Genomic DNA, 56,864 nt, shown 5'->3' with positions numbered 1-56,864 from the left:
TCTTCATCGCCTGGGCCACGTCGTCCGCGCCGACCGGGTGCTCCTTGCCGTCGCCCTTGACCGCCATGATGCCGTCGAAGACGCCGTCCAGGAGCTTGTCGATCGCCTGCTTGTCGTAGACGTCGACCAGCCGGCCGTCCACGGGCTTCATGGAGAGGATCTGCGGCAGCGACCGGGCCGGGCCGAACTGGATCTCCTTGGGGCCGGCCTTGATGGTGATCAGGCCGGACATCGCGGGCTCGGCGAACTCCTTCATCGCCCGGTCCAGTTCGGTCTTGGTGATGGTGGGCTCGCTGGTGGTGACGGGGAGTTCGACCAGCCGAGCCTGCCCGGTCTGCACCTGGGCGCGGTAGGCGTCCCGGACCGAGATCAGGGACTGGCCGGCGTCCAGCGTCTTGCCCGGCTTGCCCGGCACCGCCACGGCCTTGTTCGGCTCGAAGCGGATCGTGCCGTCACTGGCCGAGCCGGAAGCGCCGGCCAGGTCGGTCAGGGCCACACCGAGCTTCTCCTCGTCGACCGGGATCACCGGGTCGGCGGGACGTTCCCCGCCGAACAGCGAACCGATCACCGAGACGGGGTTGTAGTCGCTGCCCGCCGCGCCGCGCACGGTCTCCTGGCTGTCCAGGGTGAGACCGGCCTTCTCGGGGTCGAGCTTCTCCTCCTTGCCGTCCACCGACAGCGTCAGGGGCGTCTTGGCCCGCTCCCCGAGGGCGGCGTCGAGCTTGGTGACCGCCTCCTCCTTCGTGCCGCCGCCGATGTCGACGCCGAGCACCGTGGTGCCCTTGGGGACCTCGGAGTGGTTCAGCAGGAGACCTGCCCCGTACGCGATGCCGAGCAGCACGACCACGGCCACCCCGAGGAGGACCAGCTTGGAGCGGCCCTTCTTCGCGGGGGCGGGGGCGGCGGCCTGGGACGCGAGACGCGGGGCGGCCGGGCCGGGCGTGGGAACACCGGGTCCGCCCGGACCGCCGGAGCCGCCCAGAGGTCCGCCGGCCACCGGGCCGCCGGGGCCGCCCGGGAACGTGGCGCGGGGCTCGCTGGGCACCACGGGGATGCCGCTGGTGAGCGTGTCGCCCGAGACATGGCCGCCGGGACCGGGCTCGGGCGCCGGGGCCTGCGGCGTGAGGATCGCGGTGTCGTCGGACATCCGGGGCGGTACGCCGCCGGGGACGCCCGGGACCATCGGGCCGGGGCCGCCGAGGCCCGGGACGCCGTCGAGGTTCGGGGTCAGCGAGGAGCTGCCGGTGACCGGTCCCGTGGTGGGGCCGGACGGGCCGGACGGGCCGGGCGGACGCACCCCGAGGCCGGGGGTGGAACGCGGGCCCCCGCCGGGGGGCTCCGTGCCGCCGTAGCTGTCGAGCGCGCTGCGGCCGGGGCCGGGCGCGCCCGGTCCGCCGCCGGGCTGCGGGGCGTCCGAGAAGTACGGCAGGTCGGGGCGCGAGCGGCCCGCGTCGCCGTCGGACCCGCCACCGGGGCCCCCGGGGCCGCCCGCGCTCGGGCCGGGGCCCTGGGCGCCGCCGGGGCCGGAAGGAGCGCCGCCGGGGGCGTCGGGCGCACCGGTGCCCTGAGCGGCTGCTCCCGGCCCGGTGGCCGGGGTCCTGCGCGGGGCGAACCAGTCGCTGCCGCTCTTCTCCCGGGCCGGCTTCTCACCGGGCGTCGGGTCGGCGGCGGGGCCGCCGTCCCGGGGCCGGTCCGCGGCCGCCGCGCCGTTCGGGCCCGCGGAATGGTCCGCGGGTCCGGCTCCGGGCGCGGGCGGCGGCGTGCCGGGGCGCGGGGTGGCGCCGGTGCGCTCCGCGTCGGAACGGCCGCCGGCGATGTCGCTCTCCGCCATCGGCGTACGCATCACGACCGGTGGGATGGGACGCGACCCGGGGATGTTGATCCGGATGCGCGTCGTCAGCGTCGTCTCGGTCTTCGGTTCCTCGGGCCGGGGCGGAGCCACGGATTCCGGGTTCTCGTCAGAGCCGTCCTGCGACGGGTGGAGCGACGGATACTGGCGGGATCCGTACGGCGGCGTACCCGAGGGATACGCGGCTCCGCCGCGGCCCTGGGGCCCGGAGGACGAACTGTCAGTTTCACGACTCAAAGCAGGTTCTCCCGATTGGCTCCGCCGCCCGTACTTCCCCCATGCCGCAGGCCAGGGGACGGCTCGGCGCGCGCACCACCATACTGGCCGCCGCCGTCGGACACTCCGCGACCGGGTGAAACCTCCACCTGTGCATCACACCTGTGGGGGTCTTTCCCGACCCGGACTTGGCACTTCACGTGCCGGACCGGCCGTTGTGGATGGCTGATTGCGGCACTTTGGAGGTGGTGGCGCACATCACAGCGGCGGCCGTCCCGCCGAGCATGAACAGCACCAGGCCGAGTTCGTCGCCGAAGACGTAGTCGCCCTCCGGGCGCCCGTTCAGCAGGAGGAACACCGTGATGAACCAGCCTCCCGCCGGGGCGAGCGCGCCGATCTGGGTGCGGGTCAGGATCCGGCCGCCGTAGAAGAGGCCCGCGGCGGCGGCCAGCGCGATGATCAACCCGCCCGGGAACCAAGCGGCTTGGACGAGTGCGCCGGCGATCGCTACCAGGACGCCGAGGACGGCGAGGCCCGAGTAGGCGGCGATCCGGGCCGGGTTCGGCCGGGCCGCGAAACCGGTGGGCTCGGCCTCCCTGGGCGGCGCGTTCCGCCGCGGCGCGGGGGAGGAACCGGCGCGGCCACGGCCCTTGCCCGGGTTCCCGCTCACGCTGTGCCCCCCGTGGCGTCCGAGGCGCCCGAAGCACCCGAGGCACCCGAGGCACCTGTGGTGCCTGTGGCGTCCGTGACGTCCGTGGCTCCCCTGGCGTCCGTGGCGGACGGCAGGCCCGCGAAGAGGTCGCTCTCGCGCTCCTCCTCGGGCGCGCCCGGTACGCCCCGCACCAGTTGGTAGTACTCGGTCGTCAGCAGGGGCTGCCCGAGGTCGTTGGAGAGGGCGAAGAACGGGCCGTCGACCGCGATCTGGGTGGCGTGGGCGCGCATCGCCGCCGACTTGGCCCCGGTGTACGCCGATCCGTCGATCTCCGCGGTGATCCGCTCCCCGTCGGTCACGCCCGGGACGTCGTCCACGGAGGCGATGCCGGGGAAGGCGCCGGGGGCGGTGGTGCGCAGCCGCTCGAAGCCGGCCTCGGCCACGGCGCGCTCCACCCGGTTCCAGTAGATCTTCGCGACGGCGTGCGGCGCGTCGGAGCCGTACGCCGGGTCGGCGGCCAGGTCGGCGGCGCGCATCGCGACGCGGTGGGCCTGGATGTGGTCGGGGTGGCCGTAGCCGCCGTCCGGGTCATAGGTGACCAGGACCTGGGGGCGGACCTCGCGGATCACCTCGACGAGGTGGGCCGCCGCCTCGTCCACCGGGGTGGACCAGAAGGAGCCGGGGCGGCCGTTCTGCTCAGCGCCCATCATTCCGGAGTCCCGGTAGCGGCCGGCCCCGCCGAGGAAGCGGTGGTCGTCGACGCCGAGCTCCTTCATCGCCGCGGCCAGCTCGCCGACGCGGTGGGGGCCCAGCGCGTCGTCCCGGTCGGCGGTGAGGCGGGCGAGCGCGGGCGGGATGACCTCGCCCTCCTCGCCGAGCGTGCACGTCACCAGGGTGACGTGGGCGCCCTCGGCCGCATACCTGGCCATGGTGGCGCCGTTGTTGATCGACTCGTCGTCGGGGTGCGCGTGCACCAGCAGCAGACGGCGGGCGGGGAGGTCCTTCATGGGGACCACCCTACGAGCCCGGAGGCCCCCCGTGCCCCCGCGCCCCTGTGCCCCGCGCCTCCTCGGCTCCCGGGGTCAGAACTTGATGCTGCTGATCATCCCCGCCACGTTGGTCGTCAGATCGGAGATGGTCGGTGCGATGGACGAGCTCGCGATGTAGAACCCGAGCAGCATGCAGACCACCGCGTGTCCCCCCTTCAGCCCGGATTTCCGGATCAGCAGGAAGACGATGATCGCCAGCAGCACTACCGCCGAAATCGAGAGCGCCACGGCGGTTCACCTCCATCAGTACGGTCGGGACAGGAGCACACGCGGAGCCAGCAGGTTCCTACCCACCGAGCGCTACGGATCATAACTATCCGTGCCAACGCATTGATCGGGGCACAGCAGCACGAGGGGCGCACGAACCGCGCCGCGCAGCGGAGTTCGGAGCTAAGTTCGGAGCCATGACCTCGCAGAAGCTGTCCTTTCCCCGCCAGCAAGCACGGACCCAGCGCTTCACTCTCGGCGCACCTCGCTCCTTCACCGTCTCACCGGATGAGACACGCGTGATCTTCCTCCGGTCGATGTCCGGAACGGACCGCACCAGCCGTCTCTGGGTCCTCGACCCGGCGACCGGCGAGGAGCGCGTCGCCGCCGATCCCGAAGTCCTGCTGGGCGGTGCGGCGGAGAAGCTGTCGGCGCAGGAGCGGGCCCGGCGCGAGCGGACCCGGGAGGGTTCGTCGGGCATCGTCTCCTACGCGGTGGACGCGGCCGCGGAGTTGGCCGCGTTCGCCCTGTCCGGAAAGGTGTACGTGGCCGAACTGCGGGCCGGGACCGCGCGGGCGCTGCCGGTGCCGGGCCCGGTGATCGACCCCCGCCCGTCCCCCGACGGCCGGCACATCGCGTACGTGGCCAAGGGCGCGCTGCGGGTCGTGGGCGCGGGGGGCGAGGGTGACCGGGCGCTGGCCGAGCCGGAGAACTCCCATGTCACCTACGGTCTGGCCGAGTTCATCGCGGCCGAGGAGATGCACCGCTACCGGGGTTTCTGGTGGTCGCCGGAGTCGGACCGGCTGCTGGTCGCGCGGGCCGACGACAGCCCCGTACAGCGGTGGTACATCGCCGATCCCGCGCATCCCGAGCGTCGGCCCGCCGAGATCGCCTACCCGGCGGCGGGCACGCCCAACGCCGAGGTGCGGCTCTTCGTCATGGACCTGGAGGGGGCCCGTACCGAAGTGGTCTGGGACCGGGCCGCGTTCCCGTACCTGGCCCAGGTGCACTGGTCATCCGCGGGTGCTCCGCTGCTGCTGGTCCAGGCCCGGGACCAGCGCAGCCAGCGGTATCTGGCGGTGGACCCGGAGACCGGTGCGACCCGGATCGTGCATGTCGACGAGGACCCGGTGTGGCTGGATCTGTTCCCCGGGGTGCCCGCGTGGGCGCCGGACGGGCGGCTGGTGCGGATCGTCGACGAGGGCGGCGCGCGGGTGCTGGCGGTCGGGGACCGGCTGCTCACCGGGTCGCAGCTGCACGTCCAGTCGGTGCTGGACATCGGGGAGTCCGACATTCTGGTCTCGGCGGTGGCCGGTGAGGACGCGGTCGAGCCGGAGATCGGGCAGATCCATGTGTACCGGGTGAACGAGCTGGGAATCGAGCGGATTTCCGAAGGGGTGGGTGTGCACTCCGCGGTCCGCTCGGGTGGTCTCGCGGTCCTGGTCTCGGCCGTTCCCGAGGAGCCCGGGGCCGCAGCGTGGGTGGTGCGGGACGGCAAGCGGCTGGCCCGGATCCCGAGTTCGGCCCAGGAGCCGGTGCTCTCCGCCCGCGTGACGCTCACCGAGGGGGGCGCACGGCGGATTCCGTGCGCCGTCCTGCTCCCCTCGGACTACCAGGAGGCGGATGGTCCCCTTCCGGTCCTGATGGATCCGTACGGTGGTCCGCACGGCCGCCGGGTGGTCGCCGCCCACAACGCTCACCTGACCTCGCAGTGGTTCGCGGACCAGGGCTTCGCGGTGGTCGTGGCGGACGGGCGGGGCGCGCCGGGCCGCTCGCCGGGCTGGGAGAAGGCGGTGCGGGACAACCTCGTGATGACGATGGAGGACCAGGTCGAGGCGTTGCACGGGCTCGCCGGGCGGTTCCCGCTCGACCTGTCCCGGGTGGCGATCCGCGGCTGGTCCTTCGGCGGCTATCTGGCGGGGCTCGCGGTGCTGCGGCGGCCCGACGTGTTCCACGCGGCGGTGGTGGGCGCTCCGGTGACGGACCAGCGGCTGTACGACACCCATTACACCGAGCGCTATCTCGGCGACCCGGCGACGCGGCCCGAGGTGTACGCGTACAACTCGCTGCTCACCGACGACGGTCTCTCCGAGCCCGCCGCCGAGGTCCGGCCCATGATGATCGTGCACGGCCTGGCCGACGACAACGTGGTGGTCGCCCACGCCCTGCGGTTGTCCTCGGCACTGCTGGCCGCCGGGCGTCCGCACGAGGTGCTGCCGCTGAGCGGGGTGACGCACATGACGCCGCAGGAGCAGGTCGCGGAGAACCTGCTCCTGCTCCAGGTGGACTTCCTCAAGCGGTCGCTGGGGCTGACCGGAGCCTGAGCCACCCCGTGCTCCCGCCGCCCCGGCTCACCAGCGCGGCGGCGGGGAGGAGGGCGGGGGCCCGAAGCCGCAGCCCTGCGGGGGTCCGAAGCCGCCGCCCTGCGGGGGTCCGAAGCCGGGGGCGGGGGCGGGCGGCTGACCGGGCGCCCCGGGCGGCGGGTAGCCCGGGGGCTGGACGCCCCAGGGGCCGGCGCCGCCCCACGGTCCCTGGCGGCCGCCGGGGGCCCGCTGGACGCCCTTGCGGGCGAGGAGGACGAGCACCACCGGCCCGACGAGGAGCGAGGAGACGAAGCTCAGCAGATTGAGCTGCGCCTCGAAGTCCAGGTCGGTGAACCGCTCGTACAGCTCGAAGTCGATGATGCGCGCCATGCCGAGCACACCGGAGGAGAACACGAACCCGCCCGCGATCAGGCCGAGCGGTCGCGCGTGGACCGCTCCGACGACCGCACCGATCGCCGCCACCAGCGCCATCAGGATGATCGCCCCGGTGATCCAGCCGGGTGGCCCCTCGGTCACCGGGGTGTTCAGGGGCGGGCCGCCGATGAACCACGCGGGATAGAGCCCGGACGGGTAGAGGAACGTCTGCCGGATCTCCCAGGCGGTGAAGATCACCGCCTGGAGACCGAGGAGCAGGAAGACGGCCACCCCGGTGCCGCGCCCCGGACCGGCGGGGCGTTCCGCGCCCTCCGGCGGGGGGCGGCGGCCCGCCGCCCCCACCACGATCAGCGCGAGCCCGGCCGCGAGTGCGGCGTACGTGGTGAGCAGGGCCCGGTCGCGGAGGTCCTGGGGGGCCGCGGCGTCGGCGATCGTCCAGACGCCGGGCAGCCGCAGGACGAAGGTGACGACGCCGGTGACGATCAGGACCGAAGCGGCGGCGGCGGACCGGAGCGCCGCCACAGCGGCGGCGGCATAGGCCAGCAGCAGGACGAAACTGGTGGCCGTCGTGGTGGGTTGCGCCACGCCCCGGAGGGTCGTGAAGCCCGACCAGTAGTCCCAGACGGGTCCCGGCCCGTCGACGGCCCGGACGTCCCTCACCAGCCAGGCGATGATGAGTAGTGCAGGCACCGCGCACAGAACGGCGCCGGTGATTCTTGCTCCCCGTGTAAGTGTCACCCGCTGATACTCCATTGCCCCGAACGGATGAACAAGGCGTTCAGAGGGCGGGGCGGTCCCGGCGGGCGACCGGCCGGAGCGACAAGACGACGCTCCGGCCGGACCACGGCACCCGCACGGCCGTACGCTGTTCAGCATGGGGCGTTCGTATATCGGTGCGGCGACGGCGAAGTTGCCTGCTTGTTAACGAATCTGACGCGGTTTCACGGCGTTTCGCCCTTGGCGCGCCCCGGCTCCTCGGGGCCGGGCACGTCCTCGACCGGCCCGCCGCGGGTCGTCGTGCCCGGGGCCTCCACATCCGGTCCCGGCCCCAGCCCCGGGGCCTCCAGCTCGCCCTCCGGCGGCACCACGCGCTTCTCCTCAGCGAAGTGGCACGCGGAGTCGTGCCGGGCGGGGGTGTCCACGAGCCGGAACTCCGCGGGGACCGCCAGCAGCGGAACCTCCAGTTCGCACCGCTCCTGCGCCTTCCAGCACCGGGTGCGGAAGCGGCAGCCCGAGGGGATGTTGGCGGGCGAGGGGACGTCGCCGTGCAGGATGATCCGTTCCCGGTGGGCGCGGGCCGTCGGGTCCGGTACGGGGACGGCGGACAGCAGCGCCTGGGTGTACGGGTGGGTGGGGTGGTCGTAGATCTCCGCGTCGGAGCCGATCTCCACGATCCGGCCCAGATACATCACGCCGACCCGGTCGGAGATGTGCCGGACGATAGAGAGGTCGTGGGCGATGAAGACGAAACTGAGGCTGAACTCCGCCTGGAGCCGGTCCAGCAGGTTGACGACCTGCGCCTGGACGGACACGTCGAGCGCGGAGACCGGTTCGTCGGCGACGATGATCTCCGGGTTGAGGGCGAGGCCGCGGGCGATGCCGATGCGCTGGCGCTGACCGCCGGAGAACTGGTGCGGATAGCGGTTGATGTACTCCGGGTTGAGCCCGACGACGTCCAGCAGGTCCTGCACCTTCTGGCGGCGGCTGCCCTTCGGGGCGACCTCGGGGTGGATCTCGTACGGCTCCCCGATGATGTCGCCGACCGTCATCCGCGGGTTCAGCGAGGTGTACGGGTCCTGGAACACCATCTGGATGTTGCGGCGCACGGCCTTCAGCGCCCGGCCGGACAGCTTCGCGATGTCCTCGCCCTTGTAGCGGATCGCGCCGGCGGTGGGGCGCTCCAGATGGACGAGCATCCTGGCGACGGTCGACTTGCCGCAGCCCGACTCCCCCACGATGCCCAGCGTCTCGCCCGCGTACAGGTCGAAGTCGACGCCGTCGACGGCCCGGACCGCGCCGATCTGCCGCTTGAGGAGGATGCCCCGGGTCAGCGGGTAGTGCTTGGCGAGGCCACGTACCTGGAGGATCGGGTCACCCTCCGTGTACGGCGTGACGGCGTCCTCCCGGTCCTTGGACAGCAGGGTGGAGCCGGCCGTGCCGCCGCCGGTCCCCGCACTCTCGTCGCGGTCAGCGTGCATCGAGCGTCTCCTTCCAGAAGTGGCAGGCGCTCCGGCGCTGCTCGTCCACCTCGTAGAGCGGCGGCACGTCCGTACGGCATACGTCCCGGGCCTGCGGGCAGCGGGGGTTGAAGGCGCAGCCGGGCGGAATGCGGGTGAGGTTGGGCGGCAGGCCCTTGATCGCGTAGAGCTCCCGGCCCTTCTGGTCCAGGCGCGGGATCGACCGGAGGAGGCCCTTGGTGTACGGGTGGGCGGGTGCCTTGTAGATGTCGTGCACGGGGGCGGTCTCGACGATGCGGCCCGCGTACATGACGGCGATCTTGTCGGCGACGTCGGCGACGACGCCGAGGTCGTGGGTGATCAGGATGAGGCCCATGTTCAGCTCGCGCTGGAGTTCGGCGAGGAGCTCCATGACCTGGGCCTGGACGGTGACGTCGAGGGCGGTGGTCGGCTCGTCGGCGATGATGAGGGACGGTTCCAGGGCCATCGCCATGGCGATCATGATGCGTTGGCGCATCCCGCCGGAGAACTGGTGCGGGTAGTTGCCGACCCGTTCCTTGGCGGCCGGGATGCGGACCCGGTCCATCAGCTCGATCGACTTGGCCTTCGCGTCCTTGCGGGACATGCCGCGGTGCACGACGAACATCTCGCCGAGCTGCTGGCCGACGGTGAGGACCGGGTTCAGCGAGGACAGGGCGTCCTGGAAGATCATGGCCATCTCCTGGCCGCGGATCCTGCGCCGCTCCTCCGGCTTGAGCTTCAGCAGGTCCCGGTCCTTGAAGAGGATCTCCCCGCCGGTGATCTTCCCGGGCGGCATGTCGAGGATGCCCATGATCGCCTGGGCGGTGACGGACTTGCCGGAGCCGGACTCGCCGAGGACGGCGAGCGTCTCGCCCTCGGCCACCGCGTAGTTGACCCCGTTGACGGCCTTGGCGACGCCTTCGCGGGTGTGGAACTCCACGTGCAGATCGCGCACTTCGAGCAACATGGCAACCGGCTCCTCAGCGCAGCTTGGGGTCGAGGGCGTCGCGCACCGCGTCGCCGAGCATGATGAAAGCGAGCACGGTGACCGCCAGCGCTCCGGCGGGCCAGAGCAGCATGTGCGGGGCGTTGCGGATGTAGTTGGAGGCGGCGGAGATGTCGATGCCCCAGGAGACGGCCGGGTCCTTCAGGCCGACCCCGAGGTAGGAGAGGGTCGCCTCCAGCGAGATGTACGTGCCGAGCGCGATGGTCGCCACGACGATGACCGGGGCGATGGCGTTCGGGGTGATGTGGCGCAGCATCATGCGGGAGTTGGAGGCGCCGAGCGCGCGGGCCGCCTGGACGTAGTCGTTCTGTTTGGCGGTGATGACCGAACCGCGGGCGATGCGGGCGATCTGGGGCCAGCCGAGCAGGACGATGAAGCCGACGACGGGCCAGACGGTGGAGCTGGTGACGACGGAGAGGAAGACCAGGCCGCCGAGGACGACGGGGATGCCGAAGAAGACGTCGGTGAGGCGGGAGAGGATCGAGTCCCACCAGCCGCCGAAGAAGCCGGCGAGGCCGCCGAGCACGCTGCCGAGGATCGCGACGCCGAGGGTGGAGCAGATGCCGACGGTCACCGAGGTGCGGGTGCCGTAAACGACCCGGGTGTAGACGTCGCGCCCCTGCGGGTCGAAGCCGAAGGGGTGGCCGGGCTCGGACCCCTTCTGAGCGTCGTCCAGGTTGGCCTGGAGGGGGTCGCCGCTCGCGATGAGCGAGGGCCAGATCGAGATGGTCACCAGGAAGAGGATGACCAGCGCGGAGATGATGAAGACCGGGTTGCGCCGCAGGTCGCGCCAGGCGTCGGACCAGAGGCTGCGGGGTTTGCCGGCCGGGCCCGTGCCGTCGGGGCCGACCGGGTTCTTCTCCAGGCTGGCGCCCTCCGCCATGGCGAGGTCCATGGGGCCGCCGGCTCCCGCCGGGGAGATCGCTCCGTCCGATGACTGCGGCTCAGGCATAGCGGATCCTCGGGTCGAGTACGGCGTACAGGAGGTCGACGATCAGGTTGGCGGCCAGGAAGACGAGGACGAGGATCGTGACGAACCCGACGACGGTCTGGGAGTTCTGCCGCAGGATCCCCTGGTAGAGCTGGTAGCCGACGCCGTGGATGTTGAAGATCCGTTCGGTGACGATGGCCCCGCCCATCAGGGCTCCCACGTCGGTGCCGATGAAGGTGACGACGGGGATCAGCGAGTTGCGCAGCAGGTGCCGTACGACGACCCGGCGGCGCGGCAGGCCCTTGGCGACGGCGGTGCGTACGTAGTCGGCGCGGGCGTTCTCGGCGATCGAGGTCCGGGTGAGCCGGGTGACGTAGGCGAGCGAGACCGAGGCGAGGACCAGTCCGGGGACGAGGAGTTCGTCGAAGGTGGGGTCGGCGGAGACCGAGGGCTTGATGATGCCCCACTTGACGCCCAGGAGGAGCTGGAGCAGCAGGCCGGTGACGAAGGTCGGGACGGCGATGACGACCAGCGTCAGGATGAGGACGGTGGTGTCGACGGGGCGGCCGCGCCGCAGTCCGGTGACGACGCCGAGGCTGATGCCGATGACGACCTCGAAGACGACCGCGACGACGGTGAGTCGGATCGTGATGGGGAAGGCGGTGGCCATCAGCTCGGTGACCTTCTGCCCGTTGAACGCGGTGCCGAAGTCGCCGGTGAACACGTTGCCCATGTAGGTGAGGTATTGCTGCCAGACCGGCTTGTCGAGGCCGAATTCGGAGCGCAGCTGGGCGGCGGTGGCCGGGTCGCACTGGCGGTCGCCGCAGAGGCCCGCGATGGGGTCGCCCATCACGTTCACCATGAGGAAGATCAACAGCGTGGTGCCGAAGAAGACGGGGATCATCTGCAGCAGCCGCCGGATCACATAACGTCCCATGTGGGGCTCCGGGGGTCGGGTCTAGCGGTTCCGGGCAGGTGGTGCACGGACGGCACAGGGTGCGCGGACGGCCGGGGCGCTGGTATCGGGCGTCCCGGCCGTCCGTCTCGCTCAGCGCGTCACTTGACGGTGATCTCTTCGTAGACCGGGACGCTGAACGGGTTCAGCGCGACGTTGTCGACCCGGTCCGAGTAGCCGGCGCTGCCGTTCTGGTACCAGAGCGGGATGACCGGCATCTCCGTGACGAGGATCTTCTCCGCGTCCTGGAAGGTGGTGACGGCCTTCGCCTTGTCACTCTCGGCGTTGGCCTTGTCGATCAGGTCGTCGAACTGCTGGTTGCTCCACTTGCCGTCGTTGGACGGGGCGTTGGTGTAGTAGAGCGGCTGGAGGAAGTTCTGGATCAGCGGGTAGTCCATCTGCCAGCCGGCGCGCCAGGCGCTCTTCAGCTTCTGGGTGGAGACCTGGGCGCGGAAGTCGGCGAAGGTGCCGACGGGGCCGCCGACGCAGGCCTTGTTGTTGCCCATGACGTTGTTGATGCTGTTGCAGACGGCGTCGACCCATTCCTTGTGGGAGCCGGTGTCCGCGTTGTACGAGATCTTCAGCTGGCCGCCGGGGATGCCGCCGCCCTCGTCGATCAGCTTCTTGGCCGCGGCCTTGTCGTACGTGCACTCCTTGCCGCAGAGGCCCTTCTTGAAGCCGCCGTCGTCGCCGAGCACCGGGGAGGTCCAGTCGGAGGCGGGGGTGCGGGTCTTCTGGAAGATCTGGTCGGTGATCTGCGGCCGGTTGATCGCCATCGAGAGGCCCTGGCGGACCTTGCGGGCGCCGTCGGTGTCCCACTCCTTGTCGTAGAAGGGGAAGGCCAGGGTCTGGATGATGCCGGCGGGGGTGTTGATGTACCGGTCGCCGAGGTCCGCCTCGACGTTGCGGAGCTGGGAGGCGGGCACGTCGTCGACGAGGTCGAGGTTGCCCGACGTCAGGTCGGTGTAGGCGGTGTTGTTGTCGGTGAAGACCTTGAGGTCGACGCCGCCGTTCTTCGCCTTGTCGTCGCCCGGGTAGTCGTCCCACTTGCGCAGGTTCATCGAGGAGCCCTTGGCGTACGACTCGATGGTGTACGGGCCGTTCCCGACGGGCTTGGAGAGCCAGGCGTCGTGGTCGTCGTAGAACGCCTTGGGCAGGGGGACGAAGGCGGAGTAGCCGAGGGTGTCGGGCCACAGGGAGAACTTCTGGGTGAGCTTGGCGGTGAAGGTCAGGTCGTCGACGACCTTCAGTCCGGACAGGGTCTCGGCGGAGGCGGAGCCGGTCTCCGGGTGGACCTTGTCGTAGCCCTCGATGTACTGGAAGAAGTAGGCGTTCTTCTGGTTGTTCTTCAGTGCGGCGCCGTAGTTCCAGGCGTCGACGAAGGACTTGGCGGTGACCTTCTCGCCGTTGGAGAACGTCCAGCCGTCCTTGAGCTTGATCGTGAAGTTCTGGGAGTCCGTCGAGTCGATGGACTCGGCGACCATGTTCTGGGCCTCGCCGGTCTTCGGGTCGTAGCGGATCAGTCCGCGGAAGACCATGTCGAGGACCTTGCCGCCCTGGACCTCGTTGGTGTTGGCGGGTTCCAGCGGGTTCTGCGGGTCACCCCAGGAGGAGCTGACGATGCCGTCGGCGCCGCCGCTGCCGCCGTCGTCACCGCCACCGCCGCCGCAGGCCGTCGCTGTCAGGGCGACGGCCACCGCACATGCGGCCCACCTGACCTGTGTGGCTCCGCGCATGAAGTGCCTCCTAGAGTCATCGAGTAGCTCAATGCCTCATATCACCCCATAACGCTATGTACCGCATGCGGGCTTACCCCGTACGAGCGGGGGCGCGGGCGGACGCGACGATGCCCGGTCCCCCTCGGGGAACCGGGCATCTGCCGTTCAGGAACCGCAAGCAGTTACGCCGCGTGCACGACGTCGCGCTCCTCGGCGAAGTGGCACGCCGACTCGTGCGTGGCAGGAGTGGCTCCCGCGACGAAGCGCTCGGGGATCGCCAGCAGGGGCTCCTCCGTCGCGCAGCGCTCCTCCGCCTTCCAGCACCGGGTGCGGAAGCGGCAGCCCGAGGGCGGGTTCGCCGGTGACGGAACGTCACCGGTCAGGATGATCCGGTCGCGTCCCTCACGGGCCGACGGGTCGGGAACCGGGACCGCCGACAGCAGCGCCTGGGTGTAGGGGTGCGTCGGGTGGTCGTAGATCTGCGTGTCCGTACCGATCTCGGCCATCTTGCCGAGGTACATGACGCCGACCCGGTCGGAGATGTGCCGGACGATGGACAGGTCGTGCGCGATGAAGAGGTAGGACAGGTTGAACTCGTCCTGGAGCTTCTCCATCAGGTTGATGACCTGTGCCTGCACCGACACGTCGAGCGCGGAGACCGGCTCGTCGCAGATGATGATCTCCGGGTTGAGCGCGAGGCCGCGGGCGATGCCGATGCGCTGGCGCTGACCGCCGGAGAACTGGTGCGGGTACCGGTTGATGTACTCCGGGTTCAGCCCGACGACGTCCAGGAGCTCCTGGACGCGGCGGCGCCGGTCGCCCTTCGGGGCCACCTCGGGGTGGATCTCGAAGGTCTCCCCGATGATGTCGCCGACCGTCATCCGCGGGTTCAGCGAGGTGTACGGGTCCTGGAACACCATCTGGATGTTGCGGCGCACGGCCTTCAGCGCGCGGCCGGACAGCTTGGTGATGTCCTGACCCTTGTAGAAGACCTCGCCGGCGGTCGCCCGCTCCAGCGTCATCAGGAGCTTGGCGACCGTGGACTTGCCACAGCCGGACTCCCCCACGATGCCGAGGGTCTCACCGGCGTACAGGTCGAAGGAGATCCCGTCGACGGCCTTGACCGCGCCGATCTGCTTCTTGAAGAGGACGCCCTGGGTGAGCGGGAAGTGCTTGACGAGGTTCCGCACCTGGAGGATCGGCTCGCCCTGGCTGACGGGCGCGTCGATGGCGGCTACGGCCTCCGCCTCGGTCGCGGCGTCCACGGTCTCCACGTCGGAGACGTTCGGGGTGGCGTCCACGGGCTCCTTCTTGAGCTCAGCCATGGATCGTCTCCTTCCAGAAGTGGCACGCGCTGCCGCGGCCGACGAGCTCCAGACCGTCCTGCTCGGTCACCGGGACGAGCGGCGGGACGTCGGTGCGGCAGATGTCCTGTGCCATGGGGCAGCGCGGGCTGAAGGCACAGCCCGCGGGGATACGCGTCAGGTTGGGCGGCAGGCCCTTGATCGCGTAGAGCTCCTGGCCCTTCTGGTCCAGGCGCGGGATCGATTCCAGCAGGCCCTTGGTGTACGGGTGCGCCGGGCGGCTGTACAGCTCGCCGACCGGGGCCGTCTCCACGATCCGGCCCGCGTACATCACGGCGATCTTGTCCGCGACGTCGGCGACGACGCCGAGGTCGTGGGTGATCAGGATGAGCCCCATGTTGTACTCGCGCTGGAGCTCGGCCAGCAGGTCCATGACCTGGGCCTGCACCGTCACGTCGAGCGCGGTGGTCGGCTCGTCCGCGATGATCAGGTCCGGCTCCAGGGCCAGCGCCATGGCGATCATGATGCGCTGGCGCATGCCGCCGGAGAACTGGTGCGGGTAGTCCGCGATACGGGCCGCCGCCGCCGGGATCTTGACCTGGTCCATCAGCTCGATGGACTTGGCCTTGGCGTCCTTCTTGGAGAGGCCCTGATGCACACGGAACATCTCGCCGAGCTGGTAGCCGACGGAGAGGACCGGGTTCAGCGAGGAGAGCGCGTCCTGGAAGATCATCGCGATCTTGCGGCCGCGGATCTTCCGGCGCTCCTCGTTGGACATCTTCAGCATGTCCTGGCCGCGGAAGAGGATCTCGCCCTGCGTGATCTTCCCGGGCGGCATGTCGAGGATGCCCATGATGGTCTGCGCGGTCACGGACTTGCCGGAGCCGGACTCGCCGAGCACCGCGAGCGTCTCGCCGGCGCTGACGGTGTAGTTCACACCGTTGACCGCCTTGGCCACACCGTCGCGGGTGTGGAACTCCACGTGCAGGTCACGGACGTCGAGCAGTGGACCGTCGCCACTCACGGACTCCCGCGGTGCGGGGACGTGAGCCGTCTTGTCGATGGTGGTCACGAACGCCTCCCTCAGCGCATCTTGGGGTCGAGGGCGTTGCGGACCGCATCGCCGAACATCAGGAAGGACAGCACCGTGATCGAGACCATCACCGAGGGGATGACCAGGACGTACGGCGCGTTGCGGAGCTGGTCCTTCGCAGCAGACACATCGATGCCCCACGAGACCGTCGGCTCGGCGAGGCCGATGCCGAGGAACGACAGGGTGGCCTCGGCGGCGATGTAACCACCGAGCGCGATGGTGGCGACCACGATCACCGGAGCGATGGCGTTCGGCAGGATGTGCCGCGTCAGGATCCGGGTGGTGGAGGCGCCGAGCGCCTTGGCGGCGACCACGTAGTCGGCCTGCTTGATCGTGATGACCGAGCCACGGGCGACACGGGCGATGGACGTCCAGCCGAGGAAGGCCAGCGAAAGGATCACGACCCACACCGAGCGCTTCTCGAAGCTGGTCAGGATGACCATGGCGCCTACGATGAAGGGGACACCGAAGAAGACGTCGGTGATGCGGGACAGGATCGTGTCGATCCAGCCGCCGAAGTAACCGGCGAGCATGCCGATGACCAGGCCGGTGATGGTGACCGCGAGGGTCACCACGACGCCGACGGTGATCGAGGCGCGGGCGCCGTAGACGAGACGCGCGTAGATCGAGCGTCCCTGGCCGTCGTAGCCGAGCCAGTCGGGGGCGAAGAAGTGGCCCCAGTTCGGGTGCTGGAGGTAGTGCTCGGCCAGGTTGGCTTCCCTCGGCGAGGCGCTGGTGAACAGCCCCGGGAAGATCGACATCACGGCGAGCAGCAGGATCAGCACCATCGAGATGATGAAGAGCGGGTTGCGCCGCAGGTCGTGCCAGGCGTCCGACCAGAGGCTGCGCGGCTTGCCGGGCGCGGGGCCCGCGTCCGTGGCGGGCGGCGCGTCGACCGGGGTGGCCGAAGCGTCGGTGCTCTTGAGTGCGGTGGTGTCAGGCATACCGGATCCTCGGGTCCAGGACCGCGTAGAGCAGGTCGACGAGCAGGCTGCAGATGAGATAGACGACGACGAGCAGCGTCACGACGCCGACGACGGTGGCACCCTCACGCTTGCCCAGAGCCTCGAAGACGAGCGATCCGACGCCCTTGATGTTGAAGATGCCCTCGGTCACGATCGCGCCGCCCATCAGGGCGCCGATGTCGGTGCCGAGGAAGGTGACGACCGGGATGAGCGAGTTGCGCATCAGGTGGACGCCGATGACGCGGCGGCGCGGCAGGCCCTTGGCGACAGCCGTACGCATGTAGTCGGCGCGCATGTTCTCGGCGACCGAGGTACGGGTGAGGCGGGCGACGTACGCGAGTGACAGCGATGCCAGCACGATGGCCGGCATGATCAACTCGGTGTTGGTCGGTTCGAGACTCACGTTCGGCTTGGCGATGCCGAGCTGGAACGCGAAGAGGTACTGAACGAGGAAGCCCAGCACGAAGGACGGCATGGAGATCAGCACCAGCGTCAGACCGAGCAGACCGCGGTCCCGGAGGGACTCGGCCTTGAGGCCGGCGACGATGCCGAGCGAGATCCCGGCGACGACCGTGAAGACGAAGGCGAAGATCGCCAGTCTGACGGTGATCGGGTAGGCGTCGGAGATGACTTCGGCGACCGGACGCTGCGTTCCGATCTGGGTTCCGAGGTCGCCCTGGAACAAATTGCCCAGGTAGTTCAAATACTGCTGCCAGATCGGCTGGTCCAGGCCCAGATCGGCCTTCATCGACGCGATCTGTGCCGCGTCCACGTGCTGTTCACCGGCAAGTGCTCTGACGGGGTCGCCGGGCAGTGCGTACATCATCAGGAAGACCAGCAGGGTCGACCCGAGGAAGACCGGGATCATCTGGAGCAGTCGTCGTGCGACATAGCGCCCCATGGGTGCCTCCGTGTGGGGATAACTGCGGCGCGGGGGCCGCCTCTTCGCAGAGGCGACCCCCGCGCCTCCGGCCGTGCTGAGGGGCAGCACGGGCGGATGACGGCCAGTTGGGGAATGACCCGCAGGCGTTACTTGGTGGTGACGCCGGTCAGTTCGAGGTCACCGTGGAAGTCGACCTTGACGTTGTCGACGTTCTTTCCGTGGCCGCCGTTGATGCGGTAGTACCAGAGCGGGATCGCAGGCATCTTCTCGACGAGCGCCTTCTCGACCTCCTGGTAGGCGGCGACCGACTCCTCCAGGGAGTCCGCCTTGTCGCCCTTGGCCATCAGCTCGTCGATCTCCTTGTCGGCGAAGCGACCGTTGTTCGACTCCGCCTTGGAGTGGTAGAGCTCCTTGAGGAAGTTCACGTTGACCGGGTAGTCGGCGACCCAGCCACCGCGGTACATGCCCTTGACCTCGTTGTTGTCACGAGCCTCGAGGTCGGTCGGGAAGTCCGGCTTCGCGTCGCCCACGCAGTCGACCCCGGTGGCGTTGCGGATGGACTCGCAGACCGCGGTCACCCACTCCTTGTGCCCGCCGTCGGCGTTGTACTGGATGGAGAACTTGTTGCCCGGAACACCGCCGCCCTCCTTGATGAGAGCCTTCGCCTTGACCGGGTCGTACTTCAGGAAGTCCGACTCAAGCTGCTGGTTGCCCTTGACCTGCGGCGGCGTGAAGCTCGTCGCGGGGGTTCGGGTGTTGTTCAGGACGGTCTTGGTGATCGTGTCACGGTCGATGCCCATGGACAGGCCCTGGAGGACCTTGGGGTCGATCTCCTTGAACGTGTCCGTGTAGAAGGCCGGGACCAGCGTCTGGATCGCGGCGTAGGGCTGCTCGATCGCGCCGTCGCCCAGGTCCGTCTTGTACTTGGGCAGGTCACGCGGGCCGACCTGGCGGATCATGTCCAGGTTGCCGGAGATGACGTCCGAGTAGGCGGCCTCGACGGTCGAGTAGTTCTTGAACTGGATGCCCTTGTTGGCAGCCTTGTTCGGGCCCTGGTACTCGTCCCAGGCCTTGACCTGGATGAGCTTCTTGTGGGTCCACTTCTCGAACGTGTACGGGCCGTTGCCGATCGGCTTCTGGCCGAACGCCTTCGGGTCGTCGTAGAAGACCTTCGGCAGCGGCGCGAACGTCGCGTAACCGAGCTTGTAGTTGAAGTACGGGACCTTCGACGCCAGCTCGATCGTGAACGTGGTGTCGTCCACGGCCTTGAGACCGGACATCTCCTTGGACTTCGGCGCACCCTTCTCGGGGTGGACGTCCGCGTAGCCCTTGATGTCGGAGAACCAGAACGCGTTCTGCTGCTTGTTCTCGACGTTGGCGTACCAGTTCCACGCGTCGATGTACGACTGCGCGGTCACGGCCTCACCGTTGTGGAACTTCCAGCCGGCCTTGAGCTTGACGGTCCACGTCTTGGAGTCCTCGGTCTCGACGGACTCGGCGTTCGTGAGAACGATCTCGCCCTTGTCGTCGAAGTCCAGCAGCTGGGTGAACAGCGACTGGATGACGTACGAGCCGTTGCTCTCGTTCGTGTCGGCCGGCATCAGAGGCTTCTGGGGCTCGCCGACGTCGATCGAGACGTAACCGGCGGGCTGTCCCGACGTGTTCTTCTTGCCTTCGTCGCTGCTGTCGCCGCCGCCACAGGCAGTCGCGGCCAGGGCGATGACGGCCGCTCCCGCGACCCACTTGGCGCTCTTGGCACCGCGCATGGGTTTCCTCCTCATGAGTCCACTTTTGACTACAAGAAGGGCACTGGAGAGATTCACCGACACCCCTGACGGTGATCGTTCAGTGCCCCGAGTGTGCTCGTGAGTCGGCACTCCCCACAGTGCGTGACCCATTGACCCGAGCTCAATGGAGCCAACTATTGAGTACGGCCGGGCTGTAAACCACACTTAAAGGGTCTCGGTTTGACAACATCAGCACCCTCTGCGTGCCCGAAATCCGGACAAAGCGATCCCAGACAGACACGCCCGAAACGGACTGTTAACACATGTTCCGGAGAGCGACCCCCGATATCCGGACACCTTGGTCAGAAAAAGAGATTGACGAAGACCCGGCCCACCACAGTGTCCGTGGTGAGCCGGGCCTTCTGTCAATGCCTGTGCTGACGGGCCGTCGGACGGACCTCGGGACGGCGCTGGGCGTCTCCCCATACGGAGTGTGCGGCTCCGGGAAGTGCGGGGCCCTCCGGGACTCCTGCGGCTCCCCCGGGGCCCCGGGGGAGTCCAGGGGCTTCCGGACGGGGACACAGGACCGCCCGGAAGCCCTCAGGGGGCTTCCGGGCGGTCCTCACACGGCCCAAGGGGCCACGTGTCAGCCGTACTACGGGCCTGACGTCAGCCGTTCGGTCCGGTGGTGTCAGCCGTGCTTGGCGCGCGAGGCCGTGCGGCCACGCTGCTTGGCGTCCAGGACGACCTTGCGGATGCGCACGGTCTCCGGGGTCACCTCGATGCACTCGTCCTCGCGGCAGAACTCCAGGGACTGCTCCAGCGACAGCTTGCGGGCCGGGACCACGTTCTCCGTGGTGTCCGCGGAGGCCGCACGCATGTTGGTGAGCTTCTTCTCCTTGGTGATGTTCACGTCCATGTCGTCGGCGCGGGAGTTCTCGCCGACGATCATGCCCTCGTAGACCTCGGTGCCGGCCTCGGTGAAGATGACACCGCGCTCCTGGAGGTTGACCATCGCGAACGGCGTGACGGAGCCCGAACGGTCGGCCACCAGGGAGCCGTTGTGACGGGTGCGCAGCTCGCCGAACCACGGCTCGTGACCCTCGAAGATCGAGTGCGCGATGCCGGTGCCGCGGGTCTGCGTCAGGAACTCCGTACGGAAGCCGATGAGGCCGCGGGAGGGGACGATCCACTCCATGCGGACCCAGCCCGAACCGTGGTTCGTCATGGTCTCCATACGGCCCTTGCGGGTCGCCATGAGCTGCGTGATGGCGCCGAGGTGCTCCTCGGGGGAGTCGATCGTCATGCGCTCGATCGGCTCGTGGGTCTTGCCGTCGATCTGCTTGGTGACGACCTCGGGCTTGCCGACGGTCAGCTCGAAGCCCTCGCGGCGCATCTGCTCGACCAGGATGGCGAGCGCGAGCTCACCGCGGCCCTGGACCTCCCAGGCGTCGGGGCGCTCGGTGTCCAGGACGCGGAGCGAGACGTTACCGATCAGCTCGCGGTCGAGGCGGTCCTTCACCTGGCGGGCGGTGACCTTGTGGCCCTTGCCGCCCTTGCCGACGAGCGGCGAGGTGTTGGTGCCGATGGTCATCGAGATGGCCGGCTCGTCGACCGTGATCAGCGGGAGCGCGATCGGGTTCTCGGGGTCGGCCAGGGTCTCGCCGATCATGATGTCCGGGAATCCGGCGACGGCGCAGATGTCGCCCGGGCCCGCCACCTCGGCCGGCTTGCGGGTGAGCGCCTCGGTCATCATCAGCTCGGTGATGCGGACGTTGGACATGGTGCCGTCGCGCTTGATCCAGGTGACCGTCTGGCCCTTGCGCAGCTCGCCCTGCTCGACGCGGCATAGCGCGATACGGCCGAGGAAGTTGTCGGCGTCCAGGTTGGTGACGTGGGCCTGGAGCGGCGCGTCCGCGTCGAACTCCGGGGCCGGGACGTGCGACAGGATGGTGTTGAAGAACGGCTCCAGGTTCTCGCTGTCCGGCGGGACGGTGCCGTCCTCGGGCTTGGTCAGCGAGGCGACGCCGTCACGGGCGCAGGCGTAGACGATCGGGAACTCGATCTGGTCCTCGTCCGCGTCCAGGTCCAGGAACAGGTCGTACGTCTCGTCGACGACCTCGGCGATCCGGGAGTCGGGGCGGTCCGTCTTGTTGATGCACAGGATGACCGGCATCTTCGCGGACAGCGCCTTGCGCAGCACGAAGCGGGTCTGGGGCAGCGGGCCCTCGGAGGCGTCGACGAGCAGCACGACCGCGTCCACCATCGACAGACCGCGCTCGACCTCGCCGCCGAAGTCGGCGTGGCCGGGGGTGTCGATGATGTTGATCGTGATCGGGTCCCCGCCGTCCTTGGGGTGATACTTCACCGCCGTGTTCTTGGCGAGGATCGTGATGCCCTTCTCACGCTCCAGGTCGTTCGAGTCCATCATGCGGTCGTCGAGGTGCTCGGCGGCGTGGGCGGCGAACGCTCCGGCCTGCTTGAGCATGGCGTCGACCAGCGTGGTCTTGCCGTGGTCGACGTGGGCGACGATGGCTACGTTACGGATGTCGTGGCGCGTGGGCATGGGTGGCTTGCGCTTCTCTCGGATCGTGGGATCAGGCGTCTCAGTCGGTCTTCGAGTCCTCGTACGCCCGCCGGGCGGCACGCCACGGCTCGTCCCATCGTACGGGCCCGGGGCCGACCGGGCTTCCCGGACCGATCCGCGGACGCGGTCTTCCCGTGTGATTCAGGCGATATTCAGCCGCTGTCAAGGTGCAACCGAGCCATCGGTGTGGCCGGATTCAGGCGGAGCTGTGGTGGAGCTTTGTGGGGGGGGTGAGGAGCGGTGAAGCGATGAACGGCCCGGGTCAGGGCAGAAACCACACTGCCCGCCGGGCGAACCGGCGGGCAAGGGTTTTGAGGTGCATCTGAGCTTGGCGGCGGGGAGGTGTGGTGGTTCCCCGCTACTTCTTGCGGTCTGCGGGGGAACCTGCCGCTTGCCGGTTCTTGAACCCGATGTCCTGGTAACGGGGGGCCGCGAATCCGAACGCCCCGACGTTCGCGAGCTTCTTGTCGACCGCGACCAGCTGAGGGCGCTGGAAGAGCGGAATCGATCCGGCGGCGGCCCAGATCCGGGCGTCCGCCTGCTTCATCAGCTCCCGCGCCGCCTTCTCGTCGAGTTCGGCGGCTGCCTGGTCGAAGAGCTGGTCGATATGGTCGGTGCCGACCCGGGTGTAGTTCTGCTCCACGAGGAGCGACCCGTCGGTGGCGGGCTCCGGCTTGGCGTAGATCGGGCGTCCGTCGGTGGCCGGGTAGGCGGTGGCGGGCCACGAGTAGAGCGCCAGGTCGTACGCGCCGGAGGCGACGTGGTCCTTGAAGTAGCTCTCGTCGGGGACCTTGATGATCTCCGTGCCGATGCCGATCTTCTCCAGCATCACCGCGATCTTGTCGCCGACGCTGCGCAGCGACTGGGAGCCGGCTCCGGAGGGGAGGACGAAGCGGAGGTTCAGCGCCTTGCCGTCCTTGCCGAGCTGCCCCTTGGCCGCGGCGGGCGCCGGGGCGGCGGTGCCGACGGGGGCGTACGCCCCGGCGGCTCCCCCGGGCTGCTTGTCCTGGGCGGCGACGGCGCCGTCCTCACCGAGGGCGCCGGCCTGGCGGCGCAGGGCGGCGCTCTGGGCGGCGGCCGTCCGGCCGGGAGCCAGGACGTGGATGGCCGAGGCGCCGCCGGTGGAGGCGGCCTGCGCGGGGGCGTGGGCGCCGGGCTTGTTGTCCTCGCCGACGATGTAGAGGCCCTCGTCACGGGAGGCGCTGTCCTCGGAGGCCTGGCCGGCCTTCTCCCCCTCTGCTTCCTTCTTCTCGGCCTTCTCGGCCTTCTCGGCCTTCTCGGCCTTCTCCTCGGTGTCCTGCCCGGCCTTCTCGCTCTTCGCGCCCTCGGCGGACTTCTTCTCCGCGTCCTCCTTCGCGCCCTCGGCGTCGCCCTCTTCGCCCTTGTCGCCCTTCTTCTCCGCCTCGCTGCCCGCCTTGGTGTCCTTGGGCGGCTGCGCCGCGCCGCCCCGCGTCCAGCCGGCGTCCGCCAGCAGGGCCTGGGCCTCCTTGGTGTTCTGGTCGCCGAGCGCCCCGCTGCCGTCCTTGTAGCCGGGCTGCCCCGCGAGGGCGAGGTGGCTGCCGAGCGGCTTCGCCGGAAGGCCCAGCGGCCCCAGCACCGTTCGGGCCAGCTCCTCGCGGTCCAGGGCGCGGGCCACCGCCCGCCGGACCCGGTCGTCGGCGAGGGGGCCGGACTCGCCGTTCAGCGCGAGCTGGGTGTAGGCGGGTTCCAGGGACTTGCGGACCGCGAAGTCGCGCAGGGCCTTCTGTTCAGCGGTGTACGCGACGACGGCCTTGCGGTTCTTCTCCCGGGCGGCCTGCGCGATCTCCGCGGCCTCCTCGTCGGAGCCGTGCGCCAGGGCCCAGGAGCGCAGGGCCGCGGCGGGCGTGGTCTCGGAGCCCGGGCCGTGGGCGAGCGGCTGGCCGTTGCTGCCCCGGTCGCGGCGGGCGAGCGCGATGCGGTCGGCGGTGGCGGCGTCGATGTCGGCGACGTCCACCGTGCCGTCGGCGAGGGCCTCGGTACGGTCCCCCGCGGCGACGGCCCGGAAGACGAGGGTGTCCAGCTTCGCCTTGTCGCCCCACCAGCGCGGGTTGCGGGCCAGCGTGACGGTGCCCTCGGGCTTGCTGACGCCGCGCAGGACGAAGGGTCCGGCGGTGTTCTTCAGGGTGGTGCGCGCGCCGTCGTTGAAGGCGTCGGGCGAGCCGGTGATCTCCTTCGGGTAGAGCGGCGAGAAGAGCGAGCGCCAGTCCCCGTACGGCTTGGCGAACGTGACCCGCACCTGGAGGTCGTCCGCGCCCCGCTCGATCTTCTCGATCCGCTCGTAACCGGAGTTGCGGGCCGTCCAGAACGCGGAGTCCTTGCCCCTGAGCGCCCGCCACTGGGCGACGAAGTCGGGGGCCCCGATCTCCCGCCCGTCGCTCCACACCGCCTGCTGGTTGAGCTTGTAGAGCACGACCTGCTTCGGCTCGCGCTCGATGATCTTCGCGGACTCCAGGTAGTCCGTGTTGAGCTTCGGCTGCCCGGACTTGTCCATCGGGAAGAGCGTCGGGAGCAGGGCTCCGGTGATCCGGGTGGTGGCGCTGTCCGCGTCCGCCTGGAAGGCGTTGAAGGTGGCGGGCAGCGCGTCGACCGCCCAGTTCACCGTCGAACCGTCGGCGACCGCCTGGCGGGCGGCGGGTGCGATGTCCTGGGGCACGCCCCGGGAGGTCTCCTCGCTGCCGGAGCTGCAGCCGGCCAGCACCGGGATCGTGAGCACCCCCGCCGTGAGGAGCGCGAGTGATCGACGCTTTCGAACCGTCCCGCGCGGGACGCCGACGTGGGACATGGCTGGTACCTCCGGGGCCGGCCCGGACCACCCCGTACCGGAATGGCCCGGATAGTGCGTATGTGGTGGCATTTGCAGTTGATCACACTGATTCCTTCCGCCCACTGAAAACGCCCCCTCGCGCGAGGGGGCGCAGACACGGCGGGCGGCGGTCGCAAGCTCACCCGGCCGGAGGAACGTTTCGCTCCCGCGGGCCGCGCGACACCCGGCGCACGCTCGGCGCGACCCCGGGTGGCCTTGCTCCCCCCGCGGCCCACGATCTAGGGTGAATGCGCTTTCACGGGCCTCGTGATCGCATCGGCAGGCGAGCAGGCCGCCGGCCCCGGTATCAGCACACGCGCCAGGCGCGGCGCTACGGAAGAAGAAGCGGACGGTCGGTCGAGTGAGCGCCCCCACGGTGTACGACGTCGCCGAGCGGTCGGGCGTCTCCATTGCCACGGTCTCCCGGGTCTACCGGAACCCCGAATCCGTACGCGCCCAGACCCGCGAGAAGGTCATGGAGGCGGCCCGCGAGCTGGGGTACGTGCCGTCCGGCAGCGCCCGGGGCCTGGCCAGCCGGACGACGGGCGTGCTCGGGCTGTGCTTCCCCGACTTCGCGGACCAGGACGCCGAGATCTCCGCCGCCGCGAGCGACGCGGACGACGACCAGGCCGTCATGCTCTACTCCGACCAGATCATCCGGGGCATGGAGCGGGCGGCCCGGCGGCACGGCTACGCCCTGCTGATCGCCGCCGCGTTGGACGGCGGGCCGGAGAGCCTGGTGGCGAAGGTCGCGGGGCGGGTCGACGGGTTCGCCGTACTGGCGCGGACCGTGCCGACCGAGGACCTGGAGGTGATATCGCGCCGGCTGCCCGTGGTCATGCTCTCCGGGCCGCGCGAGATCGACCACCTGGACCACATCGTGGTGGCCAACGCCGAGGGCGAGCGCGAACTGACCCGCCATCTCATCGAGGACCACGGGCTGCGCAGGCTGGCGTTCATCGGCGGCGAGGAGAATTCTCCGGACGCCCAGGCCCGGTTCCGGGGCTTCCAGCAGGGGTGCCGGGACGCGGGTCTGCCGGTGCCCTCCCGGCCGGAGCTGCGCGCCGGGATGATGACGCAGGCCGAGGGCGCGCGGGCGGCGGGCACCCTGCTGGACCGGTCGGAGGGTACGGGGGTGGAGCGGCCGGAGGCGATGCTGTTCGCCAACGACCAGATGGCGGTCGGCGCACTCCAGGCGCTGGAGCGGCGCGGGGTGCGGGTGCCCGAGGACATCGCCGTGACCGGGTTCGACGGGATCCCGCTGAGCCGGATCGTCCGCCCGCCCCTGACGACCGTCCGCCAGCCGATCCGGCACCTGGGCGAGCAGGCGGTCGAGCTGCTGGTGCAACGCCTGGCGGACCCGGGCCGCGCCCCGGTCTCCCTGGAGCTGCCGGTCTCCGTGACCCGCCGCGCGAGCTGCGGCTGCGGCTGAGGGCCCCGGCCGGCCACGGCGAGTGGCGGGGGCCGTCGAGCACTCGGCTCCCGCCAGGCGGCTGCGGATCGAACACGTGCTTACAGACTCCGCACGGCTTGCCTGAGCGTCAGGGCCAGAACAGCTTTACCTCATCCGACGCCTGCCGCGTCCCGGGCACCAGCGGCTCGACCACTGTGTACCCGAGGCTCCGCAGAACCTGGGCGGCGGAGTCAGGGGCATCCCTGACCGCGGTCTTCAGCTGCCTCAGCCGCCAACTGCGCAGATGCTCATCGATCACGGCCTTCCAGCCGTCGACCGTATCAATCGCGAACTCGCGCTTCAGGAAGAGCAACACGTCCTCCAGCGCCGGACGCATCCTGTGCCCGCCAACCGGCAAGTGCAGCTCCGCCAAGCGCGGCAGCCTGTTGAACTTCTGCTTCGGACGCCCCTTCTCCGCCAGCCGCAGGAGGTACGCGACCTCATCGCGATGCGCATGCACCTGCACATGAGCGCCCGGCGGCTCTTTGCTCCGCCGAACGTATTCAAAGCGGAACAACGGGTCCGGGCTCCCGGCGTAGAAGACGTGCACGTCGGCCTGATCGGTAGCCATGAACGTGCTGGACCCGTCCCAACAGCAGTAGAACCGGACCATGAGGCTAAGACGCTGCTCCCCACCGATGCTGACCGGGATTCGCTGGAGAACTTCGTCCTCCCGTATCGGCGAGACTCTGATCTTGGAACCCATGTTGATCGCGTGAAAACGCGGGGTGTCCTCGCCGAGGACACCCCGCGTCAGGGCAGTCAGTTGGTCAGCGAAATCCGTCGCTGATACGTCGAGGGCCTTAGCCTCTTCAGCAGTCACCTTCGAGAAGGTAGTCGAGACCTTCGATCGTGTGCCACACGTCCAACTCGTTCATGCTGAGGCTGTAGGTGGCAGCGCGTTCCGCGAGCTCGTCGTAGGTCATGTTCACGCTCGCCAGCAGTTGCTCACGCTGGGCTTCAAGCTCGCTGCGCGTCCTATGGATCACAGTCGGCATAACTCGCTCCCTGGGTTCGATGGCCACAGTCAAGCAGGGACCACTGACAACTGTGTTACCTCTCCAGGGCAAAGTCACCCACACGAGGCCGACTTTCGGCAACCCGTAACTCCTGTCGTCCGCAGCTCTCCGGCGCAGGCGGAGAAGTGCGGGGACTGCGGGGGGGGGCTGCGGCCGGTGACCTCGCTGCCATGCCAGGCACGCAAACACGATCCTCACCGTCGCGACCCGCGGCTGACGGCCCACCGCCATCAACCCACCGCCGCCAGCCGCTCCCCGAAGAACCGCGTCCGGTTCGCGTCCAGCTCCGCCGCCTCGGCCACCATGCCCCGGTACGCGAAGTGCCCCGCCGTCAGCACCTGGAGTTCACGCTCGCCGGCCAGCGCGTTGTGCACGGCGAACTGCCCCGGCGGCGGCACGGACGGGTCGAACAGCGCGGCCGCGACCAGCGTGGGCAGCGTCAGCCGGGTCGCCGCCGTCGCCGCGTCGAAGTAGCCGAGGACACACGTGACCTCGGGGTGCTCGCGGTGGTGCGCCCGGACCGCCTCACCGCTGCCCGCGCAAAGCAGGGTCAGGCGCAGCGGGTGGTTGCCGAAGGTGGGGACCGTGAGTTGGGCCGCGCCGAAGCGGTCGTCCCAGGGCAGCGCGAGGGCCCCGAGTCCGCCGCCGAAGCTCTCGCCCAGGTAGCCGAGGCGGGGCCCGCCCGGGAGGCCGGCCCCCGCCAGCTCCGGGACGAGCGCCGTGAGGGCGGAGGCGGCGCACCACAGGTCGGCCGCGCAGTCGCCGATGACGTAGGTGTCGCGGGAGCCGATGCCGTGCAGGACGTGCGCGTCGGCCACGTCCGGGATGGAGTCGACCCGGCCCCGCTCCCCCATGCCCCGTACGCACGGCAGGATCACGGCGGACCCGGGCAGCGGCGCCGGAAGGTCACGGCCGGGCTCCTGGCGGCCGCCGTAGCCGTGCCCGACGACGAATCCGTACCGGACGGGTCCCTCGGCGGGCAGGGCGAGCCAGCCGCCGAGCCGGACGCCACCCACGGAGGTGTAGGTCACGCCGTGGATCCGGAGGCCGTCGCGCTCCTCCTCGACCGGGCCGAGGACCGGCCGCGTGTCGACGGCGCGGGCTCGCGCGTACCGGCCCCGCCAGAAGGCGTCGAAGCCGTCGGGGGCGGGCGGGGCGGGGATGCCCAGCAGGGCGTCCGGCGCGTCGTACCCGTAGGCCGGGTCGAACGGGAAGTCGTGGGAGAAGGCGACGGATGAGGCCATGCCGCGAGGGTAGACGCCGACCACGCCGACGCCGGGCGTGCCCCCGGCGCCGACCCCCGACGACGAATCGGTCACACCGCCTGTTCTTCCACAAACGGTGCGTTTACGGTTCAACCACAAGGCGCCCGGATGTCGAGCACGTTGCACGAGTGTGACCCAGCACCCTCTTGCGGATTCCCGAAGGACTGGCGCAGAGTGATGTATGCGCTTACAGGCAGCGCATACATCGCGCAGCATCCGGATTGCTCAAGGAGGAGCCCTCCCATGTCCCGCATCGCCAGAACCGCCCCCGCCGGCATAGCGTTCGCGCTTGCCGTGACCCTTTCCGCCTGCGGCTCCTCCGGCGGCGACGTCGCGGCGGACGAGAAGCAGACGCTCACAGTGTGGGCCATGGGGGCCGAGGGCGAGAAGCTCGCCGACGTGGCCGAGGTCTACGAGAAGGCCAACCCGAACATCACGGTGAAGGTGACCCCGATCGGCTGGGACGTCGCCCACCAGAAGCTCGTCTCGGCAGCGGCGGCCGGCACCCTGCCCGACGTGGCGCAGATGGGCGGCAGTTACATGGGCGAGTTCTCCGAGCTCGGCGTGCTGGAGCCGGTGGACACCAAGGTCTTCGACAAGAAGGACTTCTTCCCGGCGGGCTGGGAGCAGGGCGAGGTGGACGGCACCGCCTACGGCGTGCCGTGGTACGTCGACACCCGGGTCCTCTACTACCGCACGGACCTGGCCGAGAAGGCCGGCGTCACCGAGGCTCCGACCGACTGGAAGGGCCTGAAGGACCTGGCGACCGCGTACCAGGAGAAGGCCGGTACGAAGTGGGGGCTGTCCATCCAGCCCAGCGGCCTGGACACCGTGCAGAACTTCTACTCCTTCCTGTACTCGGCGGGCGGCGAGATCGTCAACGACAAGGGCGAGGCCGTCGTCGACAGCCCGGAGGCGGTCAAGGCGCTGAAGGAGTACGGCTCGTACTTCGACAAGGGCCTCTCCAACAAGTCCGTGCAGCCCGGCTACGACGTGGTGAAGGACTTCGGCAACGGCCGGGTCCCGATGTTCTTCGGCGGCCCCTGGCACGTGACGCTCCTCAACGAGGGCCAGCCGCAGATCAAGGGCAAGTGGGCCATCGCCAACGTTCCGGCGGACGCCTCCTCCACCTCCATGGCCGGCGGTTCCTCCCTCGTCGTCTCCAAGGACAGCGAGCACAAGGCCGCGGCGACCGAGTTCCTCAAGTACCTGACCGACACGAAGGGCCAGGCCGACTGGTACGAGCGGACGAAGGACCTGCCCGCCAACACCTCCGCGTGGGAGTCCGGCACGCTCGCCGACGACGCCGACCTCCAGATCTTCAAGAAGCAGATGGACACCGCCAAGTCCTCGCCGTCCCTGGCCAACTGGACCGAGATCACCGACAAGGTGGACCAGGCCATCGCCAAGGTGACGCAGGGCAAGGCTTCCGCCGAGGACGCGCTGAAGACCGCGCAGTCCGAGATCGAAGGTCTCGTGAAGCAGTAGCCATGAGCACCACGACCGAGAAGGCCAAAGCGCCCCGGAAGGCCGGGGCCGCACCGTCCCCGGCCACCGGGGGCAGCCGGAGCCGCAAGCCGTCGATGGGCGTGCAGAACGCGGCGGGCTGGCTGTTCTCCACCCCGTTCCTCGTCCTGTTCACCGTCTTCATGGCGTTCCCGATCCTCGCCACGCTGGTGATGAGCTTCACGGACTTCGGGCTGCGCAACGTGACGCGCCCGTGGGAAGCGGAGTTCATCGGGTTCGAGAACTACGTCAATCTCTTCGGCGACGAGAAGTTCCTCAAGTCCCTCTTCAACACGGGGTACTTCGTGGTCGTCGGCGTGCCGCTGACCATCGGCATCGGGCTGGTCGTCGCCGTCCTGCTGAACAACGGCATCGACCGGGCGCGGACCTTCTTCCGGGTCGGCTTCTACGCCCCGGTGGTCACCACCATCGTCGCGGTGGCCGTCGTCTGGCGGTTCGTCCTCGATCCGAGCGACGGGCTGATCGCGGGCCTCTTCTCCGAAGTGGGCTGGACGGCTCCGGACTTCCTCGGCTCCGAGACGTTGGCCATGCCGTCGCTGATCGTCATGGCGGTCTGGCGGAACGTCGGCACGGTGATGGTGCTGTTCATCGCGGGCCTCCAGGCGATCCCCACCGAGGTGCGGGAGGCCGCGAAGCTCGACGGCGCGAGCGTCTGGCAGGAGTTCCGGGGCATCACGGTCCCGCTCCTGCGTCCGACCCTCCTCTACGCCACGGTGATCACGACGATCGGCTACCTCAACGTGTTCGAGGAGCCGTTCGTGATGACCCAGGGCGGCCCGTCCGACTCGACCCTCACGGTCTCGCTGAACATGTACCGCGAAGGGTTCAACTTCTTCCACATGGGCTACGCGAGCGCCATGGCGTACGTCCTCTTCGTGGTGATCATGGGCATCACGGTGCTCCAGCTCCGACTGCTGAAGGACAACACGAAATGAGCGCCAACAGCAGCAACGCGGCGGTCAAGCCCCTGAAGAACACCGCCGGGAAGCGGCCTGCCGGAAAGCGGAACGTCTCCCGCCCCCTGGTCTACGTCCTGCTCTCGCTCGGCCTGCTGGTCATGTCGGCGCCCTTCCTCTGGATGGGTCTCTCCGCCTTCAAGACGCAGAGCGAGCTGTCGGCCAGCCCGCCGGTGTGGATCCCCACCGAGTGGACCCTGGAGAACTTCCGGCAGCTGCTCGACAAGCTGGACCTGCCGCTGTACTTCATGAACTCGGTGATCGTGGCGGTCCTGGTGACCGTCTCGAACCTGGTCTTCTGCTCGATGCTCGGCTACGCCCTGGCCAAGCTGAACTTCGTCGGCCGCAACAAGGTCTTCGGCCTGGTGCTCGGCGCGCTGATGGTGCCCGGCAACCTGATGCTGCTGCCGCTGTTCGTGCTGATGAGCAAGCTCCAGCTGATCGACAGCTACGCGGGTCTGGTGCTGCCGTTCGCCGCCGGGGCCTTCGGGGTCTTCCTGATGCGCCAGTTCATGCAGTCGATCCCGGACGAGCTGCTGGAGGCGGCCCGGATGGACGGCGCGAGCGAGTGGTACATCTTCTGGCGGATCGTGATGCCGCTGGTGAAGCCCGCCCTCGCGACCCTGTCGATCTTCACGTTCCTGGGTTCCTGGAACAACTTCGTCTGGCCGCTGATCGCGACCAACGACCCCGACAAATACACCCTCCCGGTGGCCCTGGCCACCTTCGCCACCGACCCCAACAAGGCCGGCGGCTCCAACGGGATGCTGATGGCCGGGGCCTTCCTGATCGTGCTGCCGGTGCTGGTCGTCTTCATCGCGCTGCAACGGCACTTCACGCAGGGCATCGCCACGGCGGGCATGAAGTAACGCGCCCGCCCGGGCACTTCACGTACGAGGCCGCACCCCACCCCGTAACCGAGCGCGGTCACACCCCTCACCACCACCAGAAAGACATGTCGCGATGACACACACCCCTGCTTCGGACCAGAAGACCCCCGTCCCGTTCCCCGAGGGCTTCCTCTGGGGCGCGTCCACGGCCGCCCACCAGATCGAGGGCAACAACACGGACTGCGACTGGTGGGTCAAGGAGCACGCCGCCGGCACCCACATCGCGGAGCCGAGCCTGGACGCCTGTGACAGCTACCACCGCTGGCCCGAGGACATGGACCTGCTGGCCTCGCTCGGCTTCACCGACTACCGCTTCTCCATCGAGTGGGCCCGCATCGAGCCGGTCGAAGGCCACTTCTCCCGTGCCCAGCTCGCCCACTACCGGCGGATGGTGGAGGGAGCGATCGAGCGCGGCCTGCGCCCGATGGTGACCCTGCACCACTTCACCGTCCCGCAGTGGTTCGAGGCGCGCGGCGGCTGGACGGCCGAGGGCGCGGTGGAGCTGTTCGCGCGGTACGTGGCGGCCTGCGCCCCCGTCATCTCCGAGGGCGTCAGCCACGTCTGCACGATCAACGAGCCGAACATGATCGCCGTCATGGCGGGCCAGGCCAAGCGCGGCGACAACAGCTTCCCGCCCGCCGGCCTGCCCACCCCCGACGACGAGACGACCGCGGCCGTCATCGCCGCCCACCACGCGGCCGTCAAGGAGGTCCGGGCCCTGGACGCGGGCATCCAGGTCGGCTGGACCATCGCCAACCAGGTCTACCAGGCCCTCCCCGGCGCGGAGGACGTCACCGCCGCCTACCGCCACCCGCGCGAGGACGTCTTCATCGAGGCGGCTCGCGGCGACGACTGGATCGGCGTGCAGTCCTACACCCGTACGCGGATCGGCCCCGACGGACCGATCCCGGCGGCCGACGACGTCGAGCGGACGCTGACGACGTGGGAGTACTACCCGACGGCGGTCGGCGAGGCGCTGCGCCACACGGCCGACGTGGTGGGCGACGTCCCGCTGATCGTCACGGAGAACGGCATCGCCACCGCCGACGACAGCCGCCGCGTCGACTACTACGCGGGCGCGCTGGACGAGGTCGCCGCCGCGCTGGCCGACGGCATCGACATCCGGGGCTACCTGGCGTGGAGCGCCCTGGACAACTACGAATGGGGCACGTACAAGGCCACGTTCGGCCTGATCGCCATCGACTGGGAGACCTTCGAGCGCACCCCGCGCGACTCGGCGAAGTGGCTGGGCTCGCTCGGCCGCACCCGCGAACTCCCGCGCACGGCAGCCTGATCCACCCCCGGGGCTGCCCCTCTGTACGGGGAGCCACCTGACGGCTCCCTCGGGCCGGCCGGGGGGGGGGGGGGGGGGCGGGCCCCCCCCCCCCCCCCCCCCCCGCCCGCCCGGCACCAAACCCCCGCACACCCGGCGCGACATCGCATGCGCCCGCACAACACCGCACGCCCGGCGCGACCTCATACGGCGCCGCATAACCCCGCACGCCCGGCGCGACCTTCCACGCGCCCGCACGACCTCGCACTCCCCCGCACGGCCGAACACCACGACTTGCCCTTCCCCCTCCCCCTTCTGCCACCAGGAGCCGGAACGATGGACCGTCGCACGTTTCTCACCGCCGCAGGGACCGGGGCCGCGGCCCTGTCGCTCGGAGCCGTAACCGCCCCGGCGGCTGTCGCCGCCCCCACCGACCCACGCCTCCTGAAAACCTGGTTCCGCGACACGTACCGCTCGATCGAGGCGATGACGACCGACTTCGGCCTCGTCACCGACAAGATCGACCTCAGCGGCCCCGGGGCCCCCGCCCAGTCCGCCCAGACCTCGCCGACCAACATCGGCTGCGGCCTGTGGTCGACGGTCGCCGCCGCGGGCCTGGGCGTGATCGGCGAAGGCGCGATGCTCCGGGCCCTGACCCGTACCGTCGCCGCCGTAGAGAAGCTGGAACGCCACCACGGCTTCTGGCTCAACTGGTACGACGCGCACGACGGTTCGGTGCTCACCCAATGGCCGGGCACCGGCGACCCGGTCCGCCCGTTCCTGTCCTCCGTCGACAACGCCTGGCTGGTGACGGGCCTACGGATAGCCGCCGACGCCGCACCCTCGCTGCGCCCGCGCATCCACCGCGTCCTGGCCACGGCGGACTGGTCCTACTTCTACACGCCCTACGACCCCGCCGACCCGGTCGTGGGCCCCGGCCAGCTGCGCGGCGGCGTCTGGACCGACACGGACGAGCCGACCCCGCACCACTACGGGGCGCTCAACACCGAGCCCCGCATGGCCAGTTACCTCGGCATCGCGGACGGCTCCCTCCCCGGCGACCACTACTGGCACCTGCTGCGGACGATGCTGCCGGAGCACGAGCAGGAGCAGAAGCCGGGCGGCGGTTACGTCACGGTCGACGGCGTACGCGTCTGGAACGGCCACTACACCCACCGCGGCCGCAAGGTGGTCCCCACCTGGGGCGGCTCGATGTTCGAGGCGCTGATGGTGCCGCTGTTCGTGCCGGAGCGGCAGTGGTCGCCGAGCGCGTGGGGCGTGACCCACCACCGCTACGTACGCGGCCAGATCGACCACGGGCTGCGGGAGGCGGAGTACGGCTACTGGGGCTTCTCCCCCTCCAACGTCCCCGAGGACGGCTACCAGGAGTACGGGGTAGACGCGCTCGGCATGCAGGTCGACGGCTACGCCTCCAACACCGACCGCACCCACACCACGGACGGCGAACCCCTGCCCCCGCCCTCGGCGTTCACCAACGGCGTCGTCACCCCGCACGCCTCCTTCCTGGCCCTGCCGTACGCGGGCCGGGAGGCGGTGGCCAACCTGCGGGCGCTGGAGCGGGGCTTCGGCGCGTACGAGGACGGGCTCGGCTTCCGGGACTCGGTGAACGTGTCCACGGGCCGGGTCAGCGACTTCATGCTCGCCCTGGACCAGGGAATGATCGTCGCGTCCCTCGCCCAGGAGCTGCGCCCCGGCCTGCTCCAGCAGCCGTTCCGCACGGGCGGCTTCCGGAGCCGGGTGCGACCGCTGCTGGAGCGGGAGCGGTTCTCGATCTGAGGTCGTGGCCGACCTGTTCTTCGTGCGGAGGACAGGTCGGGTGACGGCAGCCGGCCGAACGAGAGCGCGCTACCGCGTCACGGAGGCCGGCTACCGGCGTGCGGGACCACGCACGACGCGCTATTCGAGCCGCACCCGGCAGTCCGGCCACTCCTCTGCGGTGATCGAGAAGATCGCGGCATCCCGTAGCCGGCCGTCCTAGGGGCTGTCCGGCGGATCATGGCCAGACTGGGCGGGCGCGTTACGGGTGATTCGGGGAGGGCTCCACAAAATATTCACTATTGCATTGGTTCCTGGCGTGTCTGGCGTGGACTTCTGACGGGGGCTCACCTCAATGGGGCGAAAAAGTTCACCGGTGGTCTACCTCCAAAAGCTGCGGATGAACCGTTTTTGCGGACCGACACAGGCGCCACGACCGGCGTGGAAACTCCCCGCACCATCGGATGCTGGTATTGGTGGAGAGGTTCGTGCTGGTTTTCATGGCGAGGAGCGCAATCATGAGTGCGGAGCACCAGGGGTCTTCTGACGCGGCCGAGGTTGACGGAGAATATTATCCGACACCCAATGTTCCGGATACTTTCCGGCGCAGCCCGGGCGTGGATGAAGAACCAGACACCGAGTTCCTGCTGGAAATGTCCAAGGAAGCCATCGTGACAGTGATCTCGATGATTCCGGCGGCAGGCCCTCTTCTTGGCCTGATCGCCTCCGGGGTCTTGAAACTGTTCTGGCCGACGAGTAGTCAGCGAGATGTCTGGGCGGAAATCCGCGCACAGGTCGAGGCATTGATCGACGAAAAGCTCGGCGAACTCTGGGCCGATATCGTCACCTCTGACCTTGCTTGGTGCAAGGCAAAGGTCGACACCTATGTGAGAGAGGCCAAGAGAGCCGCCTCCGGGAACCAGAACGACATCCAAGCAGCACTCAACGCATACATCACCGCGAACACCGACCTGGTGGGAATGTTCGAGCGGTTCACTAAACCTGCGCACGGCTGGAAGACACTTCATGTCTTCGCTCAGTACGCAAACCTCCATGTTCTGCTGCTGCGCGATGCCATCGCCAACGCGGACCGCATCGCCCTCGGAGAAGAGCGGCTGGAGGAGGCAAAGAATCTGCTTACCAAGGTAGCAAAGCCCGCCACGCCCACAATGTTTGGGCATTGGGTGGGAGGCACCTACACCGCCTACGTGATGAACACCTACCTCAAGGGGGTGAAATTGATGTGGGACAGATCCTGGATGAAGGCGTTCGACTATCAGCGTGTCATGTCTCTCGGTGCTCTTGATTATGCGTGGCGGCTTTGGCCGAAGCTCGTCGATCCCGAGTATCACCCCAAGGAGATTGCGCGCGACTACTGTTTGTGGCTCGGTCCTTTCGGTAAGACTGCCGGGAGTTCTTTCGAGGGATGGGCGGAAAAGAATTATCCTTACCCGTCGGGGATGCCCGCTCCCTTCGAGGAGTTTGGGGTGTATACCGGCAGCGGCATGGAAATGGTTACCGGATTCCAGGCCAAGGTGGATGGGAAGTGGGAGGACGCCCAGGGCTTCAAAGGTAACAAATGGTACGACGTGGTTCCTGGCGTCAGTCACGAGCGACCGTACAAGCTGTGGGTCCGGGCTTCCTCGAACTACGGGGTGCGGCAGTTCTCCGCAGAATTCCGCGACAAGAAAGAGACTCCTTGGTATGGAGTTTCCCCCTACTACTCAAATCAGTGGGTTGCGGGATTCAAGATTCCAAAATGGAGCATGGTCCACGTCCGGGGTGACCGTTACGACCGGTTCGAGTGCCAGTCGCTGGTGTTCGGATTCCGCCCGGACAGCCCCGCGTGGAAGTTCGACAAAAAGTACCTGGGGCCGAAGGCAGGCGAGTTCTACACCCTGACCTGTGCCGACACTGGACAGTCGCTGGATCTGGCGACGCTGTCCCCGGCGGCTGGCACCCCAGCCGCTCTCAGTCGTCCCACTGAGGCGATGTCACAGCAGTGGCAGTTCGTACCAGCCGAGACGGCCGACGAGGACAACTCCACGGCATGGCTGCTGATCAACCGCTACAGCGGTCTGCCACTTGTCTGCCGCGACGGCAGTGCTCTGCAGGAGGGCGCAGTCGGCGACGCTACTCCCAGTCGGTGGTTTCTTCGCCACGACGACGATCACACCCTGCATCTGGAAGCAGACGGCAGAGAGCTTGGCGAACTCCTCGGCGCCAGCCCCACACCCCGCCGGTGGCTCCTCCACCCCACCAGCGAGACGTCCCCCACCGCCGAAGGTTCCCCCCACCAGCCTCAGATCTGGGCCAAACCGGAAGTCGTTGACGGCCAAAGCGCCACCCGCATCACGGTGACCACCCCCGCAAAAGGAGCGGAAATCGAAGACTTGACCCTCTCGCTGACACTCCCGCGCGAAGCCGGCGCGGACATGCGGATCACCCACAGCGAGGACAACGTCGGAGCGGACCAAGACATGCGCCTGGCCGTGCAGTCCAGCCGGACCGACGAGCGCGGTATGAAGGTTGTCCTGACTCCCGAAGGACAGCGTGACTCACTGGAAAGAGGCCAGATCATCACTTTCACCCTCGTCACTGACAAGACCCCCGATGCGCTCGATCCGACGCACCTGCTACCCGACGACATCGTCCTGAACGGTCTCCCACTCACTCTCCGGTGAAGAGCCCCCCAGCGCTGTCGACGGGCAGCCATCTCGACAGCGCTGGGGAGTGACCGGCAGATGAGGTGACCTTCCGACGGGCCCTTCCTTGTCCGCCTATGAGCCTGGGGGGATCTCACGGATCACGAGTGGTCGCTCCTGGAGCCGCACCTGCCACCGTCCGCCACCCGGGGCGGCCAGGGGCGGCCGATCACCGTGCAGTGGTGAACGGCACTCTGTCCAGGGGCAGCACCGGAATCCGTGGCGTGATCTGCCAGAACGATAGGGGCCTTGGAAGACCGTGCACGAACGGCACCGCCGCTGGTCGGCGGACGGCACGTGGGACCGGCTCCTGCAGACGGTCCAGGCCGAGGCGGACCATGCGGGCCGGGGCGACAGGTCGATCCCGAGCTGAAGGACCAACGGGCCAATCGGCGGCGCCGAGGCAGCTGTCGGCGGGCCTGCATGCGCAGGAAACGAAGCCTGCCGCAGCACCCACTGTGGAAGACCTAGAATCCCGCCTGGCACGTCATTTGTCCTCATGCAGGCCACTTCCGGTGGCCGGACGCCTTCGGACGGGGCAGGACGGGTGATCCGCCGACCAACAAGGCACTGTTCGGCGGATCACTGGCGAAGCCAGAGCCGGATCGCTGCGGCGGTGACGGTGCCGTGAAAGACGTAGGCGCGCTTGTCGTAACGGGTCGCGACCGCGCGGGAGTTCTTGAGCCGGTTGATCGTCCGCTCGACCTCGTGCGGCGCCGGTAGTAGTCGCGGTCGAAGCCGGTTGGCCTGCCGCCTTCACTGCCTTTGCGCCGGCGGCTGGCCCGCTGGTCCTTCGGTTCCGGGATCGTGTGCCGATGTGGCGTCTTCGCAGGTAGCGGCGGTTTCGGCGGGAGCTGTACGCCTTGTCGCCGCTGACGTGGTCCGGCCGGGTCCGGCGCCGTCCGCCCAGTGGCCGGGGAACCCGGATCCGGTCCAGGACCTCGACCATCTGCGGTGCGTCGCCCCACTGGCCCGGCGTGAGCAGGAGGGCCATGGGACGCCGGTCCGGTCCGGGGTTCAGCCACGGCCCCGGGGGCACCCTGAACTCCATGACACGTGAGGAAGAACCGCTACTGCGACCCCGACAGTTTGTTGACATCGTCTGCGGATAGACGAGGCTCGGGGCCTTCCTCCTCCCCCCCGGGGAAACGAAGGGAATATGAATGTCAGAGCCGCACGTCGGATGGACGACAGAGCAGCGCGCAGCCGTCAAGCGGTACGTTCAGTTCGCCGCCGCGTTCGCAGTCGCGGGTATCGCCCTTTCCGTTTTTCTGATCGCTTCCGGCAACAGTGGAGGGTGGGGACTGCTGGCGATCATCGGATGCGTTTCCGCCATCGGCTACTTCTTCATTGAAAGAGGGAAGAGCGGGCGCGTTTGACAGACAGCCAAGCCGAAGCGGGATGATCAGAAAGGGATCGCGCATGACCAACGAGAAGGCAACCATAAGCAAGGTTCTCGGGATCCTGATACTCGCCCTGACGGCGGTCATGGTGATATCAGTCGTGGTCATGCTGGCAGATGGCGCAAAATTCGTTCCGGTGATGGCCGCTCCCGCTGTTTTCCTGGTCATCGGAGCGCTGATGTACAGGTCCGGAAGGAAGACCACGTAAGTCACCGGCCGCTCGCCGCAGCGCCCCGGCCCGCTCTCCTCGCTCCTCGCTCCTCAGGGCCCTACCGCACCCCACCCCCTTGCAGCATGCGGCGCTGGTGCTCGTCCCTCGGCCAAGTGATGTGGATGCCACGGTGTGCCGCCCGCCGTGCCCCGGGCGAAGACCGGTCAGTGGGATGAGCCGACCACGCGACCGGCCCGGACCTGTCCGGGCCACCGCGACGGGAAGTCACACGCCGTCGCGTGGTGCGAGATGTGGATACTCCGCCCCGAGCACGGCGTCCACCGCCGCGAGCGTCGGATCGACGATGCCCCAGTCGTGGGTGGAGGGGTGGCCGGCGAACAGCCCGCACGCGTCCTCGCCCCGGGGATCGATTGCGCTGCACCAGGACAGTTCCGCCAGGACCGCCCGGTCGCCCCTCCAGCGAGCCCAGACGGCAGTGCAACGCGCGTCGTCGTCCCATAACGCCATCGCGTGGTCGCCGTCATGGCCCTCGGCGAGCTCGCAGAGAAGGTGTCCGGCCTCCGGGCGGCTGCCGCCCGGAGCGGCGAGCCGGATCAGGAACTCCGGGGGTGGCAGCAGGGCCACGGCACTGCACTGGTTCACGGGGTTCACGGGGTTCATGGGGTTCATGGGGTTCATGGGGTTCATGGAGTGGAAACCTCCGGTCGCCGTCAGGGCGCGTCGGTGTCGGGTACGTCGGGGGCATCGGGCACGCCGGGAGCGTCGTCCTCGGAGACGAGTCGCCGGACCTCGCTGCGGACGTGCTCGGCGATGAGGTCGCCGAGCGGGTCGGTCACGGAGAAGGAGTGCGGCCCGGGGTGGTGGTCGAAGTACGCGCATGTGGTGACCGTGCGGGTCGCCAGCTCGCGGAGCACGGCGGGGCACAGCCGAAGCGTGTCGAGGCGGTGGACGCGGTGGGCGCCGGTCCCCGACCAGAGGAACCACAGGTCCCGGTCGTCCGGCACGTCCGCCGTCCACAGGTGCGCGGCGTGCTCGGCCGTCTCGTCGTGGTCGGCCAGCTCGCAGAGCACGAAGTCGTCCTGGTCGAGGACATCGGGCGGGTGCACGGGCCCGCCCTCCATCGTGGCGAGCGCCAGCAGAGCTTCCGCGTAAGGGACTCGGGTCACGGCGGTGCATTGCAGCACGGGGTCAGCCCCCTTCCGTACGGGGCGGGTACGGGCGGTTCACCGAGGCTGCCGCCGCCCAGCCGCACAGATCCACGGGCCACCCGCCGAGGGTGACGCGCAGCCCCACGAAGGGGTCGACCACGGTGAGCAGGGCGGGGAGTCCGGATTCCAGCGCGCTCAGGGCGTGGTCCTGGCGGCCGTGGTCGCCCGCCCACGCCCGGAGCGCCTCGGGGGCGTCGGAACCGTGGAAGATGACCGGCCGGACGTCTCTCGCACCGAGCCAGAGAGCAGCCGGGGCCGGATCGCGCCCGTGTCCGTCCGCCAGCCGCAGGGCCTGCCGCCGGAGCCAGCGCAGTACGAGCCGGCGGTTCGGCAGGGCGACTCCGCCGAGCGGGAGAGCTCTGCCGCCGACCGTCATCGTGACGGCCGCGACGTAGTCCAGAGCACTCACACGTCCCGGGGCCGAAAGCGCCGCCTTCACAGGACTTCCCCCCGACTGCGGGCGTTGAGCCGTGCGGTGCGGGCCCGAAGCTGCTCCATGAGCAACGCGGGCCGTACATAGCGCGGTTCGACCTCCCACTCACGCCCACCGGCGACCGGCCGGAGGGCCCAGTACGGACCGGCGACGCCCCGGAACTCCCCCACGCGGTCACCGCGACTGGTGTCCGCGAGGAGGGTCCCCGGGGCCGGGACGGTTGGGGACGGCTCCGTATTCGAGCTGGCGTTCTCGCCGTACACCGTTCGCTCCTCTCTGTAGCCGTATGACTACCGGGGCGACTCAGCGTGGCTTAACGTGAAGACGTCTTCAACGTTTCGAATCTGGGGGATACGTTGGTCAACCGCAAGGACGTGAACCCTGACGGGGGCCCGGAGGCGGCCTACGGAGCACGCCTGCGTAGGGAGCGCGAAGCACGGGGCTGGAAGCAGGACGACCTCGGCGCGCGCATCGGCTACACGGGGAGGCACGTTTCCGGGGTGGAATTGTGCCACAAGTCCCCAACTCGCAAGTTCTCGATCGCCGTTGACGTGGCGATGAGCTATACGGGAACCGCTGATTCGTTCGAGCGCGAGTGGCGCAAGATCAAGCACGGGGTGCTGTTGCAGGGCTTCCCGGAGTACGTGGCGCTGGAGGGCCGGGCGGCGGAGATCAGGCTGTTCGAGGTGGGGCTCGTTCCAGGGCTGTTGCAGACCCGGGAGTACGCGCAGGCCCTGGCCGATGCGGCTGTCGATCGAGGCGTTATCACCCCCGAACAGGCCGATCAGCGCGTCTCGTTACTCATGGAGCGCCAGGGCGCTCTGCTACGCACCGTGCCGCCGATGCTGATCGCGGTGCTGGACGAGAGCTGCATCCGCCGCCCGATCGGCGGCCCTGCCGTGATGGACGCTCAGTTGCAGTATCTGGTCGACTTCGCCGCACAGTCGCACACCATGTTGCAGATCGCCCCTTTCAGCACCGGCGAGCGTCGGCCCTTCGATCGGCTGGTGAATCTGTTGACGCTCCAGGACCGGTCCGTGGTCTCGTACGTCGAGTCCGAGACGCAGGGCCATCTGGACCGTGAACTCAGCTCGGTCATCCCGATGGTGAGGGCCTACCATCAGTTGCAGGCTGTGTCTCTGTCGCAGACAGATACCGTGGACATGATCCACCAGCATCGAAAGGGCACCCCGTGACGACCGAATCCACGACCCAGCAGTGGGTCAAGTCCTCCTACAGCAACAACGGCGGATCGTGCGTCGAGTGGGCCCCGCGCACCGCGTCCACCACCGGCACCGTCCCCGTACGCGACTCGAAGAACCCGGGCGGCCCGGCCCTGGCCGTCGCCGCCGAGGCGTTCTCCTCCTTCGTGGCGGGCGTCAAGGCCGGTGGCTTCGACACCACCGCCTGACCGCCGCCGTCACTCCGGCTACGCCCCACCGTGCCCGCACGGTGGGGCGTCCCGCTGTCCGGGCAGGCAACCCGCCCCGCCCCGCGCGGACCTCCCGCCGGAAAAGCGGTTGCGCTTGTTGGCTTCCGGTAGTCAGGGTGCGGTGATGATCGGAACGGAGATCGAACTCCCCGTCGTGGACGGGGTCCTCTCGGGTGTGGACTTCGGTGGCCACGGGGAGGGGGTGCTCCTTGTCCACGGCAGCGGGCAGAACGCCGCCGCCTGGGCGGATGTGGCGTCCCATCTGGTGAGCGCGTGTCATCCGATCGCCATCGACCTGCGGGGCCACGGGCAGACCCGGCTCGACTCCACCGGCTCCGAGCAGTACTGGCGAGACCTAGGTGGCGTCGTCACCGCGCTGGGCTGGGTCCGCCCCGTTCTGGTGGGCCATTCCACCGGCGGGTACGCGGTGACGGCTGCCACTGCCAGTGGGCTCGTGGAACCGGCCGCCCTCTGCATCGTGGACGGCGTGGTGCTCGACGACCGTAACGCGTCACTCGCCGAGCATGCCGCCGCGCGGACCACGGAGGCGGCGGACCGCTTGCGGACGATGTTCCGCTACGGCTGGGAAGCGGACGACGGCCAGATGCGTGCCTACGTGGAGCAGTGCGTGCGGGAGGCCGGAGGGGACTGGCTCAACGCGGGAGCACGGCACGAACTCGTTAAGGAGGTGACGCGGCGCTCCTTCCTGCGCTGCGGCCACGGATGGGTACGGCGACCGGCCATCGAGGAGATCGCGACCGTCACCGCCGTGGAGCACGACGCGGAGGTCTTCCCGAGCGTCGAGGTGTACGACCGCCTCACCTGTCCGATGACGATCGTGCTGGCCGAGGAGGGTTTCTACGCCTCGCGGCGCGACGAGGTGCGTGCCGTCGCCGATGCCGTCCCCGGCCGCCGGTTGACCGACATCAGCTCGAACCACAACATCCCCATGACCCGGCCCGCCGACCTCGCCGCGATCATTCTCGACCTGGTGCGAGACCGAGCTGCGGCACCGGTCGAGAACGCCGATTGATCCCCACCCCATCACCCCACCCCCCCCACCCCACCCCACCGAGGAGTTGCTGTGGCCGTGAGCGAGATGTCCGTGGCGGACAAGAGTGCTGGGCCGTACGGCATCGCGACAGGACCGGAGGGCGCTCTGTGGCTCACCTTCGCGCACAGCGGCCGCATCGCGCGCCTCACCCTCGACGGCGAACTCGACGCGTACTCCCTGGAACCGCCCGGATGTCGCCCTACGGTCATCGCCCCCGGACCCGACGGAGCACTGTGGTTCACCCGGTCCCAGGACCACCGGATCGGCCGCATCACCGTGGACGGTGAAACGGAGTCCTTCCCCGTGCCCACGCCCGACAGCGGACCCTTCGGGATCACCGCCGGGCCGGACGGTGCGATGTGGTTCACGGAGATGAACACCGACCGGATCGGCCGCATCACCCGTGGGGGAGAGATCACCGAGTTCGTCCTTCCCTGTACGGGCGCCTATCCTTCGGCGATCACCGCAGGCCCTGACGGGGCCCTGTGGTTCACCCTCAACCAGGCGAACGCGATCGGCCGCATCACTGTCCACGGAGACATCGTCATCCACCCGCTCCCCACCCCGAGCGCCGCACCCGTGGGCATCACCAGCGACGGCAGCGCCTTGTGGTTCGTCGAGATCGCGGCGGGCCAGATCGGCAGGATCTCGGTGGACGGCGCGGTCGAGGAGTTCCCGCTGCCCGATCGCGCAGCCAAACCTCACGCGATCGTCGCAGTATCCACCGGCGACTGCTGGTTCACCGCATGGGGAAGCAACAGCATTGGCCGCATCACCGGTAGCGGCAAGATCGCCGAGTACAGCCTGCCGTCACCGTCGTCCGAGCCTCACGGCATCACCCAGGGCCCCGACGGCGCCCTGTGGGCGGCGCTCGAAACGGGAGGGGTCGCGCGGATCGAACCGTAGCCTCAGGACGAGGAACCTCCCACTACGAAGCACCGCACACCCGTTTCGAGCGCGCTCAGTAGAGCTGTGCGTCCGCGTCGTGCCGCGCGAGACCTCGGTGCGGCCTGATCGGCCCTGATCGACAGGGTGCGCGCGCGGATCGACAGCTTGCGCCCGCACGGCGGCCGCGGCTCTGATGGACTCACCTCATGACGGCCGTACTCCCCCGCGTCCTGCGCGCCCTCGACCGGTTCCACGCCACCCACCCGTGGGATCACAACGCCCACTACCACCGGTGGATCATGCGCCGGCTCCCCCGCCGTTTCGCCGGCGCCCTGGACGTCGGATCGGGCAGTGGCGATCTCGCGCGGCTGCTGGCCACCCGGGCCGAGGTGGTGCACGGCATCGACGTCGACCCCGTCATCGTCGAACGCGCGCGGGAACGCACCGCTCCTGGGTCCCCGGTGGCCTTCTCCGTCGGGGACGCGCTCAAGGACGTACCGTCCGGGCTCCACGACGTCATCACCTGCGTCGCGACCATCCACCACCTGCCGTTGAGCGAAGCGCTCACGCACTTCCGCCGGCACCTGGCTGCCGGGGGAACCCTGATCGTCGTCGGCCTCTACCGCCCGCAGTCCCGGAGCGACTACCTGATCGACGCCGTCGCCATTCCGTCGAACATCGCCATGGCCTGGATCAAGAACAAGGGCCGCAGAGCGCCGCGCCCCGTCGCCATGACCGCGCCGACCCGACCGGCGACCGAAACTTTTCCGGACATCGTTCGCGAGGCCCGCCGCGTGCTGCCCGGCGCTCGGCTGCGTCGGCGGCTGTTCTGGCGCTACACCTTGGTCTGGAAGCAGGGCCCGTCTCCTAGGGAGTGAGCCTCCCGGGGCTGCCGGCCTCTGCCCGCCTCCCCGCCTCCCGCACTCGGGACGACGGGGCCGCTCTCCGAGAGGCGGCTGCCGGCCGCGCGCGGGCTCAGCCCTGATCGAGCAGGTTCGACATGGCCCGTTCCGGCCATCCTCCCGCTACCAACTCCGCCGCCGCGCACCCTGGCTTGCGCTCCGCCTGCACCTGGAAGAGGTGCACGAAGGACTCGGCAAAGCCCCGGCGGGGGTACGCCTCGACGAGCGCGTCCCTGAACGACGCGTCGAAGGCCTCCAGCCCCGACCCGGAGACGTCCGCGCTGGTCCCCACCTGCAACAGCCGACTCTCCACGTCTGTTTCCGGCGCAACGTCGTCCCGCATGTGGAGCACGATCAGCTCAGCCGCCCGATCGCGCCTCTCGGTCGGCCAGCCAAGACCGGCCGTGAAGACCCGCGCCAAGTGGCCACCAGCCTCTTCGAACGACAGCGTGTGGCTGTCGAAAGGCGGAGTGAGAGCCAAGTCGTGCAGGAGTGCCGAGACGAAGAACAGCTCCCGGTCGAAGTCGAGGCCGTGCGTCTCCGCCCAGGCCGCGCCGAAGAAGTACGACCGTACAGAGTGGTGGTACAGCGCGTCGTCAGCGTATTCCTCACATACCAGTCGCGCTGCCTCTGCCGCCCGCCCCGCGGGTACACGCACTCCTGCGACCTCGATCAACATCTGTCTTCCCCCTTGAGACCGAACGTGATTTCGCGATGCGCAGCTTAGCCAGACCTGAGCCCCCACCGCGGTGAAGGTGCCTGGTCGCAGCGTCCAGGCACCTGGTCAGTCGTGATCGGAGAGTTCTGCAGCCAGTTCCATACAGCGCAGGCGGGCCGGGGAGAAGTCGTAGGGCATCTTGCCGATGGCGTCCAACACACTCATGGAGTCGGTCTCCCGCCGGGCGGAGCCGAGGCCGACCTCGTCCTCGCCCGAGCCGCTATCTCCGTCCACACCGTCAACTCCGTCATCGGGGTGCGCCGCTTCCCAGGCGTCGAAGAGGGCATCGTCGTCCTTGTCCAGACCGGACTCCTCGACGGCGGCATGCAGGGAGCTTTCGAAGGCGTGCCGCTCGGCGGCCACTTGCGCCACCCGTGGGTCATCGACGGCGACGCTGTCGTCCAGTGCCTCCTCGGCGTCATCGATGCGGTCGGATTCCTCCCGCAGGGTGGGATGCGTGGCCAGGACGATGAAGCGAGTGGCCTGGACGGCCGCGCCGAGCGGGCCGAAGATCCGCTCGGTGACCAGCAGGGTGTCCAGGTCCGCCGTGCGCAGGGAGCCCTCGGGCAGGCTCTTGAGGCGGCCGGTGACAAGGTCGGAGAGCAGGCCCATCCGGCTGCCTTCGGTGCGCATCCGCCGCACGGCGGCCCGCTGCCGCCGCAGCTCCGCCTCCTGCTCGGCGAGGGTCTCCTCCAACCGCTCCAGGATGCCCGCGATGCCTTCTCCGCTGTCCGCACCGGCGGAAGCCGTGCCGGTGGTGAAGGCGTCACGGATGTCGTCCAGCGCGATCCCCGCCTCGGCCATCCTGCGAATCCACAGCAGGCGGATCATGTCCTCATAGCCGTAACGGCGGCGGCCGTCGCCGCCCCGCTCGGGCTCCGGAAGCAGGCCGATCTCGTGGTAGTGGCGAATCGCCCGCGGCGTGCTGCCGGCGAAGGCCGCCGCGTCACCGATCTTGATCCGACGGGGCGGCACAAAGGACGAATGCATGAGCAGGACCTTCTTCTCAAGGAACTCACGGAACTCAAGAAACTCACGAGACCGGGGCAGGGGCCGGAACCGGGGCCGGAACCGGGGCCAGGACCGGGACGTAGGACCACCGGACCACATGCCGCTACGGAAGGTGCAACCGCGGCCTCCAGTCCGCCTCTGTCTCCCCGTTCCATTCCCTGTCACGGGGCAAGGCGAGGATGCCGCCCGCGAGGTGGCGGACGAGCCCGCGCGGACCACCGGATCCCGGGTTGCCCGTCTGGTGGGCCTGAATCTCCGCGACCCGAGCGCGATCGAGGCGATGGCCGACGAGGCCGAGGCCCGCCACGGGCCTGTGGACGTGGCGGGCGCGAACGCCGGGGGTCTTCCCCCAGAGGTCCATGAGGGACATGAGGGAGATGACGGACGCGGATGTGGACGATGTCCTCGCCGTCAACCTGCGGGGCACGATCCTGACGACGAAGGCGTTCCTGCCGGCCATGGAACGCGCGGGACACGGACGCGTGGTGCTCACCTCCTCGATCACCGGGCCGACCACGGGTTACAGCGGGTGGTCCCCCTACGGAGCGAGCCAGGCGGGCCAACTGGGGTTCCTCCGGAGCGCCGCGCTGGAACTGGCCCCGGCAGGCATCACCGTCAACGCCGTCCTGCCCGGAAACGTCCACACCGAGAAGCTGAGCGATCTGGGCGAGGACTACCTGCGACGCATGGCCGCCACGATCCCGGCCGGCCGGCTCGGCGAGACCTCCGACATCGCACACGCCGTGCTCTACCTCGCGTCCGACGAAGCCTCGTTCGTCACCGGTCAGACGCTCACCGTCGACGGCGGTCAGACCCCGTCGATCCATAGCTGTGCTGTGAGCACACGATCCTCCCGAGGGTGACGCGGCCCTGCGGGGGCCGCGGAGTTCGCACCACGTCGACTGGCCCGTGCCCGTCCTTCCGCCGACCGCTGCCACACGGTGACGAACTGACCGGCCTTGGCCGGCGTGGTCCTGGCCACGCGAAAGGCGACCGCCCGCCCGGCGAGGGTGAACCGGTGCGGAACCGGTGCGCCGCGTAGCCGACGCCCTCCGGTTCGGGCACCGGCTGCGAACAGGGGAAGCCACCCGGGTCGTACACCGAGGATCTCGCCCCCCCCCGTTATGTTTTCCGCGGTTCCGCAACGGAGCCGCTGGCCTCCGGGCTCGGCATGACTGTGTCCCCCTGTCGAAGGCATGACCTGGGGGGTGGTGTCACCGGGTCCGGGGGTGTTCGTCGGAGACGCTGATCAGAGGTCCGGCCACCGTCCGGTCCGGCGCAATGCCGGACAGCTCGCGGGCGGCAGGTCTGCATAACGTGGATGCGCGAGCACGACACCCGAGCCGAGGCCGGTACCGTCAACACCCCTGAAAGGGCGCGATGTTCGAGATCGAAGACGTGGGCGTGTTCCTCGGCCTGGACGTCGGCAAGTCCGCTCACCACGGCCACGGGCTCACCCCGCCCGGGAAGAAGGTCTTCGACAAGCCGCTGCCCAACAGCGAACCGAAACTGCGGGCCGTCTTCGACAAGCTGACCGCGAAGTTCGGCACCGTTCTGGTCATCGTGGACCAGCCCGCCTCCATCGGCGCCCTGCCGCTGACCGTCGCCCGCGACGCCGGCTGCCGCGTCGCCTACCTGCCCGGCCTGGCCATGCGACGGATCGCCGACCTTTACCCCGGCGAGGCCAAGACCGACGCCAAGGACGCGGCCGTCATCGCCGACGCCGCGCGGACGATGCCGCACACCCTGCGCTCCCTGGAACTGACCGACGAGATCACCGCCGAGCTGACCGTGCTGACCGGCTTCGACCAGGACCTCGCCGCCGAGGCCACCCGCACCAGCAACCGGATACGCGGCCTGCTCACCCAGTTCCACCCCTCCCTGGAACGCGTCCTGGGACCGCGTCTCGACCACCAGGCCGTCACCTGGCTCCTGGAACGCTACGGCTCCCCGGCCGCCCTGCGAAAGGCCGGCCGCCGCAGACTCGTGGAACTGATCCGCCCGAAGGCCCCGCGCATGGCCGCCCGACTGATCGACGAGGTCTTCGACGCGCTCGACGAGCAGACCGTCGTCGTCCCCGGCACCGGCACCCTGGACATCGTCGTCCCCTCCCTGGCCGCTTCCCTGACCGCCGTGCACACCCAGCGCAGGGCGATGGAAGCCCAGATCAACGCCCTGCTGGAGGCCCACCCTCTTTCCCAGGTCCTGACATCGATGCCCGGCGTCGGCGTCAGGACCGCCGCTGTCCTGCTGACCACCGTCGGCGACGGCACCAGCTTCCCCAGCGCCGCCCACCTGGCCTCCTACGCCGGACTCGCGCCGACAACAAAGTCGTCGGGCACCTCGATCCACGGCGAACACGCACCCCGAGGCGGCAACCGGCAGCTCAAACGCGCGATGTTCCTCTCCGCCTTCGCCTGCATGAACGCCGACCCGGTTTCCCGCGCCTACTACGACAAGCAACGCGCCCGCGGCAAGACCCACACCCAAGCCCTCCTCCGCCTCGCCCGCCAACGCATCAGCGTCCTGTTCGCCATGCTCCGCGACGGCACCTTCTACGAATCTCGGACACCGAAGGATGTCGAGCTCGCCGCATGACCCCAGCAACCCGCAACCGTCCCAAACCCGACAGAGATGCCTTGACGAAGGACATAGAGGCACCCCCCCCCCGCAGGTCACCATGGAGCCCTCCACGGTCGATTTATCGTCATACTCCCCTCCTGTCACCCCGCCGAGAGACCGGACCCTTGGCAGCATGTTGACATGACCTTGACAGTCTCGGCCGTGCGCCCGAGGCTCGGATTCCCCCATGGCCAGCTTGACGACAATGAGGTGCAGCCCCATGCGATCACGCCCCATCGGATTCCTCCTCTCGACCCTCGCGGGCGCGGCCCTCGCGTTCGGCGGCACCGTGACCGCCTCCGCGACCCCGGCCACGACCCCGGCCCCCGGTTCGGCGTCGGCCGGTAACATCGGTACGGCCGACGCCTGTTACACCTGGAGCGGCACTCTTCAGGAAGGCTCCAGCGGCGAAGCCGTACGTCAGCTCCAGATCCGGGTCGCCGGCTATCCGGGCACCGGAAACCAGATCGCCATCGACGGGGCGTTCGGCCCGGCCACGAAGGCGGCCGTGCAGCGCTTCCAGGCCGCGTACGGGCTGGCCGCCGACGGCATCGCCGGAGCCCAGACGTTCAACAAGATCTACCAGTTGCAGGACGACGACTGCACCCCGGTCAACTTCACGTACGCCGAGCTGAACCGCTGCAACTCCGACTGGTCCGGCGGCAAGGTCAGCGCCGGCACGGCACGCGCCAACGCCCTGGTGACCATGTGGAAGCTCCAGGCCATGCGGCACGCGATGGGGGACCGGCCGATCACCGTCAACGGCGGCTTCCGCAGCGTGTCCTGCAACAGCGCCGTCGGCGGGGCCGCCAACAGCCGCCACATGTACGGGCACGCGGCGGACCTCGGCGCGGGCGCCCAGGGCTTCTGCGCCCTCGCCCAGGCGGCGCGCAACCACGGCTTCACCGAGATCCTCGGCCCGGGCTACCCCGGCCACAACGACCACACCCACGTCGCCGGAGGCAGCGGCCGCTTCTGGTCCGCGCCCAGCTGCGGCATCTGACGCCCGGCGGTCCGCGCCCTCCCCGTCGCCCCGCCCGCCCGGCGGGGTGACGGCGGCGGTCAGCTTCCGGAACCGATCCGTCAACATCGGCCCTGGGCAACCCCGTCGGCGCCGGACCACTACTGTCTGCCGGATGGAGAACACGATCCCCCGGGGCAGCTGGCTCGACGACGGGATCCGCCGACGATCCCCAGCGCTTCGTCCAGTGCTGGAGCCAGGATCTGAGTCTGGTGATCGAAGCAACCGGCCATCTGCACCGACCGGACGCGGCCGACCCCGCCCGACTGGCGCGGAGCGGCTGGGACTCCTCCCCCTCGGTCTGGCAACGCCGCTTCCCCGACGCCATGGACGAACCCGCGCACGCCGCGACGGGCGCCCGCATGCTCGTCGAGGAACTGCGGCAGCTGGGCGTCGGCCTGGCCGACCTCTCCTACGACGGCACCATGACCGGCCGCGGGCGCGGCTTCCACCTCGACCTGCCGGACCTGGGAATCCCCCGCGTCCACCAGCCCGCCGTCTGAGAACGGTCGGGGCTCCCCGAACGCCCCTGCGCCGGGGAGCCTCTGCCGGACTCATTGACACCGGGGTGCCCCGCTGTCACCGTCTCGTCTGACGACGGCAGTAGCGGACCGAGCCCCACCGGTCCGCCGTACGCACTTCCCACCGCCCCACGCACCTTCCCCCCCATTCACGCGTCTCCCGCCCCACCTCACCTCCGCGGCCGTCGTCGATTGGGAGCGCTCCCACAGAAGGGCCGCACGCATGAGAAGACTCCTGCGCACGCTCGCCGCATCGGCGTTCGCCTGTCTGCTGCTTCCCCTCGGCGCCGGGCAGCAGGCCGCCGCCGCCACCGCGCACGCCGATCCGATCGGCATGACCAGCGGGTTCTACACCGACCCCGGCTCGACGCCCGCCGTCTGGGTCGCGGCGAACCCCGGAGACGGGCGGGCCGCCGCCATCCGCGACAACATCTCCTCGCGCCCCATGGCCCGGTGGTTCGGCTCCTGGAGCGGGGACATCGGGGCGGCGGTCGGCTCCTACGTGGGGGCCGCCGACGCAGCCGACAAGCTGCCCGTCCTGATCGCGTACAACATCCCCGGCCGCGACGCCTGCGGCGGGCACTCCGGCGGCGGCGCGGGCACCCCGAGCGCGTACCGCACCTGGATCTCCGCGTTCGCCTCGGCCATCGGCTCCCGGCCCGCCCTGGTGGTCATCGAGCCCGACTCGCTGGGCGACTTCAGCTGCCTGAACCAGGCGCAGATCGACGAGCGCAACGGGATGCTCAAGGACGCGCTCGCCCGGTTCGCCGCCCACGCCCCCAACACCTGGACCTACCTGGACGCCGGAAACCCGGCCTGGATCGGCGCGGCCACCATGGCGCAGCACCTCGACGGCGCGGGAGCCCGGCAGGCGCACGGCTTCTCGCTGAACATCTCGAACTACTACGGCACCGGCGAGAACTCCGCGTACGGCAACGCCGTCAACGGGTCCCTGTCGGCGTCCTACGGCTATACGAAGCCGTACGTCATCGACACCAGCCGCAACGGCAACGGCTCCGACGGCGCGTGGTGCAACCCCGGCGGACGCAGGACGGGGGCGGTCAGTCAGACGGGGGGCGGGGCCGAGATGCTGCTGTGGCTGAAGACCCCCGGAGAGTCCGACGGCGACTGCGGAGTCGGCGCCGGCTCCGTGGCCGGGCAGTTCCTGCCGGAGGTCGCGTACAAGATGATCTACGGGTACTGAGGACCGATCCGCCGCCCCGGCCCGGCGTCGGTTCTCTCAGCCGAAGGGAACGGCGTCCGCCGGGGCGGTGTGCCAGTTGGTGACGACCGGCTTGTCGACCGTGATGGTGCCGACCTCCAGGGAGACCGGGTCGGGGTCCTCGTTGCCGACGCCGACGATGATGGAGTCCAGCTCCTTGCCGCCGTCCGTGTTGGTGGTCTTCGGGTTCACCCCGGCGTAGGCGGTGGTGGTGCCGCTCAGGGTGACCGCGTCGCCGACCGCCTGCTCGGCGGGGCCCGCCTCGGTGCCGTCGGAGCCGAACGCCACCGTCGGGAGCGCGGCCGGCAGGATGCAGGTGATCCCCTGCTTGGCCTTCGCCATGACCAGGATGTAGCCGCCGGCCTGGCTCTCGGACCGGGTGCTCCAGGAGATGTCGTTGGCGCCGCAGGCCTGCTGGACCGGCACCTTCGTGCCGTCGCCGGAGTCGGCGCCGGACCCCTCCGCGCTGCCCCCGCCCTTGGCGTCGGACCCCTTGTCGGCGCCCTGCTCCGCACCCTTGTCGGCGCCCTTCGAGGCGTCGGTCCCGGCCGCGTCTGCCCCGGACACGTCCGCGGCGGGCACGTTGGTGGCGGATGGACTCGACGCCGCGCCGTCCTCCGTGTCCTGGCACGCCGTCATCAGTAGCGTGCCGCCCACGAGGGCCGCGGAGACGAGGAAGGCCTTGCGACGGTTGCCGAACATGAGAGATCCCCTAGGTGGTCGTGAGCGTGGTCGTGGTCGAGGCCGAGGCACCGGAGCGAGTCCCTCCGTCCGGGTGTTCCTTGATCACTATGAGGGGCCGACGACCGCAGGGGCCCCTGTGTGCCGTTCCAGGACAGCGCTGTCACAGACCGAAGACATGATCACGGCGTGAACGCTCGTCCCGCACACAACGGTCACCCCGGCCAGCGGCCATGCGTCGGGGTCGACCCCGGAGACGATCCGGGCGAGCACATCGGCACTGTCCGTCTCCCCCACACGAGGATCCGGTCGAGTTGGTGAAGCTCGGAACGCGGTCCGGCCCATCTGTCCCGGTCCGGGTCGGAACGCAGGGAGTCACGCAAGGGACCGACCCGTCTGACCATCGGATTCGAGGTCAGGACCGGAATCAGCGTGGCGATCCGGCCCTCGATGGTTCCGTTCCCGAATCGGCTCACGAACTCTTTGTAGTCCGCGGGAAACGTCACGCCGTATGCAGACTCGACCGCCGACCAATCCACTGCGTCGCCCGCGCCTCCTCCGAAGGGGGTCAGCACACGCGCAAGTCCCACGATTCCACCCGTCACTTCATCCCCACCGTTCGGCCAAGGCTCCGAAAGCGGCCACTGCTCAATCGAAGCCGACCCCAGCCAGCGGATCGGGCTCCCCGGTCCACGGGTCGACTCCCGACTCCAGCAGTCGCCGCTCCTCCTTCCAGTGCACGAACTTTTGCGCACCGGTTCCCCAGAGAGTCGCGTCGCTGAACGGACAGGCCTCCAGCTCTCCCGAAAAGACACGGCGCAGAAACTCCACCATGCCGCATTCGTAGGATGCCCACCGCGAAAATCCGTCCCGACTCACCACGACGACGGGCCATCGATCAGGGTTCTCGTTCCCCGTCAGCCAACAGACCACGTCAGCGCCGGCGGTCACGCCCCAGGCGATGACCGGGCTCTTCGGAGATGAGAAACCCTCCGTCGGCAGGGATGCGGGCGGCCATACCGCACGCGCGTTCGCGGTTTCGCCCGCCATGCCGTCCGCATCCCCGGTGGAGGACTCATCAGGGCGGAGAACCTCGAACGCGTCGCTGATCCCGCCGGCTCCGTACGCCGACATGAAGGCAACGTAGTCCGAGGGAAACCCCGTTTCCCATGAGCGGCTCAGCCGCAACCATTCAACCTGCTCGCCAACCGCGTAGTCGCTGAGGAGAAGCGGGCTGAGCGCTTGCACCGCCGCGGAGTCGACCGGGCTGTCCAGGGAATCTCCCGTCATGGCGTTCCCGCCGTCGGCGCTGCTACCCCTTGATGCGTCACGATGCCGATGTTCCGCCACTGATTGAACTTCTTGCTGTACAGAGAGTTCGAAATGGCCCTGTTCACCTGGATGCCCTGACTGCCGTCCGGATTCACTCCGTCAGCTTTCATGCGGAAGGCCATCGGCACCGTCCGCGGGCCAGAATAGACTGGCTCGACAGAATATCGGACGACTTGTCCCGCATCGATCGCTTCCTTCACCTTCGCTTCGTGGTTGAACATATTGTCCACCAGTCGGCCATTCTCCTTGGCCACCCAGGAGTTCGCCGCACGCGAGCACGTTGCGAGGTTGCTCAGGTCCGTTCCCGAGCCACCAAGGTCCTTGCCGAGCAGATGACAATTGTTGATGTTGTTCCGAGGATTCAATCCCAGGTGACCCGCGTAACGCGTTGCCCAGGTGTAACCGGGCGGCCGCACCGCGGCCGTTACTTCCGTCCCCGGGTTCATCGCGAGCCACGCACTGTCGAGACAGGCGTTCATCGTGGTGGCCCGGTTTCCGTTGGCCGCGTCCGGGGTGCCGTATTCGCTCCAGCCCTGTCCGCCGCGGCGGCAGTCCTCACGTCCACGATCCGACGAGGATCCGTCGCCACCGGACGGCGCGGTATCGAACTGCTCCGCCGCCTGGGGCGTGTAGCCGTCCTGGTTGACCAGCCCCAGCATGTCCAGCGCGCCGACGATCATGTCCCAGCCGTCGCCCGGCTTCCAGCCGCCGTTCCTGGGGTCCCAGTCGGGTTTGGGGGCCGGCCGGTTGACGGCGGGCTTCGGGTTGGGGCCGTTGTTGACGTTCTGGTCGATCGGCGGGCGCGGCGGGCGCACCGGGGCGCGGACGGCCTGGGCGACGCCTGTGCCCGGACCGTTGTAGCGGGGGGCGTAGCGCGGAGCCGTGTTCCACCTCGGGTACGGGGTGGACCGGCCGCCCTTGGACGCCGAGCTTCCCCGGGACTTCGTGCTGCTGAACCGGTTGGCCTGGGCTCTGAGCGAGTCGGCCATGGAACGGGCGTAGCTGTGGGAGAAGACGTTGGTCTGGACGTAGCTGTTGCTCATGCCGGCGGCCTGACCACGCTGGTGCTTGTCGAGCACCATGGCCCCGCCTCCCACGGCGACCGTGCCGAAGATGCCCCAGCCGAGCGCGTTCCAGCCGACGGCCGCGCCGATCACGAGGGGGAAGATGTGGCCGCTCGGGTCGGTGCCGTTCTGCGGGGAGCCGAAGCCGTACGAGTAGCGGTTCGACCGCTGACCCGACTGGGCCGGGTCGAGCTGCCAGGTGTCGCGGGAGCTGAAGCCGCCGGTGCCCGGCTGGTACCAGCGCGACGCCATGTTCACCTCGCCCGACGCCTCGTCGGTCCACCCCGACTGGAAGCCGAGGGCCGTGGTCGTGCCGCTGGAGGCGCTGACCTGGCCGAAGGGGTCGTAGGCGGTGGAGCTGGTGACCTGGCTGCCGTCCGGTGAGAGGCCCGCGACCACGTCGGTGTGGCGGTCGGTGATGGCCCACTGCGCGGCGGCGGTCCCCTGCTTGCTGGCCAGCAGGGCGCCGTGCGGGGTACGGCTGTAGACGCTGGTGCCGTCGCTGAGCAGGTTGTTCGAGCCGCCGTCGTAGCTGAAGGCGGTGGTGCCCTGCCGGGCGACGCGGTCGAGCGCGTCGTACGAGAAGGTCGCCCCGCCGTCGCGGACCTTGCGTTCGAAGGCGTCGAAGGTCAGCTCGCGCGGCGCCCCCGTGGCACCGGTGACCGTTTCGAGGGTGCCGCGGGCGGTGTAGCCGTAGGTGTTGGCGCCGTCGCCGGTCAGCCGGTTGCGTGCGTCGTAGGAGGCCGTGGCGCCGCCCGCGGTGACGCGGTTGCCGACGTCGTCCCATCCGTAGGCCGTGGTGGTGCTGCCGCTGGTCCAGGAGGTCATCCGGCCGGAGCGGTCGTACTGGTAGCTGTTCTGCCCGGCTCCGGCCGTTCCGCTCGTCGTCTTCTTGGTCAGGAGGTCGTCGAGGTTGTACTCGTAGGCGATGCCGGCCTTCTCGGACGACTTGTCCGTGTTCGTGATCCGGTCGCTCGCCAGGCGGCCGAGGTCGTCGTACGTGTAGTCCCGACGGCCCGTGGCCACGTACTCCGTGGAGCCCTCGGGCTTCACCGCGTACTCCTCCAGCAGCGGCCGGCCCGCGGCGTCGAAGTCGTACCAGATGTCGCTGTCGCTGATGGAGTCCCACACCCAGTCGATCAGGCCGCTGTCGTCGTAGCCGTAGAACGACGACGCGTCGGCTCCCACCCGCTGGGTCATGTTGCCGTCGGCGTCGTAGGCGTAGCCGACCTGGCCACCGGGTCCGGCGGCGGTGAGCAGCTGTCCCCGGTCGTTGTAGGTGTAGGTGTTCCCGGCCGACGGCTGGTCGCCGCCCGCCGCCGTCAGACGGCCTGCCAGGTCGTAGCCGAGGGTGCGCCGGTTCGTGGCGGCCTCCGCGCCCGTGCCGGTCTCCTCGACCAGGCGGCCGAGGCCGTCGTAGGCACGGTGGCGCTCCACGCCTCCGGGCAGGAGG

48 protein-coding genes and 4 pseudogenes (2 of these 52 cut by a window edge) are annotated in these 56,864 nt (G+C 69.4%); 21 read left to right on the top strand and 31 right to left on the bottom strand.

The annotated features are described in order from the left end of the window. From ACIQRW_RS20025 to ACIQRW_RS20010, 4 genes are all read right to left on the bottom strand, one after another. Positions 1 to 2,086, bottom strand: the 5' portion of a protein-coding gene (locus ACIQRW_RS20025) for a hypothetical protein (RefSeq protein ID WP_403761933.1). Its footprint begins 65 nt before the window's first position; 2,086 of the gene's 2,151 nt are visible here — the first part of the coding sequence; it begins with the start codon at positions 2,084 to 2,086; its stop codon lies beyond the left edge, outside the window. 175 nt (positions 2,087 to 2,261) lie between these two features. Next, positions 2,262 to 2,735, bottom strand: a complete 474-nt coding sequence (locus ACIQRW_RS20020) for a DUF6113 family protein (protein ID WP_403761930.1) — start codon at positions 2,733 to 2,735, stop codon at positions 2,262 to 2,264. Continuing rightward, a complete protein-coding gene (mshB, locus tag ACIQRW_RS20015; protein WP_403761927.1) occupies positions 2,732 to 3,724 on the bottom strand; it encodes an N-acetyl-1-D-myo-inositol-2-amino-2-deoxy-alpha-D-glucopyranoside deacetylase in 993 nt (330 codons plus the stop codon). The genes ACIQRW_RS20020 and mshB overlap by 4 nt, the downstream gene beginning before the upstream one ends. 75 nt (positions 3,725 to 3,799) lie before the next feature. Beyond that, positions 3,800 to 3,994 carry a hypothetical protein gene (locus ACIQRW_RS20010; RefSeq protein ID WP_010063247.1) on the bottom strand — a complete coding sequence of 65 codons (195 nt, stop codon included), beginning with the start codon at positions 3,992 to 3,994 and terminating at the stop codon, positions 3,800 to 3,802. A gap of 176 nt (positions 3,995 to 4,170) precedes the next feature. Between ACIQRW_RS20010 and ACIQRW_RS20005 the strand changes: the two genes are divergently transcribed. Beyond that, positions 4,171 to 6,297: a prolyl oligopeptidase family serine peptidase gene (locus ACIQRW_RS20005; RefSeq protein WP_403761924.1), complete on the top strand. Its 2,127-nt coding sequence runs from the start codon at positions 4,171 to 4,173 to the stop codon at positions 6,295 to 6,297. A gap of 27 nt (positions 6,298 to 6,324) precedes the next feature. Here the strand turns inward: ACIQRW_RS20005 and ACIQRW_RS20000 are convergent, their stop codons facing one another. The 13 genes from ACIQRW_RS20000 to ACIQRW_RS19940 form a co-directional block, all read right to left on the bottom strand. Further along, entirely contained in the window at positions 6,325 to 7,362 is a 1,038-nt protein-coding gene (locus ACIQRW_RS20000) for a hypothetical protein (RefSeq protein ID WP_403761921.1), read from the bottom strand. 251 nt (positions 7,363 to 7,613) lie between these two features. Next, a complete protein-coding gene (locus ACIQRW_RS19995) occupies positions 7,614 to 8,870 on the bottom strand; it encodes an ABC transporter ATP-binding protein (protein WP_403761918.1) in 1,257 nt (418 codons plus the stop codon). Further along, positions 8,860 to 9,837, bottom strand: coding sequence for an ABC transporter ATP-binding protein (locus ACIQRW_RS19990; protein WP_403761915.1), 978 nt, complete (start codon positions 9,835 to 9,837; stop codon positions 8,860 to 8,862). Before ACIQRW_RS19990 ends, ACIQRW_RS19995 begins: the two co-directional genes overlap by 11 nt. A 13-nt stretch (positions 9,838 to 9,850) precedes the next feature. Then, positions 9,851 to 10,828 (bottom strand): ABC transporter permease, encoded by a 978-nt coding sequence (locus tag ACIQRW_RS19985; RefSeq protein ID WP_403761912.1) that lies wholly within the window; start codon positions 10,826 to 10,828, stop codon positions 9,851 to 9,853. Then, positions 10,821 to 11,744, bottom strand: coding sequence for an ABC transporter permease (locus ACIQRW_RS19980; protein ID WP_018956260.1), 924 nt, complete (start codon positions 11,742 to 11,744; stop codon positions 10,821 to 10,823). Before ACIQRW_RS19980 ends, ACIQRW_RS19985 begins: the two co-directional genes overlap by 8 nt. 119 nt (positions 11,745 to 11,863) lie before the next feature. Next, positions 11,864 to 13,498, bottom strand: a complete 1,635-nt coding sequence (locus ACIQRW_RS19975; protein WP_403761909.1) for an ABC transporter substrate-binding protein — start codon at positions 13,496 to 13,498, stop codon at positions 11,864 to 11,866. A 164-nt stretch (positions 13,499 to 13,662) separates the two neighbouring features. Next, entirely contained in the window at positions 13,663 to 14,805 is a 1,143-nt protein-coding gene (locus ACIQRW_RS19970) for a dipeptide ABC transporter ATP-binding protein (protein ID WP_361874485.1), read from the bottom strand. Then, positions 14,798 to 15,856 carry an ABC transporter ATP-binding protein gene (locus ACIQRW_RS19965; protein ID WP_403761906.1) on the bottom strand — a complete coding sequence of 353 codons (1,059 nt, stop codon included), beginning with the start codon at positions 15,854 to 15,856 and terminating at the stop codon, positions 14,798 to 14,800. The genes ACIQRW_RS19970 and ACIQRW_RS19965 overlap by 8 nt, the downstream gene beginning before the upstream one ends. Positions 15,857 to 15,867: 11 nt before the next feature. Next, positions 15,868 to 16,821: an ABC transporter permease gene (locus ACIQRW_RS19960; RefSeq protein WP_403761903.1), complete on the bottom strand. Its 954-nt coding sequence runs from the start codon at positions 16,819 to 16,821 to the stop codon at positions 15,868 to 15,870. Beyond that, the gene (locus ACIQRW_RS19955; protein WP_403761900.1) at positions 16,814 to 17,743 is read right to left on the bottom strand and encodes an ABC transporter permease; all 930 of its coding nucleotides are present in this window, start codon (positions 17,741 to 17,743) and stop codon (positions 16,814 to 16,816) included. The genes ACIQRW_RS19960 and ACIQRW_RS19955 overlap by 8 nt, the downstream gene beginning before the upstream one ends. Positions 17,744 to 17,871: 128 nt before the next feature. Next, entirely contained in the window at positions 17,872 to 19,491 is a 1,620-nt protein-coding gene (locus ACIQRW_RS19950; RefSeq protein ID WP_403761897.1) for an ABC transporter substrate-binding protein, read from the bottom strand. Positions 19,492 to 20,143: 652 nt separating this feature from the next. After that, positions 20,144 to 22,018 (bottom strand): translational GTPase TypA, encoded by a 1,875-nt coding sequence (gene typA, locus ACIQRW_RS19945; RefSeq protein WP_403761894.1) that lies wholly within the window; start codon positions 22,016 to 22,018, stop codon positions 20,144 to 20,146. A 379-nt stretch (positions 22,019 to 22,397) separates the two neighbouring features. Continuing rightward, positions 22,398 to 24,842: an ABC transporter substrate-binding protein gene (locus tag ACIQRW_RS19940; protein WP_403761891.1), complete on the bottom strand. Its 2,445-nt coding sequence runs from the start codon at positions 24,840 to 24,842 to the stop codon at positions 22,398 to 22,400. A gap of 382 nt (positions 24,843 to 25,224) precedes the next feature. Between ACIQRW_RS19940 and ACIQRW_RS19935 the strand changes: the two genes are divergently transcribed. Then, positions 25,225 to 26,295 (top strand): LacI family DNA-binding transcriptional regulator, encoded by a 1,071-nt coding sequence (locus tag ACIQRW_RS19935; RefSeq protein WP_403761888.1) that lies wholly within the window; start codon positions 25,225 to 25,227, stop codon positions 26,293 to 26,295. Between the two features lie 109 nt (positions 26,296 to 26,404). On the opposite strand, the gene ACIQRW_RS19930 is transcribed toward ACIQRW_RS19935, so the two are convergent. The 3 genes from ACIQRW_RS19930 to ACIQRW_RS19920 form a co-directional block, all read right to left on the bottom strand. After that, positions 26,405 to 27,139 (bottom strand): hypothetical protein, encoded by a 735-nt coding sequence (locus ACIQRW_RS19930; RefSeq protein WP_403761885.1) that lies wholly within the window; start codon positions 27,137 to 27,139, stop codon positions 26,405 to 26,407. Continuing rightward, complete coding sequence (locus ACIQRW_RS19925) at positions 27,129 to 27,314, bottom strand: hypothetical protein (protein WP_032793318.1); 186 nt, start codon at positions 27,312 to 27,314, stop codon at positions 27,129 to 27,131. Before ACIQRW_RS19925 ends, ACIQRW_RS19930 begins: the two co-directional genes overlap by 11 nt. Positions 27,315 to 27,565: 251 nt before the next feature. Beyond that, positions 27,566 to 28,579, bottom strand: a complete 1,014-nt coding sequence (locus ACIQRW_RS19920) for an acetylxylan esterase (protein ID WP_403761883.1) — start codon at positions 28,577 to 28,579, stop codon at positions 27,566 to 27,568. A gap of 264 nt (positions 28,580 to 28,843) precedes the next feature. Here ACIQRW_RS19920 and ACIQRW_RS19915 point away from each other — a divergent pair, with 264 nt between their 5' ends. The 7 genes and pseudogenes from ACIQRW_RS19915 to ACIQRW_RS19885 form a co-directional block, all read left to right on the top strand. Next, a complete protein-coding gene (locus ACIQRW_RS19915; protein ID WP_403761880.1) occupies positions 28,844 to 30,088 on the top strand; it encodes a sugar ABC transporter substrate-binding protein in 1,245 nt (414 codons plus the stop codon). Between the two features lie 2 nt (positions 30,089 to 30,090). Beyond that, entirely contained in the window at positions 30,091 to 31,062 is a 972-nt protein-coding gene (locus ACIQRW_RS19910; RefSeq protein WP_403761877.1) for a carbohydrate ABC transporter permease, read from the top strand. Then, a complete protein-coding gene (locus ACIQRW_RS19905) occupies positions 31,059 to 31,952 on the top strand; it encodes a carbohydrate ABC transporter permease (protein ID WP_403761874.1) in 894 nt (297 codons plus the stop codon). Before ACIQRW_RS19910 ends, ACIQRW_RS19905 begins: the two co-directional genes overlap by 4 nt. A 94-nt stretch (positions 31,953 to 32,046) precedes the next feature. Then, positions 32,047 to 33,267 (top strand): family 1 glycosylhydrolase, encoded by a 1,221-nt coding sequence (locus ACIQRW_RS19900; protein ID WP_361336814.1) that lies wholly within the window; start codon positions 32,047 to 32,049, stop codon positions 33,265 to 33,267. Positions 33,268 to 33,582: 315 nt separating this feature from the next. Continuing rightward, entirely contained in the window at positions 33,583 to 35,043 is a 1,461-nt protein-coding gene (locus ACIQRW_RS19895) for a glucoamylase family protein (protein WP_403761871.1), read from the top strand. A gap of 497 nt (positions 35,044 to 35,540) precedes the next feature. Then, entirely contained in the window at positions 35,541 to 37,706 is a 2,166-nt protein-coding gene (locus ACIQRW_RS19890) for an insecticidal delta-endotoxin Cry8Ea1 family protein (RefSeq protein ID WP_403761869.1), read from the top strand. 138 nt (positions 37,707 to 37,844) lie between these two features. After that, positions 37,845 to 38,097 (top strand): annotated as a pseudogene (locus ACIQRW_RS19885) (transposase); the annotation flags it as partial. A 212-nt stretch (positions 38,098 to 38,309) separates the two neighbouring features. On the opposite strand, the pseudogene ACIQRW_RS19880 reads toward ACIQRW_RS19885, so the two are convergent. Then, positions 38,310 to 38,432 (bottom strand): annotated as a pseudogene (locus ACIQRW_RS19880) (IS5/IS1182 family transposase); the annotation flags it as partial. A 458-nt stretch (positions 38,433 to 38,890) separates the two neighbouring features. Between ACIQRW_RS19880 and ACIQRW_RS19875 the strand changes: the two are divergent. Both ACIQRW_RS19875 and ACIQRW_RS19870 read left to right on the top strand, forming a co-directional pair. Further along, complete coding sequence (locus tag ACIQRW_RS19875) at positions 38,891 to 39,106, top strand: hypothetical protein (protein ID WP_403761867.1); 216 nt, start codon at positions 38,891 to 38,893, stop codon at positions 39,104 to 39,106. A 43-nt stretch (positions 39,107 to 39,149) separates the two neighbouring features. Next, a complete protein-coding gene (locus ACIQRW_RS19870) occupies positions 39,150 to 39,338 on the top strand; it encodes a hypothetical protein (RefSeq protein WP_403761864.1) in 189 nt (62 codons plus the stop codon). Between the two features lie 228 nt (positions 39,339 to 39,566). Here ACIQRW_RS19870 and ACIQRW_RS19865 read toward each other — a convergent pair whose 3' ends face one another. The 4 genes from ACIQRW_RS19865 to ACIQRW_RS19850 form a co-directional block, all read right to left on the bottom strand. Beyond that, positions 39,567 to 39,944, bottom strand: a complete 378-nt coding sequence (locus ACIQRW_RS19865) for a hypothetical protein (protein WP_403762315.1) — start codon at positions 39,942 to 39,944, stop codon at positions 39,567 to 39,569. Between the two features lie 68 nt (positions 39,945 to 40,012). Continuing rightward, positions 40,013 to 40,486 (bottom strand): hypothetical protein, encoded by a 474-nt coding sequence (locus ACIQRW_RS19860; protein WP_403761861.1) that lies wholly within the window; start codon positions 40,484 to 40,486, stop codon positions 40,013 to 40,015. 4 nt (positions 40,487 to 40,490) lie between these two features. Continuing rightward, positions 40,491 to 40,949 (bottom strand): hypothetical protein, encoded by a 459-nt coding sequence (locus ACIQRW_RS19855; RefSeq protein WP_403761859.1) that lies wholly within the window; start codon positions 40,947 to 40,949, stop codon positions 40,491 to 40,493. Continuing rightward, positions 40,946 to 41,206 carry a hypothetical protein gene (locus tag ACIQRW_RS19850; protein WP_403761856.1) on the bottom strand — a complete coding sequence of 87 codons (261 nt, stop codon included), beginning with the start codon at positions 41,204 to 41,206 and terminating at the stop codon, positions 40,946 to 40,948. Before ACIQRW_RS19850 ends, ACIQRW_RS19855 begins: the two co-directional genes overlap by 4 nt. A 93-nt stretch (positions 41,207 to 41,299) precedes the next feature. Between ACIQRW_RS19850 and ACIQRW_RS19845 the strand changes: the two genes are divergently transcribed. From ACIQRW_RS19845 to ACIQRW_RS19825, 5 genes are all read left to right on the top strand, one after another. Then, entirely contained in the window at positions 41,300 to 42,139 is an 840-nt protein-coding gene (locus ACIQRW_RS19845) for a DUF5753 domain-containing protein (protein ID WP_403761854.1), read from the top strand. Continuing rightward, the gene (locus ACIQRW_RS19840) at positions 42,136 to 42,354 is read left to right on the top strand and encodes a DUF397 domain-containing protein (RefSeq protein ID WP_403761851.1); all 219 of its coding nucleotides are present in this window, start codon (positions 42,136 to 42,138) and stop codon (positions 42,352 to 42,354) included. Before ACIQRW_RS19845 ends, ACIQRW_RS19840 begins: the two co-directional genes overlap by 4 nt. Positions 42,355 to 42,499: 145 nt before the next feature. Next, on the top strand, positions 42,500 to 43,408 hold the full coding sequence (locus ACIQRW_RS19835; protein ID WP_403761848.1) for an alpha/beta fold hydrolase: 909 nt from the start codon (positions 42,500 to 42,502) through the stop codon (positions 43,406 to 43,408). 51 nt (positions 43,409 to 43,459) lie between these two features. Further along, positions 43,460 to 44,335: a virginiamycin B lyase gene (locus tag ACIQRW_RS19830; RefSeq protein WP_403761845.1), complete on the top strand. Its 876-nt coding sequence runs from the start codon at positions 43,460 to 43,462 to the stop codon at positions 44,333 to 44,335. A 188-nt stretch (positions 44,336 to 44,523) separates the two neighbouring features. Then, positions 44,524 to 45,195 (top strand): class I SAM-dependent methyltransferase, encoded by a 672-nt coding sequence (locus tag ACIQRW_RS19825; protein ID WP_403761842.1) that lies wholly within the window; start codon positions 44,524 to 44,526, stop codon positions 45,193 to 45,195. 97 nt (positions 45,196 to 45,292) lie between these two features. On the opposite strand, the gene ACIQRW_RS19820 is transcribed toward ACIQRW_RS19825, so the two are convergent. After that, positions 45,293 to 45,898, bottom strand: a complete 606-nt coding sequence (locus tag ACIQRW_RS19820) for an HD domain-containing protein (RefSeq protein ID WP_403761839.1) — start codon at positions 45,896 to 45,898, stop codon at positions 45,293 to 45,295. 105 nt (positions 45,899 to 46,003) lie between these two features. Continuing rightward, the gene (locus ACIQRW_RS19815; RefSeq protein ID WP_403761836.1) at positions 46,004 to 46,927 is read right to left on the bottom strand and encodes a MerR family transcriptional regulator; all 924 of its coding nucleotides are present in this window, start codon (positions 46,925 to 46,927) and stop codon (positions 46,004 to 46,006) included. Between the two features lie 389 nt (positions 46,928 to 47,316). Between ACIQRW_RS19815 and ACIQRW_RS19810 the strand changes: the two genes are divergently transcribed. Further along, on the top strand, positions 47,317 to 47,811 hold the full coding sequence (locus tag ACIQRW_RS19810; RefSeq protein ID WP_403761833.1) for an SDR family oxidoreductase: 495 nt from the start codon (positions 47,317 to 47,319) through the stop codon (positions 47,809 to 47,811). Between the two features lie 44 nt (positions 47,812 to 47,855). Here the strand turns inward: ACIQRW_RS19810 and ACIQRW_RS19805 are convergent. Next, positions 47,856 to 48,049, bottom strand: a pseudogene (locus ACIQRW_RS19805) (MepB family protein); the annotation flags it as partial. A gap of 279 nt (positions 48,050 to 48,328) precedes the next feature. On the opposite strand from ACIQRW_RS19805, the gene ACIQRW_RS19800 reads away from it, so the two are divergent. From ACIQRW_RS19800 to ACIQRW_RS19785, 4 genes are all read left to right on the top strand, one after another. After that, on the top strand, positions 48,329 to 49,546 hold the full coding sequence (locus tag ACIQRW_RS19800; protein ID WP_403761830.1) for an IS110 family transposase: 1,218 nt from the start codon (positions 48,329 to 48,331) through the stop codon (positions 49,544 to 49,546). A gap of 244 nt (positions 49,547 to 49,790) precedes the next feature. Further along, entirely contained in the window at positions 49,791 to 50,573 is a 783-nt protein-coding gene (locus ACIQRW_RS19795) for a D-Ala-D-Ala carboxypeptidase family metallohydrolase (protein WP_403761827.1), read from the top strand. Positions 50,574 to 50,803: 230 nt separating this feature from the next. Next, positions 50,804 to 51,094 carry a hypothetical protein gene (locus tag ACIQRW_RS19790; RefSeq protein WP_403761825.1) on the top strand — a complete coding sequence of 97 codons (291 nt, stop codon included), beginning with the start codon at positions 50,804 to 50,806 and terminating at the stop codon, positions 51,092 to 51,094. 241 nt (positions 51,095 to 51,335) lie between these two features. Then, positions 51,336 to 52,316: a glycoside hydrolase family 6 protein gene (locus ACIQRW_RS19785; protein ID WP_403761823.1), complete on the top strand. Its 981-nt coding sequence runs from the start codon at positions 51,336 to 51,338 to the stop codon at positions 52,314 to 52,316. A gap of 36 nt (positions 52,317 to 52,352) precedes the next feature. On the opposite strand, the gene ACIQRW_RS19780 is transcribed toward ACIQRW_RS19785, so the two are convergent. From ACIQRW_RS19780 to ACIQRW_RS19770, 3 genes and pseudogenes are all read right to left on the bottom strand, one after another. Next, a complete protein-coding gene (locus ACIQRW_RS19780) occupies positions 52,353 to 53,036 on the bottom strand; it encodes a DUF4232 domain-containing protein (RefSeq protein ID WP_403761821.1) in 684 nt (227 codons plus the stop codon). Positions 53,037 to 53,663: 627 nt separating this feature from the next. Then, positions 53,664 to 54,305, bottom strand: coding sequence for an SMI1/KNR4 family protein (locus ACIQRW_RS19775; protein WP_403761819.1), 642 nt, complete (start codon positions 54,303 to 54,305; stop codon positions 53,664 to 53,666). Further along, positions 54,302 to 56,864: pseudogene (locus ACIQRW_RS19770) on the bottom strand (LamG-like jellyroll fold domain-containing protein) (it continues 8,049 nt past the right edge of the window). The gene ACIQRW_RS19775 and the pseudogene ACIQRW_RS19770 overlap by 4 nt, the downstream one beginning before the upstream one ends.

It is taken from the genome of Streptomyces sp. NPDC091287, assembly GCF_044768525.1.
Taxonomy (GTDB): Bacteria; Actinomycetota; Actinomycetes; order Streptomycetales; family Streptomycetaceae; genus Streptomyces.
Note: the sequence above shows the minus strand (reverse complement) of the source record. Positions and strands in the feature narration are given on the sequence as shown.

Coding starts and splice junctions, on each gene's coding strand:
- mshB (WP_403761927.1), bottom strand. CDS start 3,724: ATGAAGGACCTCCCCGCCCGCCGTCTGCTGCTGGTGCACGCGCACCCC.
- ACIQRW_RS20005 (WP_403761924.1), top strand. CDS start 4,171: ATGACCTCGCAGAAGCTGTCCTTTCCCCGCCAGCAAGCACGGACCCAG.
- ACIQRW_RS19995 (WP_403761918.1), bottom strand. CDS start 8,870: ATGCACGCTGACCGCGACGAGAGTGCGGGGACCGGCGGCGGCACGGCC.
- ACIQRW_RS19990 (WP_403761915.1), bottom strand. CDS start 9,837: ATGTTGCTCGAAGTGCGCGATCTGCACGTGGAGTTCCACACCCGCGAA.
- ACIQRW_RS19985 (WP_403761912.1), bottom strand. CDS start 10,828: ATGCCTGAGCCGCAGTCATCGGACGGAGCGATCTCCCCGGCGGGAGCC.
- ACIQRW_RS19980 (WP_018956260.1), bottom strand. CDS start 11,744: ATGGGACGTTATGTGATCCGGCGGCTGCTGCAGATGATCCCCGTCTTC.
- ACIQRW_RS19975 (WP_403761909.1), bottom strand. CDS start 13,498: ATGCGCGGAGCCACACAGGTCAGGTGGGCCGCATGTGCGGTGGCCGTC.
- ACIQRW_RS19970 (WP_361874485.1), bottom strand. CDS start 14,805: ATGGCTGAGCTCAAGAAGGAGCCCGTGGACGCCACCCCGAACGTCTCC.
- ACIQRW_RS19960 (WP_403761903.1), bottom strand. CDS start 16,821: ATGCCTGACACCACCGCACTCAAGAGCACCGACGCTTCGGCCACCCCG.
- ACIQRW_RS19955 (WP_403761900.1), bottom strand. CDS start 17,743: ATGGGGCGCTATGTCGCACGACGACTGCTCCAGATGATCCCGGTCTTC.
- ACIQRW_RS19950 (WP_403761897.1), bottom strand. CDS start 19,491: ATGCGCGGTGCCAAGAGCGCCAAGTGGGTCGCGGGAGCGGCCGTCATC.
- typA (WP_403761894.1), bottom strand. CDS start 22,018: ATGCCCACGCGCCACGACATCCGTAACGTAGCCATCGTCGCCCACGTC.
- ACIQRW_RS19940 (WP_403761891.1), bottom strand. CDS start 24,842: ATGTCCCACGTCGGCGTCCCGCGCGGGACGGTTCGAAAGCGTCGATCA.
- ACIQRW_RS19925 (WP_032793318.1), bottom strand. CDS start 27,314: ATGCCGACTGTGATCCATAGGACGCGCAGCGAGCTTGAAGCCCAGCGT.
- ACIQRW_RS19920 (WP_403761883.1), bottom strand. CDS start 28,579: ATGGCCTCATCCGTCGCCTTCTCCCACGACTTCCCGTTCGACCCGGCC.
- ACIQRW_RS19915 (WP_403761880.1), top strand. CDS start 28,844: ATGTCCCGCATCGCCAGAACCGCCCCCGCCGGCATAGCGTTCGCGCTT.
- ACIQRW_RS19910 (WP_403761877.1), top strand. CDS start 30,091: ATGAGCACCACGACCGAGAAGGCCAAAGCGCCCCGGAAGGCCGGGGCC.
- ACIQRW_RS19905 (WP_403761874.1), top strand. CDS start 31,059: ATGAGCGCCAACAGCAGCAACGCGGCGGTCAAGCCCCTGAAGAACACC.
- ACIQRW_RS19900 (WP_361336814.1), top strand. CDS start 32,047: ATGACACACACCCCTGCTTCGGACCAGAAGACCCCCGTCCCGTTCCCC.
- ACIQRW_RS19895 (WP_403761871.1), top strand. CDS start 33,583: ATGGACCGTCGCACGTTTCTCACCGCCGCAGGGACCGGGGCCGCGGCC.
- ACIQRW_RS19890 (WP_403761869.1), top strand. CDS start 35,541: ATGAGTGCGGAGCACCAGGGGTCTTCTGACGCGGCCGAGGTTGACGGA.
- ACIQRW_RS19875 (WP_403761867.1), top strand. CDS start 38,891: ATGTCAGAGCCGCACGTCGGATGGACGACAGAGCAGCGCGCAGCCGTC.
- ACIQRW_RS19870 (WP_403761864.1), top strand. CDS start 39,150: ATGACCAACGAGAAGGCAACCATAAGCAAGGTTCTCGGGATCCTGATA.
- ACIQRW_RS19835 (WP_403761848.1), top strand. CDS start 42,500: ATGATCGGAACGGAGATCGAACTCCCCGTCGTGGACGGGGTCCTCTCG.
- ACIQRW_RS19825 (WP_403761842.1), top strand. CDS start 44,524: ATGACGGCCGTACTCCCCCGCGTCCTGCGCGCCCTCGACCGGTTCCAC.
- ACIQRW_RS19820 (WP_403761839.1), bottom strand. CDS start 45,898: ATGTTGATCGAGGTCGCAGGAGTGCGTGTACCCGCGGGGCGGGCGGCA.
- ACIQRW_RS19815 (WP_403761836.1), bottom strand. CDS start 46,927: ATGCATTCGTCCTTTGTGCCGCCCCGTCGGATCAAGATCGGTGACGCG.
- ACIQRW_RS19810 (WP_403761833.1), top strand. CDS start 47,317: ATGAGGGAGATGACGGACGCGGATGTGGACGATGTCCTCGCCGTCAAC.
- ACIQRW_RS19800 (WP_403761830.1), top strand. CDS start 48,329: ATGTTCGAGATCGAAGACGTGGGCGTGTTCCTCGGCCTGGACGTCGGC.
- ACIQRW_RS19795 (WP_403761827.1), top strand. CDS start 49,791: ATGCGATCACGCCCCATCGGATTCCTCCTCTCGACCCTCGCGGGCGCG.
- ACIQRW_RS19785 (WP_403761823.1), top strand. CDS start 51,336: ATGAGAAGACTCCTGCGCACGCTCGCCGCATCGGCGTTCGCCTGTCTG.
- ACIQRW_RS19780 (WP_403761821.1), bottom strand. CDS start 53,036: ATGTTCGGCAACCGTCGCAAGGCCTTCCTCGTCTCCGCGGCCCTCGTG.
- ACIQRW_RS19775 (WP_403761819.1), bottom strand. CDS start 54,305: ATGACGGGAGATTCCCTGGACAGCCCGGTCGACTCCGCGGCGGTGCAA.